The following is a 57,671-nucleotide window of genomic DNA, read 5'->3' on the forward strand; positions in this document are numbered from 1 at the left end:
TGCGCGCCATGACGTTGGCCTGCAGTGCGTGCATCCACACCTCGCCCTGGTGGCGATAGTGGAAGAACGACACCGGATCCGGCGTGGTGTAGTTCATCAGGCTGAGCACGCCCTCGTCGACGACCATCACGGCCACCGCGGCCGGCACGGCCTCGCCGTTGTCCTTGCGGGTGGTGTGGATCGTCAGCGACACGCTGCCCTTGGGCTCGACCTCGCGGGCATTGGGCTCGAGCACGACGGCGATGGTCTTGCTGTCGCTCGACACGTCGAGCGCGAGCGTACCGACGGCCGCGGCCGGCATGCCGAGATCCTGACCGGCGGGCGCGCCCGGGATCGTCACGCGACCGCGGGTCAGCAGCGCCGACACGGTCACCCCGCCGACCATCGCCTCCGTGATCGGCACCTCGACGGCATGGGCACCGCCGGTCACCGTGACGGGGTACTCGCGCGCGATGCCCTCGCGCTCGACCACCACGACCCCGCGCGCGTCGGTGAACGGCGAGCGCAACAAGAGCTTCGCCGTGTCGCCGGGCGCGTACTTGCGGCGGTCGGCGACGATGTCGACGCGTCGATCCTGGCGGTCGTCCCAGATGATCTCGTCCTTGCCGTGGACGTAGACGGTGATCTCGCTGCGCGTCGTGTGGCCCTTGGCGTCCTTGGTGGACGCGCGCGCGAGGTAGCTACCAGCCTTCTCCGGCGTCACGCTGCAGGTCGCCGGCGCGGCGCTCGACTCGAGCGCGCAGGCTCCCGCCGCGACCTCGGTGGTCTTGTACTCGAACATCCACGCGCCGTTCTTCTCGACCGGCGTACGCGTGGTCTCGCGTCGCACGAAGTCGATCTGCACCGCGTTGCCGCTGACCCGCGTGCCCTCGAGGTCGACCACGATCGCCTCGATCTCGGCCTGCTCGCCCTCGCGCAACACCTGCCGCGTGCTGCGGAGACCGGCGTACACCAACGCGGGATGCACCACGAAGCTGCCGCTGCCGGCGATGGCCTGTCGATTCTCGTCGGTGACGACGGCCGAGATCGTGTACCTGGCCGCCGCCTGGACCGGCTCGGGTCCGCCGGTGCTCGCGGGCGCCACGGGCGGCGTCGGCACGGTGCCCGGCGGCGGCGGCTCGGTGGCGGCGACGACGTGCTCGACGCGGTACTTGCCGCGCGCGTCGAGCGTGCCGGTGTTGCTCTCGAGCGTGCCGAGGAAGCCGCGCGAGAGCGGGTCACCGAGGTAGCCCCAGCCCCACTGCATCGGTGCACCGAAGGTGAACGCGTCGTTCTCGGAGCCCGGCGGACGGAAGTCGGTCACGTCACGCGTGAGCGCGTAGCTCACCGCGCCGCCCACGAGCGGCGCGCCGTGCAGGTACTCGCCCGCGATGTCGGCGACCAGCCGATCGCCGAACACCAACGGGGTGCTCTCGGTCCGCGCGACCTTCACCGTGAACTCTGGCGTCCGATAGGTCTCGACGGGGATGCCGTGGTAGAAGGTCTCGTTGGGGCCGAACAGGTTCGGCACGTCGAGCGTGAACTGATAGGTCCCCGTGCCGCCGTCGGGCTTGGTGGGGATGTCGACCGACATCGTGCCGAACGCACCGATCTTCACGTCGCCGGCCGCGACATCGACCCCGCGCTCGTCGACCACCTTGTACTTGGCCGAGGTGTCGGTTCGCCACCACTGCACCGCACCCTCGGGCCCGCGGCTCTCCTTGCGGAGGATGCCGACCAGGTGCACGGTGTCGCCGGGCTTGTAGGGTGTGCGATCGGTGAAGAAGAACACCCGATCGATGTCCTCGCGGTTGTCGATGTAGCGCCACGCGCCGCGCAGATCGGACTGGTCGAGCCGCAGGAACGCCGAGTCACCCTCGTGCTCGGCGAACAGCATCAGCGGGCCACCTTGATCGCCGTGATCGAACTTCGCCTGCGCGAGCCCTTCGGCGTCGGTCTTGCCCTGCCAGCGCGGAGTCGACAGCGCGCTGGCGTTGGCCAGCACCAGCGAGACCCCGGCGAGCGGCTCGCCCGACGCGAGGCTGGTGACGAGGATGGTGCCGGAGTCGCGATCGAGCGCGGCCGCGAGCCCGAGGTCGGTGACCTCGACCAGCTGGCCGAGCCCCGCACGCCAGGTCCAGCCATCCGCCTTGATGGGGTTCGAGCGCGCGATGAACCAGCCTGCGGTGCGGGTGCCGAGCACCGCCTTCAGATCGAGCTCGAAGGTCCGTCGCTTGCGGCGCGAGTCCGACACGTCGAAGCTCTTGCGGAAGCTCGAGGCGGTCTTCCCAGTGGGCCACTGCCACTCGTTGTCGTAGCTGTAGACGTCGAGGAAGTCGGCCGCGCCGTCGCGTTCGAGCGCCACGCCCTCGACCTCGAGCTTGGAGATGCCTGCGATGCGCATCGCCACCTTGGGGTCGGTGCCACGCTCCAGAACCAGCGGCGACTTGGGCGAGCTCAGCAGCGAGATCTCCGGGTAGTGGGGCCCCAGACGAATCGAGGCCTTGAACGGCTTCGCGAGCGTCTGCCCGTACACGTCGATCACGCCCGCATCGACCGTGACCTTGTACGTGGTGTCGCCGATGAAGTCGCCGCCGATCTCGATGCCTTGACCCCACGACGAGATCGTCATGCTCTCGACCGTCGGTGTGACGTGGACCTTGTCCTCGAGCTTGATGTCGGCGATCGAGGTGCTCGCGATCAACGAGATGCCGTTGCCGGCCCAGCACGGCCCGTAGCACGGCGCCTGCGACAGCGTGAGCGGGGGGTAGGTCGAGAACGACGTGGTCAGCGGCGCGCTCTCCAGCTTGCCCTCGCCGAACACACCACGCGGCAGCGACAGCTGATAGGTGGTGTTCGGCTGCAGCTTGGCCTTGGCCTGGAGCATCACGGTGCGATCGCGCTGCCACGGCTCGCGCGCATCGGGGGTCGGCGCGGGGGCCTCGGCGAATTCGATCTCGCGACCGCCGCCCTTCCAACGCAACGCGGCCAACAGCGCGGTGCGCTGCACCGGCTGGTTGAACGTGAGCGTGACGATCGGCTGGAGGTCGATGTTGCCCGCGCCGTCGTAGGGCGACGCCGACTCGAGCGCGAGGGTCGGCGTGGTGATGGTCCAGCGCTGCGCCTTCGCCAGCGCGGTGCCAGACTCCGACTTGGTGCCCGCCGGGACCTCGATGGTGTACTCGGTCGAGAACGGCAGCCGACCCTCGGGGTAGTAGGCGGCGGTGCGCGTGCCCAGCCAGCGCAGCTTGCCGGGCGGCAGCGGATCGATCGTGAACGGCATCGCGACGGTGGCGAGCGACTCGACCGAGGCGAGCGGCACCATCGGCTGGTCGAAGGTCACGCGGATCGCATCCACCAGCGCCTGCTCACCGGTGGGTCCGAAGCGCTCGATCGTGAGCGGCCCGCCGGCGACCACCGGCTTGCTCGCGGTCGACGGCAGCTCGGGCGGGAACGGCAGCTCGATGGTCTCGGTGGTGGTGGGCGGCTTCTCGGGTCCGGGCCGCGGCACGATCTCGGTCGCGATGTCGCCGGGATGGGGCTCGAGCGGCGGCACGCCCGCCCACAGATCGAGCTCCGTGTGGAGCTCGGCGCCGCCGGTCTGTGGCTCCTCACCCGCGGCCGCAACCTCGGCGGTCTTGTCGGTGCAAGCCGCGACCCCGAGGAGCGCGAGCACCAGCATGGCGCGCGCACGAGGACGAAGTGACGCGGGGTTCGTGGCAGCTGCGGACATGGCGACCCATGGTAGCGGTTGTTCTCGGGGGCGAACGCCGACCGCCGCACGGCGCCCGTGGGAGCTGCAGAAGCGCTGCACCAACGCGCGGCCACCCGCGATGGGTCTGGTGCTACCGTCCGCACGCCATGTCTGCGCGTCACCTGGGTCTCGCCGTCGCTGCGCTCTGCCTGGTCACCTGTCGCGAGCCGACGCCGCAGCCACCCCCATCGTCGCCCGGCAGCGAGGGCCCAGCGTTGTCGCCGTTGGCGGGGATGTTCGCGTCGAAGCTCGACGAGCCGGGCCCCTACGAAGCGCCGCGCCAATCCGCGGATTTCGAGGACGGCGCGCCCTACTACGGCGTGCTCTCGCTCGACGCGCCGCTCGGCGAACAGGCCGCGTTCACGCTCTTGGGCGGGGCAAGCTCGCCGCTGCACGAGCTCACCGAGCGCCTGCGCACTGCAGCCAAGGACGAAGCCCTGCTCGGGCTCGTCGTGCGACTCGATCGGCCCGACTTCGACGTCGTGCACGCGCACGAGCTGCGCGCCGCGTTGCTCGCGTTCAAGCAGGGCGGCGAGCGCACCATCTGGTGCCACACCGAGGGCGTCGGCGATGCCGGCTACCTGGTGTTGACCGCGTGCGATCACGTGGCGATGGCGCCGCTGGCCGAGCTGGCGATCACCGGCCCCGCGGCCACGCCGATCCACTTCAAGGGCCTGCTCGACCGGCTCGGCATCACCGCCGATGCCCTGCATGTCGGTGCGTTCAAGGGCGCCGCCGAGCCCTTGACCCGCGAGGCGCCCTCACCCGAGATGATCGCGACGCTCGAGGCGATCGTCGAGGGCCGCTACCAGACCGAGCTCGCGGCCATCGCCGACGCGCGCGGGCTCTCGCGCGAGCAGGCCATCGCGGCCATCGACCGCGGGATGTTCGACGATCGCGAGGCGATCACCGCGAAGCTCGCCGACGAGAGTGCCGACTGGCCGACCTTCCTCGAGCGCGCGCGCCAGGGCAAGCCGTGGAAGACGCTGCGCGGCGCGACCAAGCTCGGCGACCTCACGGCGCTGCAGCGCTTCCTGGGCCTGCTGCCGCCCGAGCGCCCGAGCGACAGCCACGTCGCACTGGTCTACGCGACCGGTAGCATCGTCGACGGCGACGGCAACGGCCTGCTCGGGGCGCGCGAGCAGATCGCATCGCGCACGTTGGTGGCGGCGCTGCGGGCGATCGCGGCCGACGACAAGGTCGCAGCCGTGGTGCTGCGTGTCGACTCCGGTGGCGGCAGTGCGCTGGCCTCCGAGCAGATCTGGCAGGCCGCGAGCGAGCTCGCCGCCCGCAAGCCGTTGGTGGTATCGATGGGATCGGTCGCGGCCTCGGGCGGCTACTACATCTCGGCACCGGCGCAGCGAATCTTCGCCAACGCCGACACCCTCACCGGCTCGATCGGCGTGGTCGGCATGAAGCTGGTGCTCGGTGACGCGCTGCGCGGCATCGGCGTGACCACGCACGAGGTCCGCCGGGGAGAGCGCGCGACGATGTGGTCGTCGATGCGGCGATGGAGCGACGGTGAGCGCACCGCGATCGAGGCGATGATGCGCGCGACCTACGATGTGTTCGTCGATCGCGTCGCGGCCGGCCGCAAGCTCGATCGCGCCGCGGTGGAGCCCATCGCCCAGGGCCGGGTCTGGACCGGCAACGACGCCAAGGCACGCGGTCTCGTCGACGCGATCGGGACCCTGCAGGATGCCCTCGACGACGCGCACACGCGCGGCGGGGTGGCCCCGGGGACCGCGCTGGAGGTCTACCCGCCCGAGCCCACGCTGCGGGACATCATCGCGAGCCTCGGTCAAGCGCAACTCTCGACCGGAGCCAGCCTCGCGCTGGTCGATCGCGCGCTGGCGGCTCGCGCCGCCGAGGACGCCCCCGGCGCGCCCGCATCGGGCCTCGTCGCGGCGATCGCCGCTCCAGCCGCTCGCCTGCACGCGGGCGGGCGCCAGATCGCTCCCACGCTGGCGCTCGCACGGATGCTCGCGACCGTGCTGGCGCTGCAGGAGTCGCACGTGTGGGCGGTGTCCCCGGCGATGTGGCTGTTGCAGCCCCGCTGACACCTTGCCACCATGAACCGGTGGGTGATTCGACGCGCAGCCTCGAGGGCAGGACGGTGCTCGCACCGATGTCCGCCGGGAGCCGCGCGCCGGCGCTCTACCGCATCCCGTTCTCCCTGGCTGCGGTCGGCCTGCTGCTGATCGCGATGCAGGCCGGCAAACCCATCGCCGGCCTGGGATTGCTGTTCACGCTGCTGTTCGCCTCGGCGTCGGTGGCCTGGCGATCGTTCGCGCAGCGACACGCGCCGGCGCTCGCGCTGCGCGGCCAGGCCGATCGTGCGCTGCGCAGCGGTGCCTACCGCGACGCTCGGGTGCTCTACGAGCGCGCGCTGTCGTTGGTGCAGCGTGACCTCCCGGCCGGTGCGCCGGAGGTGCTGCTCAACTGCTACAGCCTCGCGACCGTGCACTCGATGCTGCACGACCGCGTGCGCGCCGACGACTACCTGCAGCGGCTGCTGGACGGCCTCGATGGTCGGGTGCCGGCGTCGTGGAGAGCTCAGCTGGCGTGGCTGTTGCGTCGCGTCGCCCACCAGCACTCGCTCGAGGGCCAGCACGCCCGCGCGATCGCGCTGTGTCAGTCGGCGCTCGAGTTGGTCGGACCCGCGCCCGGTGCCGACGACACCACCGTGCGCTCGATCGTCGACGACATCGCGTGGATCCACCACCACGCCGGCGAGCATCCGATGGCCGAGCGGAACTTCCGCGAGGCGCTCGCGATCCACGAGCAGTTCCGCGACGCCGCCCTCGAGGTCGCCCAGGCCCCGGCACGCGGCACCACGACCGCCGACTCGCCGTACCGCGTGCCCGGCCCCGGTGTCGCACCGACCACCGGCGGGCTCGATCGCGCGGTCGCCTACAGCTACCTCGGCCTGGGTTGGACGCTCTTCGAGCGCGCGCGCTACGAAGAGGCCCGCGGCTGCTTCGAGCGCGCCAGCGTGATCGCCAACGTGGCCGAGGCGCACGTCGAGCACCGCGGACGCAGCAGCTCGTCGCTCGGGGTCGAGATCCTGCGCGGTCGCGGGGCGATCGAGGTCACCCTCGGCCACTATCGGCTCGCGCGAACCTACTACGACGAGGCCCAGCAGCTCGCGCGCGCGACCGGTGGCACCCAGGTCGCAGCGCTCGCCATCGACCTGGGCTGGCTCGCGCGCTCGACCGGCGATCACCCCGCGGCCGAGTCCGCCTACGCGGCCGCGGCCGAAGCCATCGAGCAAGCAACCGAAGGCGCCACGACCATCGCGTGCGCCCTGCACGAAGCCGTGGCCGAGCTGCGCCGTCGACAGGGTCGCATGCGCGACGCGCTGCGCGAGATCCAGCGGGCGAGCACACTCGCGCAGCAGTGCCTCGGGCTCGAGCACCCGCGCATCGCCGCCATCGAAGCGGTGGCGTCGCGCATCCACACTGCCCGTGGCGATCACAGCGAGGGCGAGCGCTGCGCCCGACGTTGCCTGGCGGTGTTGCGTGCCAGCTGCGCCGCCGATCACCCGCGCTTCGCCGATGGTTGGCTGGCGCTGGGCGAGCTACAGCTCGCACGCGCGCAATTCGGTGCGGCGCAGGAGTCGTTCGGCTACGCCCTGCGCATTCGCGAGGATGCGCTGGGGCACGATCACCCCGAGCTGGGTGAGGTGCTCGACGGACTCGCGGCGGTGCTGCGCGCGTCGGGTCGCGAGAGCGAGGCCGCCGCCGTCGACGAGCGCCGTGATCGCGTCGCCGCGGCGTGATCGTCCGTGCCGGGGGCGTCCTTCGGTATAGTCCCGGCCATGGACAAGCGCCCCTTCTGGCCGATCCCCGTCGGCCTCGCGGCGTGGGCCAGCGTCGGCACGCTGGCGTACTACGACATCTGGTGGCCGCTGTATGTCGTCGCGGCGGTGACGGTGCTGCCGGGCCTGGTGCTGTTGGGGATGGTGTTGTTCACACGACGCGCGAAGGCCGACGCGCAGGCGTTGATGCAGCAACACGCGCAGACACCCGCGCCGCCGACGGGCCCGGTCGCAGAGCCGCCGGTCGTGCGCAGCTCGGGCGCGCGCACCAACGCCAAGAACGCGGGTCGCAAGCGCGGTGGATCGCCGCGCGCAGGTACGATCGCGCTGCTGCTGCTCAGCCTGTGGCCCGCACAGGGCTGCAACAAGATCGAAGAGGCGCGCGAGCGCCGACGCGCGCGCGAGGCCGGCTTGGCCGAGGGGACCGGCGGTGCCGCGCCCGCGAGTGCCGATCCCACCTCCGCCACGACGCCCGCACACGCACCGGCCCCGCTCGTGGTGGCGGCCCAGGGCGATGCGTTCGCCGCCGTGATCGCGCGCGCGATCCAGCGGCCCAACCCCAGCGAGGCGACGTACCGTGTCGATCCGTTCGTCGCGGCGATGCTCGTCGAGCACGTGCGCAGTGGTGACGCGCCGCGCTTCACCCAGCTGACCGCCGCGATCCCCGACGGCCCCACCGCCGGCTACCGCATCGATACGATTCCGCCCGGATCGGTCTTCGCGGCGCTCGGTCTACGCACCGGCGACGTGGTGACCCGCATCAACCGCGTTGCCCTGACCGATGTCGGTCGCGCCGCGTTCGCGCTCGATGGCGCGGCCAACGGCGTCGACGTCGAGATCTTCCGCGACGACCTCACGATCGCGTACCGCTACATGTTCGTGCCGGGGCTGGCGTGGAGTGAGATCATCGCCGGCATCGACGTGGACGCGACCGGGGCCCCGACCCTGGATCCGGCTCCGACGGTGGTCACGGCCGCGCCGGTGACCGACGTGCAGCCAGGCGCCGGCAGCACGCCGAGTAGCGCCGGCAGCACGCCGAGCGCCGGCAGCACGCCGAGCGCCGGCAGCACGCCGAGCGCCGGCAGCCGGCCCAGTGGCGGCACGGCGCCAAGCCGCCGGCGGCGGTCGGCCATCGGGCGGCGGCACGAGCCCCGGCGGCAGTGGCAGCAAGCCGAGCTCGGGCGGCGGCACGCCCACGGCGCCAGCCGGCGGCAGCACCAACGTATCGTGCGAGAGCAGCAGCCGTTGCACCGTGCGCAAGGCCTACTTCGACAAGATGGTCGCGTCGCCCAGCGCCCTCGAGTCCCAGGCGACGATCGTGCCGGCGGTGCAAAACGATGTGTTCAGCGGCTACAAGCTGAAGACCGTGAAGTCCGGCAGCACCATCGCGCAGCTGGGTTTTCGCAGCGGCGACAAGATCACGCACATCAACGGCCACGATCTCACCGACGACCTCGAGGCGGCCCAGGTCTACCTCGGGCTCGGTGGCACCAAGCTGTTCAAGATCCGCTACGAGCGCGGCGGTACCAGCCTGGTCAAGACCGTCGTCGTCGAGTGACGCGCGATCACTGCGCGTCGCACTGCAGCTCGATGTCGAAGGCAACCATGCCGTCGTTGTCGCCGCACGTCGCGTCGGTGCGGTAGCACGTCAGATCGCCACCGGCGAACGAGAACGTCTGCGTCGCGGCCTCGAGGTTGGCAAACGCGCTCGCGATGGTGCCATAGCGCTGGCCGGGCGGCGTGCGCAGCTGGGTGAGCAGGACCCCGTCGGCGCACTCGATCTCGTAGAAGTAGCCGGTGCTCGGCGGGTTGAAGGGCGGCAGCCACAGCGTGCCGGCGGACTGCACCGCGGTCGCGACGTAGGTGCCCTCCGGCAGGTCGGGCACGATCACGCCCTGCGCCGCGCCGCCGCAGTTCGCGACCCAGTCCACCACCACCGAGGCCTGCACCGTGCAGCGTCCAGCCTCGGTGCACGCCAGCCCTGGCCCGCAGTCGTCGGGCTCGGCGCAGGTCAGGCACAGCGCGCAGCCCTGACACGGACCGCCGCAGTCGATGTCGGTCTCGGCGCCGTCGAGCAGACCGTCGTCGCAGCGCGGCACCGTGCACGCGGTGGTGCACAGATCGCTGTCGAGGTCGTTGCCGTCGTCGCACTCCTCGTCGAGCTCGACCATGGCGTTGCCGCACGCCGGGACCGACGCGCCGGAGCTCGACGAGTCGGGGTCGGCGGTGGTGGCAGCCTCCGACGAGCCAACCTCGGCGGTGGTACCGCTGCTGCTGCCGCCAGCCGTCGAGCTCCCGCCGTCGCCGGTGGTCGCGGACGCGGACGCAGTCGCGGCAAAGGTGCCGAAGCCGTCGTCCTCACGCACGTTGCCGCAGGCGCCCAGGACGAGCACGGAGATCGAGGCAAAGGAGCGGCGCACGAGTCGATCATGGCCACGGGCGCGGGTGGGATTCAAGACGCCGCGTCGCGCGCCTTGCCACCGAACAGCTTCGACAGCAGCCCCGGCTTTCGTGCTGCCCGCTCGAGCAGCCACTCGGCCTTCTCGCCGAGCTGCTTCGCCGTCATGCGCCCGACCACCGCGTCGAGGATCTTGCCGTCGTGGATGAAGAGGATCGTCGGCACCGCGCGCACGTGGAACGGCTCGGCCAGCTCGCCATGGTTGCCGGTGTCGACCTTGCAGAACCGCACTTCGTCGCGCTCGAACTGTGCGGCGACGTGGGCGAAGTCATCCGCCATCGCCAGGCAAGGCCCGCAGGTCTGCGACCAGAAGTCGAGCACGACCGTCCCGCCGCCGGGGCGCATGATGGCTTCGATCTGGGCGGGTTCTTCGAGCTCGTCGTAGGCAGCCACGTTCGCGGCGCTCAGTCTAGCAAGAATGCGGCGCGCCGCCCTGCTATCCCTTCTTGCGCACCCACTTCATGAACGGGGCCTGGCGACGCTCGAGATCGCGGCCGATCTCGGGGTGCTCGTGGACGAACTTCATGTAGCCCCAGAACGTGTTCTCGCCGATGGTCGCGGTGCCACCCAGGAGCTGCCGCACCAGCGACGATTCTGCCAGCTCGAGCTCGCGAGTCTCGAGCGACGTCGGGCGGGTCTGCTCGATGGTGCCGAGCGAGCGGGGCTTGGGGATGGCGACCACCGTCGTGCTGCCGTCGTCGAGCGAGACATCGACGCGGAACGCCGCGGAGTACAGCACGTACTGCGACATGCTGTGGGGATGCGCGGCGAGTCCGTGGAAGTACACCGCGACCTTGCGATCCTTGGCGGGCCAGCTGCTGGGGAACACCGGCGAGGTGCGCCACACCTTCTTGGGATCGAGCTGGGTGGCGACCGCTCCCTCGGCGAGTTGCTTGGCCTGCGCCGCCGTGCGGACCGCGAACGTGCCACTCACCTCGTCGCCGCCGTCCGACTCGACGACCCGCGCCTTCGCGGCATCGTCGTTGTTGGAGGTCGAGACGAACGAGAAGGTGTCCTCGCGTGGCGCCTCGGGCTCGCGCGCGACCACCGAAGCCGCCGGCGCTTGCGTGGGCGACGACGCCGGGCGGGCGCACGCCGGGCCCGAGACCAGGACCAGCACGATCCACGGAGCAGATCCAAATTGCAGCCAAGCCATTTCGTCTCCCGAGAGCGTGGCGGATCGGCGCGTCGAACACAATCACGCGTCACCACCTCGAGGCGTGGAACCCCGCCGCGCCGCCGCTCGAGCGAGCGGCGAGACGGGCAGAGGCCACGGGCATCACGACGGCGCGATCACGCGCCCGAAGCCGACACCACCGCGTCGGCACTGAAGCCGCAGACGCTGCCGTGATACTCGACCTCGGCACTGCCACCGCCGCTGGAATCGGCGGTGATCTCGGCCGTCATGTCGATCGCGCAGCTCCCGTTGGCGTCGCCGCTGAAGGTCAGCTCACCCGAGTAGTCGACGGCGACGTGGGACGTCGTCGGCGTCACCGAGATCGAGGCCTCGAGCGCGAGGTGCCCCGCGATCGTCACACCTTCGGAGGTGCAGTCGTCGAACGACAGCGTGAGGGCGTAGTCGTTCTCGTTGCTGTAGCTCCCTTCGAGGTGGTAGGCGCCACCGTCGGGGCACGAGAGATCGAAGGTGAGCTGCCCCGACGCATCGACCTCGCCGTTCCACTCGTCCTGACCATCGGCGACCACGAGGTTGGTGGCTCGCCAGCCACGCGAAGCATCCGGGCTGGGGTCATCACCCCCATCGGAGGCCGTGCAGGCGGCGAGGGAGGTGCACAGGGCGAGGGCGAGGTGCAGCGGTCGCATGTTGGGCGGCCACGAGAGCACGGCCCGTGCCGCACCCGCGGGCCGAGATTCGTGCAAGTTCACGGGACTTGGGCGCGCCGCCCGTGCGCCCCATCGGGGCACGTCGCGACCTGCAACAGGGGCAGCCGTTGCAGCCCGCGACGATCGGGACCTCGCTCGCCGCGGCGTCGCGAGCCGTGGGCCGCCGATGGCGTTAGCATGGTCACCATGCGATCGCTTTGGACTCGTGGGTGGACGGCTTGGATCCCCATGGCATTCGCCGTGGCGGCGTGCGGTGACGACGGTGCGGTCTCGACGATGTCTGGCGACGACAGCTCCACCACCACCGTCGACGCGAGCAGCAGCAGCAGCGGGGGCACCACCGCGATCGCCGACGGCTCGAGCGGTGGCGAGAGTTCCTCGTCGTCGACCGGCGCGGTCGCGGACAGCAGCAGCGACGCGTCGTCGTCGACCGGCACGCCCAACACGCCGCCGGTAGCGGTCGACGATCTCTACGCTGCGCTCATGGACGGCGTCGCGATCCAGGTCACCGCCGACGCGGGCTTGCTGGGCAACGACGCCGATCCCGACGGCGACGCCATCGTCGTGGAGGCGTTCGATGCGGCCTCGCTGCAGGGCGGCGTGGTCGCGGTCGAGGCCGACGGCGCGCTCACGTACACGCCACCGGCGGGCTACTGGGGCGAGGATGGCTTCGACTACACCATCGGCGACGGCAACGGCGGCACCGCGACCGCGCATGTCCGCGTGATGCTGGCCCCGACGACGATTCCGCTGCCCGCGATCGGAGACGACGACCGCGGCTTCCGCATCGATGGGATCGCCAACGGCGACCATGCCGGCTGGTCGGTCGCGGGCGGCGGTGACGTCGATGGTGACGGCCTCGGTGACGTCATCGTGGGGGTACCCGACTCGGACACCCCGCAGGCCGACGCGGGCCGGGCCTTCGTGGTGATGGGCCGCGCGGCCGGGGACACGGTCGCGCTGGCGGACGTCGCCGACGGCGACGGCGGCTTCGTGATCGCGGGCGAGCAGGCCGGCGATGCCGCCGGCAGCTCGGTCGCCATCGCCGGCGACGTGGACGGTGACGGCCTCGCCGATCTCATCGTCGGCGCACCGGAGGCGGACGTCGCCAGCGGCGACGAGGGCCGCGCGTACGTCGTGTTCGGCCGCGCAGCCGGGGCCGCCGTGGTGCTCGCGGATCTCGAGACGGATGCGGCCGGCTTCGTGATCGAGGGCATCGCGGCCAGCGATCTCGCCGGCGCAGCGGTTGCTGGCGGTGCCGATGTGAATGGCGACGGCCTCGACGATCTCGTCGTGGGCGCGCCGCAAGCCAATGTCGCCGCGCTCGGTGACGCTGGCCGCGTGTTCGTGGTGTTCGGCAAGGCCGACGCCACGCCGGTGGCGCTCGCGGATGTCGCGGTGGGCACCGGCGGCTTCGCAATCGAAGGCTTCGCAGCCGGCGATCGTGCCGGCGACGCGGTTGCACCGGCCGGCGACGTGAACGGCGACGGCCTCGACGATCTCGTGATCGGCGTGCCGCTGGCCAACGCGGCCGGCGGCAACGCCGGCCGCGCGTTCGTGGTGTTCGGCAAGGCCGACACCAACGCGGTCGACCTGCTCGACGTGCTCGCGGGTACCGGCGGCTTCGCGATCAACGGCGCGGCCACGCTCGATCAGCTGGGCGACGCGGTCGCGCCGGCCGGCGATCTCGATGCCGATGGCCTGGCCGACATCATCGTCGGTGCGCCAGGGGTCGAGATCGAGGACGGCGACTTCCTGCGCGGTCGCAGCTACGTCGTGCTCGGCAAGGCGAGCGGCACCGCGGTCTCGGCGAGCTCGCTGGCCATGGGCATCGGTGGCTTCGCGATCGACGGCGAGCAGACCGGCGACCTCTCCGGTTGGTCGGTCGGCGGCGGTGCGGACCTCGACGGCGATGGCTTCGCCGACGCGGTGGTCGGAGCCCAGAACGCCGACTACGCCGGCGGTACCGCCGGTCGCGGCTACGCGATGTGGGGCCGCGCCGATGCGACGACGATCTCGCGGGGCGACCTCTCGCAGGGCATCGGCGGCTTCGCGATCGACGGCGAGGCCGGGTCCGACGTGGCGGGGTGGTCGATCGCCGCCGCGGGCGACGTGTCGGGCGACGGCTTCGGGGATGTGGTGCTCGGCGCGATCGGGGCCGCCGGTGGCAGTGCGACCGGTCGCGCGTACGTGGTGTTCGGCGGCGACCTGCGCGGTGCGGTGTACCTGCGCGGCAGCAGCGGCGACGACGAGCTCGACGGCAGCGACATCGACGAGGCCATCGTCGGCGGCGGCGGCAACGACACGCTGCGTTCGCTGGGCGGCTACGACGTGCTGTACGGCGGGCCGGGCGACGACCTCATCGAGCTGGCCGACAACGGCGTGTTCCGCATCGACGGTGGCACCGGCTTCGACGTCGTCGCGCTCGTCGGCGACGGCCTGGCGCTCGACCTGCCGAGCTACCCCGAGCTCGCGCTGGTCGGCATCGAGGGCGTCGATCTCACCGGCAGCGGCGACAACGACCTGTTCCTCGAGCTACGCGACCTCCGGGCGCTGTCACGCACCAGCAACACGCTGGTCGTGACCGGCGACGCTGGCGACCAGGTGATCGCCGACCTCACCGGCTCGGGCCTGGTGGATCTCGGGGTCACCGATGGCTTCCACGTGTGGAGTGACGGCGTGCTGCAGCTCGTGGTCGCCGATGCGGTCGAGAGCTTCGTGCAGCTCTGAGCGCGCTGTCATGCAGGAGTCCGTCGCACACGAGTCCGTCGCGCAAAGCGGGATCGACGAAGGCACCCGGCTCGGTCGCTACCTCGTGCTGCAGACGATCGGCCGCGGTGCCACCGGCGTGGTGCTGGCGGCGTGGGACGACGAGCTCGATCGCAAGGTGGCGATCAAGCTGCTACCGCGGCGCTCCGGCAACGAGCGCGCGCGCCTGCAGCACGAGGCCCGTGCGCTGGCACGCCTGACCCATCCCAATGTGATCCGCATCCACGACGTCGGCGAGCACGAGCAGCGCGTGTTCATGGTGATGGAGTTCGTCGAGGGCCGGACCCTCGTCGGCTGGCGCGCCCCGTTGTCGGAGCTGCTGCGGGTGTGGCTCGCCGCGGGCCGCGGGTTGGCGGCCGCCCACGCCGCCGGGCTCGTGCACGGCGACTTCAAGCCGGCCAACGTCCTGCTCGGCGTCGATGACCAGCCGCGCGTCAGTGACTTCGGCCACGCGCGGCTCGACGGCAGCGCACCCGTGGGCATGCCGACGGTGCCGACGCGACTCGACGACGCGATCTCGATCACCCACAGCGACGCGTTCATCGGAACGCCCACGACGATGGCGCCAGAGCTGTTCGAGGGCGCCGTGGCCGACGCACGCTCCGATCAATTCGCCTTCTGCGCCTCGCTCTACGAGGCGTTGTGGTCGCAGCGGCCGTTTGCCGGCGACGATGTGCTCACGCTGGCGTCGGAGGTCACCGCCGGTCGCCTGCGATCGCCGCCGGCGCTGCCGGTGGTGCCGCTGCGGATCCGCGGCGCGCTGCTGCGCGGGCTGTCGCGTGCGCCAGGCGATCGCTTCCCCAGCATGTCGGCGCTGCTCGAGGTGCTCGCGACCGACGCGTGGCGGTGGCCACGTCGCCTCGCGCCGGCCCTCGCGGTCGCAACCGTGGCCTGGGGCGGCGTGACCTGGCTGGCGGCCGCGCCGGCGCCGGCGAGGAGCTACTGCGAGAGCGTCGACACGAGACTCGAATCGTTGTGGCACGACGATCGTGCGCGCTCACTGGGCTCGACGTTCGCGACCCTTCAGCCCCAGTGGGGTGCCGACGCCTTCACGCAGGTGCGCGCGGATCTCGACGCGTACGTCGAGCAGCTCCGCGCGCGGCAACGCGGCGCATGCGAGCGACACGGCGCACCCACCAACCATCGCCACGTGCGCGAGTTGCTGTGCCTGCAGCGCGCCGAGCACCAGCTCGGCGCGTTGATCGACCTGCTCGAGCACGCCGACGCGGAGGTCATCGAGCACGCGGGCGATGCCACCGCAGCACTCGACGACGTCGCACGATGAGGCGAGGACGGCCCGCAGATCGACGACGCCGTCGCTGCCCAGACGCATGCGGTCGCCGAGCGCATCGCACGGGCCCGCGTGGCCGCGGCCGCCTTCCGCGACGACACCGCGCTCGCCGAGGCCGCGACCGCGGCCACCGAGGCCGAGGCCCTGCAGCAACCGTGGTACGTCGCCGAGGCCCGCATGATCGAGGGCAAGATCGTCGACCGAAACGGTGACATCGCAGCCTCGGAGCGCAGCTTCCACGCGGCGTTCTCCGCAGCGCTCGCCAGCAACCGCCACGACCTCGCCGTGAGTGCCGCGATCGGTGTCGCTGGCGCGACCGCGGCCCGGGGCGATCACGACAACGCGCTGCGCTGGCTCGACCACGCCGAGGCCGAGCGCACGCGGACCGCCGATGCCGACGGCGAGCTCGCGCGATCGATCGCCAGCACGCGCGGACAGCTCGCGTTCCACCACGACGACCTCGAGCTCGCGCGCGCGCTGTTCACCGAGGTGCTCGCGCTCGAGCGGGCCCAGGGCGACAACGACGGCGACGACGACGGCCTGCCGGCGACCCTGCTGAACATCGGCCTGGCCGAGGCCAACCTCGGGCACGCCGACGCCGCGCTGGGCTGGCTCGAGCGCTCGCTCGCGGGCGAGGTCCGTCGGCACGGCGAGCGTCATCCAGCGCTGTTCCGGCCGCTCAACGCGATCTGCCACGTGCAGACCGATCGCGGAGAGACCACGGCCGCGATCGCGGCCTGCCAGCGCGCGATCGATCTGGTGCGCTCGGCCCGACCCGGCGCCGACCCGCGCCTCAGTCCGCTGTACACCAACCTCGGTACCGCATGGTTCGAGGCCGGCGACACCGCCGCGGCCGAGCGCGCCCACCTGGCCGCGCTCGACAACGCCATGCGCATGCAGCCCGACGACGTGCTCCTGCTGGCGTCGATCGAGAACAACCTCGGCGTGCTGTACGGTCACCTCGAGCGGTTCGAGCCCGCCGCGCAGCACTATGGTGCCGCCCATGCACGACTACTGCGCGCGTTCGGGCCCGATCACCCCTCGACCGCGTTGGTCGCCACCAACCTCGCGATGGTGTGGGTCAAGCAAGGCCGCTTCGACGCCGCCGAGGCGCTGCTGCGTGACGGCCTGGCCCGCATGCGCGCGCGGCTGGGCGACGAGCATCCCGACCTCGCGCTGTCGTACGCCGAGCTCGGCCGCATCCAGCGCGAGCGCGGCGACGCGGCCGGGGCCGTGGAGCTGTTCGAGCGCGCGTGGGCTCTGCGCGCGGCCACCGGTGGTGACGACCTCGAGCTCGCCGACACCTCGTGGGGGCTGGCGTGGTCGCTCGTCGACAGCGGCGGCGACAGGGGCCGTGTCGACGCCCTGGTCGAGCAGGCCGAGGCGCTCTATCGCCGACACGGAGGCGCCTGGAACGACAAGGCCGATGAGATGCTCGCGTGGCACGGGAAGCTGCCGAAGCTCGCGGGACGATGACCCGCGACCCCCGTCGGCGCGGCGGTGAAACACTCTACATCGACAGGAGGTGAAACACTCTGTTTTGGACGGGGTGAAAACACGCAAGAAGTTCCTAGTCTGATGGGCCAGCATCCCCACGGTGTGGTTCATGGTGCTCGGCTGCCTCGCGCTCGCGCCGAGCCGTGACTACCAGGGACCCACGGCGATCACCGCCGAACCGCCGTCTGGCCCCGTCGAAGGCCGGCGTCCCTCGGCCGAAGCCGTGCCGTCGGGGGCGGCCGGACGTCGCGCACCGGCGGCGGAGCCACCACCGCTGACGGTGCCGACCGAGGCGCAGACCGAGACGCGCAGTGACGGCGACGTGCGACGGGTCGTGGTGCGTTCGCGCCGTCCTGCGCTCACCGACCCGGACCGCAGTGGCTCGGTCGTGACGCGCCGTGAGCTCGACGAGCGTCTCCCGCGTTCGGCACCCGACGCCCTGCGCGGGCAACCCGGCGTCTACGTGCAACAGACCGCGCATGGGCAGCAGTCGGCGTATCTGCGCGGGTTCACGGGCCAGCAGACCGTGATGATGTTCGACGGGATCCGCCTGAACACGAGCACGTTTCGCCAGGGACCCAATCAGTACTTCTTCACGGTCGACTCGCGAACGATCGATCACCTCGAGGTCGTACGCGGCTCCGCCTCGACGCGCTACGGCTCCGACGCGATCGGCGGGGCGATCCTGACGTCACCGCTCGAACCGACCATGGTCCGCGGCAAGCGACCGCTGACCGTGCACTCGCGCGGCACCTTCACCACGATGACGCAGGACGCCGCGCTGGGTGGCCGCGCACAGATCGACCTGGGGCTGCTCGGCAAGGTCGGCGTGCTCGCGGGCGTGGGCTATCGCGACGTCAACCAGCTGTTCGCGGGCGGTCGCATCAAGGAGCCGGCCACCGGTGAGTACCAAAAGGTGCCTCCGTTGCTCGCCCCCGACCAACGCACGCAGCTGGGCACGGGCTTCGGCGAGCTGACCGGCGACGTCCGCGTGGTCGCGCAGCCCGACGCGCACAATCGCATCACCGCGGCGTACTATGACTATCGCCAGCGCAACGCTCCACGTACCGACTTCTGCCCCGAGGCGACCGCGCCGCAGAACGAGTGCCTGACCTATCGCCATCAGAATCGCACGATGCTCTACGCCAAGTACGAGCATACCGGAGGGCCCGCCGCGGCCGAGACGATTCGATGGAGCGTCAGCCACCAGCGGCAGTACGAGAACCGGTATCTGCGTCGTGGCGACGACTCGAGCACGCGCCGCAGTGGTGAGGACTCGGTGGAATCCGCGGGTACCGCCATGACCCTCGAGACGCGACGCTTCGCGCCCGCGTCCTGGGCGCGGCTGCAGGCGCGCTACGGCTTCGACTATTACCACGACCACGTGCGCAGCAAGGCGACGCTCTCCTTTGTCAGCACGGGCACCAAGGTCGCGGATGTCAGCCAGTACACCGACAAGTCGAACTACGTCACGAGCGGCGCGTGGGGCATCGCCGACGTCGAGATCACGCAGCACCTACGCCTGCGGATCGGCGGCCGCTTCGCCGCCGTCTATGCCCGCGCACCGGCCTCTCGCCTGCGCTCGTCGCTGGCCCTGCGTCGCTACTGGCTCACCGGGGTCGGCCACGGCGGTCTCACCCTGGTGCCGGTGCCGTGGCTGTCGTTCCCGTTCTCGGTCGATCAGGCCTTTCGCGCGCCGAACATCGACGATCTCACCAGCCGCCAGGCCACCGGCGGGGGCCTGCAGTTCGAGAACGCCAAGCTCGCGCCCGAGCACGCGACGCTGATGGAGGCCGGCGTGCGCATCCAACAGCCGTGGATCGAGGTCGAGTTCTTCGCGTTCCAGACGCTGCTGCGCGATCACATCCAGCGCCGCCCCGCGACCCGTCAGGAGTGCCCCGAGACCGACACCGTCTGTGGCGGGAGCAGCTTCGTCATCACGCTCGAGAATCTCCCTTCCGTCTCGGTGGTGCGCGGGGTCGACGGCGCCATTCGCCTGTATCTTCCGTACGACTTCGGCGCTGCGGCCACGGTCTCGTACGCCCGCGGCGACGGGCGCAACCCCAACTTCCCGCTGGTGCTGGACGCACCGTACCGCGTGCCGTTGTCTCGGATCCCGCCCCTGAACGGCACCGCCGAGTTCGGCTGGCGCTCCAGCGAGTGGGGCCCGTATCTCATCGGCGCGGTGCGGTGGGCCCGGGATCAGCGTCGCTTGTGGCCCACGGACCGAAACGACGCGCGCATCCCCAAGGGCGGCACGCCGGGCTACGTCGTCGTCGACGTGCGGGCAGGGTACCGGCTGGATCCCCACCTGCTGCTCGCGCTGGTGCTGGAGAATGTCGGCAACACCGCATACCGCTACCATGGCTCGTCGGTGAACGGCCCCGGCCGCGGCCTGCTGTTCGAGCTCCAAGCGGGGTTCTAGCGGTGCCTTTCGGCGGGAGCGGCGGATCGCCGGACGGCCTGCCCGTCGTCGGTCCGGGAAACACTTCACGTCGAGGTCGGGCGACAGGGTGTTTCAACCCTGGTCGAGACCGGGTCAAGCACTCGACCCGCATCGGGTGCATCGCCCCTGGTTGCTTCCTGCAATGGCAAACATGCTAGCGCCGCGGCTCGCCGCAGGAGGAACCACCGTGGCTTTCAGAATCCAACACAGCGTCTGCGTCACCACCCTGTTCACCGTGCTCGCGTGCGAAGGCGGCTCGGTTGGCGACGAGGGCTCCTCGAGTTCCGGCGCGGACAGCAGCGGGGGCGAGTCGATGACGTCGACCACCATGACGTCGACCACCATGACGTCGACCACCATGACGTCCAGCAGCACCGACCCCGACACCTCGGGCTCGTCCGATCCGACCGACACCGACGGCACCACCGGCGCGGGCGGCTGCCCGCAAGACGTCGACTTCGGCACGCTCGACACGAGCGGCTGCGCGCCGCTCTCCAGCGACTTCACGCCCGGTGCCGACGACGACTACGGCGCGTGCATGGCCGATGACAACGAGTGGCACCTCATCGAGACCGCGCCGAGCTCCGCCGCGCGGACCGAGGCCTACGAGGACATCGTCGCGCTGCTGCGCAACGGCACGACGCCGGCCGCCGCGGATTTCACCGCCGCGCGGGCCCTGTATGCCACCGACAACGGCATCGAGTCCCGCGTCCTGCGTCGTGATGATCTCCACTACCCGCCGATTCCGGTGGAGGACCAGGACATGAGCGTCGCGTTCGACCGGCAGTGCACCGTCGGCGACAACGCCGACACTTACCCCGACCGCTGCGTCGGCCCCGCGAAGATCCAGCCCATCCTCGATGCCGCGTTCGATGCCGGAGAGCTCGGCGAAGGCAACCTCGACGTCCACGCCGCGCGTATCGATGCCGCGCTGCAGTGGTTCTTCTTCGTCTCGGTGTACAAGGAGTCGGCGAGCTGCATCGCGGCGCCGGGCGACTGCGACTCGCACTGGGCCTACTACAACGGTGCCGTCACCCACGAAGACGCGATCGGCATCGCCCTGAACTTCCGCGACATCGACCCGCAGATCGACGACGCGGTGTGGAACGGCATGCTCGCCATCAACTGCTGGCGCGACATCTATCCCCCGGACGGCGACCCGGAGTTCAGCGACCTCGGGCTCGACGCTCAGGGGATGTTCTACAACGCGCACGAGCAGCTCGACAACGCGATGTGGCACGGGTGGGCACGACTCGTGCGGACGTACCTCGAGGCCCAGCCTGCGGTCTGCGACGCCGCGGCGGAGGCCAATTGGGCGTGGGTGCAGATCGCGGGCCCGGTGCTCGACGACGAGGCGGGGCTGCGCGATGCCACGGCCGCAGCCACGCTCGCGTCGCTGTGGGCGAATCCCGCCCCGAGCGTCGACGATCTGCAGGCCGGCGTCATGGCGCTCGACGCCCTGTTCCCCTGCCCGCAGTGCCCCGACTGCGACGTCCCGCAAGAGTGGGGCTACTAGGCTGTGTCCGGTTTCCCCGAAACCGTCAAATTCTTGGGCGGATCGGGGATCCGTGATCCAAGGGGGGCATGACCACGACGGGCATGCCTCGCCACCGCCTTACCGACGCGCAGTGGGAGCTGATCGGGGACCTGTTCCCGACGAACAACTTCAAGACCGGTCGGCGGCCGCGGGATCGTCGTCTCATGCTCGACGCGATCTTCTGGGTGTTGCGAACTGGGGCTCCGTGGCGAGACCTACCGGAGTGCTTCGGCCCATGGTCGACCGCCTGGGACTTCTTCGACAAGTGGACGAAGGACGAGACGTTCGACCGCGTACTTCGGCGATTGCGGAGCATCGCCGTCCCGCACGACGCGGACCCCTCCGAGTTGTGGTGCATCGACGGGACATCGATTCGAGCTGCGCGCTGCAGCAGCGGCGGGGGGAAAAAGATCCGATCCGCAGGAGCCAGCGGATCACGCTCTGGGGCGCTCCCGCGGGGGCTGGGGCACGAAGATCCACATCCTGTGTGACGTTGAGGGCCACCCACTCCACTTCGAGCTCAGCGCCGGACAAGCCCACGACGGACCGATGCTCGCGCCGGTCCTTCAAGGTGCTGACGAAGCACTGCATGATGATCGAGGTGTCGTCATGGAGTGGCCGTTGGCACTCGCAGGCGACAAGGGCTACCGCGCGGAGTGGATCGATAGGTATCTCCTCGCCCTGGGGATCACACCGGTGATCCCCACGAAGCACAACGAGACTCGAGCGCTGCGCCCGGTCGCCTTCAACAAGCGCCTCTACAGGCGCCGCAGCATCGTCGAGTGCCTCATCGGCTGGCTCAAGGAGTCGCGACGCGTGGTGACCCGCTTCGAGAAGACCGCCATCAACTTCGGCGGGATGGTCCGGCTTGCCTTCATCCACCGCTATCTACGCATCTTCGGGGCTTGATGGGAAACCGGACACAGCCTAGTCCCACGCAGGCCACGATCACGTGGCCGCGGCGCCCTCGCTCATTCGTCGAGCATGGCAAGCCATGCCTCGATGTCGTCTCCGAGCTCGGGCCCCGCGCGCCACGAGACCATGTGGCCCGCCGCCGGGTAGCTGGGAAACCGGACCTCGCGCACGGTGCCGTCGTCGTACTCGAGGTGGAGGGCGCCGGGACGCTCGGCGCCGGCCGGGACCTCCGGCAGCACGGTGAGCGTGGCCAGCAGATCGCCCAGGGCCGCGACCAGGCCGTCCGACGGCACCGTGCCGTCTTGCCCGGCGTGGGTGATGAACATCGGCACCAGCGCAGCAGCGCGGAGGAACTGCCGCCCGTCCCAATCGGGGCAGTCGTCCGGGAAGTCGGGGTTCATCAGGATCTCGTCGACCCTGTGCACGTAGTAGCGGTCGTCCTCGACCAACGTGCCGAACGCGGTCCGCATCGCCGCCTCGACCTCGACTTCGTCCACCTGCTCGTTGCGGCCGTACGCGTCGGTGCGCGCGTCGGGGAGCAACCACGCGATCGAGCCTGGGTCGGCGCCCAGCACCGCCGCGAGCAGCTCGGGATCGACGAGGTCGTCGCGCACGCCGAGGACCACCGCGTCGGTCGTCATGGGCGGCTCGTCGCACTGGTAGGCATCACCGCACGGCAGCACCGGGCCAAACGCGCGCTGGGCCAGGCAGGCGAGCAGCGGCTGCACGAGCGCCGCAGCGAAGCGCGTTGCGACCTGCTCCGGTGGGTGCTCACCGGCGCCGAAGCTCCGATCGTAGTAGGCCGCGATCTCGTCGGCGAGCATCACGTCTGGGTACGACGAGGCGGCGATCTCGGTGTAGTGGAGCAGGTGCTGCAGCATCGCGGTGGCCCGCACGCCCCCAAAGCTCTCACCGACCAGGACGATCCGCGAACCGTCGAGCTGTGGATGGTGGGCGAGGAAGCGCAACACCACGCGGACGAACGTCGCGGCGTCGTTGTGGACCTCGACCCCGAGCGTGGGCCGAGCCCCCGACGGACTCGGGCGCGAGTACGAGAAGCCGGTGGCCGGCGCGTCGATGTGCAGCAGGTTCGCGAAGCGGGTCCACGACGCAGGATTCTGCGTCGGGCCGCCACGCTCCGGGTCGAGGGTGATGGGTGCGGTGTTGAGACCGAGCAGCACGGCGGTCGAGTTGCCCGGGCCACCGTTGAAGAACACCAGCAGCGGGCGCGACTCGGGCGCGTCGTCGGCGGGGTGGAAGCTGTAGAACACCCGCGCCGTCGGGACCACCCCCGCCCAGCCGCCGCGCACCGTGGTTCCGCCGGCGATCTCGAAGAACCCCGCCTCGGGCACCAGCGCGAGCGCGTGACCGTCGGCATCCACACAGGTCGCGTCGGTGCAGCTCCACGACGGATCGCTGCACAGGCCACCACAGCAGGCGGGCTCGCCGGTGTCGTCGCTGCCGCCCGACGCCGTGCTGGATCCCTCGGATGACGTCGTCGAGGAGGTCGAGGTCCCCTCCGAGCTCGTGCCGATGCCATCCGGACCGGTGGTGCCATCGGACGCACCCGTGGGCGCCGCGGGCGTGTCCCCGCACGACAACAACCAACCCATCACCCACGCACGACGCCTCGGCACGTTCCGGTCCCCAACCGAGACAGACGCGACCACGACGGCGATTCGGCTCGCACGCGCGTGCACCTCGTCTCGACGGCGCAGGCGCCCGGCCGCCGTCGGCGCGCGCGATGCGAGCGGTCGCGGCCGGCCGCTCGGCCCAAACCCCGTTGCGGTGCTACCCTCTGGCCCCGCGTGCAGCCCTGGGAGCTCATCGATCGCGAGACCGTGCCTGGCTACGGCGAGATGACCTTGCACAAGCGGGGCGAGCTGTTCGTGATCCGCATCGACGGCGCGGAGCTGATGGGCAGCCACGATCATGGATCGGAGCGCCTGCTCGCCAAGCTGGTGTGCGACCCGATCGCCGACAAGCCCGGCGCGCGCGTGCTCATCGGCGGGCTCGGCCTCGGCTACACCCTGCGCGCCGCCCTCGACGCGCTCGGGCCCGACGCGACCGTCGAGGTCGCCGAGCTGGTGGGCGCGACCGTGCGGTGGAATCGCGGCCCACTGGCGCACCTCGCCGGGCGCCCACTCGACGATCCACGATCGCGAGTGCGGCAGGGCAACGTCGTCGACATCATCGCGGCGGAGCGCGGCTACTGGGACGCGATCATGCTCGATGTCGACAACGGCCCCGATGCCACCAAGGACTGGGGCAACCCGGGGCTGTACGGCCCCGCCGGCCTCGGCCGCATCATCCGCGCGCTGCGACCGGGCGGTCGGGTCGCGATCTGGGCGGCCGGTGAGACCCCGCGCTTCATCGCCGCCATGCGCCGCGCGGGCCTGCAGTCGCAGTGCGTGCAGGCGCGCAAGCACGGCACCAGCAACCGCCACGTCATCTGGCTCGGCGAGACCTGACGCCGCTCGTCACGGCTCGGGCTGGTAGAGCGGACCATCGTCGAGCGCGCGAAAGACCACGTTGCCGTCGTGGTCGGTGCCGCCGTCGTCGGTGCAGCGCACGCGGAGGTTCGCGATGCCGACTGGCAGGCCGAGCACGCGGCGGGCCAGCAGGCGCGCACGTTCGCAGCGGCAGCGCTCGATGCGGGTGCCGTCGTCGCGCTCGATGGTCGCGTGCACCACCGGCACGCCGGCGACGTCGAGCACGACCGTGAACGCGTACTCCTTGCGGTCGCCGGCCAGCCGCACCGCCAGACCACCGCTGCCGCTGGGCTCGAACGCGAACTCGAGGTAGCGACGCAGATACGGCGCCAGCGGCTTGCGACGATCGCCGTCCTCGACGTTGACCCACCACAACCGCAGCGAGTCCACACTGCGCGGCTCACCGCGCGGCACCCAGCCGTCGAGCGCGAGCTGCCACTTGGCCATGCCGAAGTCGCGGTCGATCCGCAACACCTCGTGGTGGCGCAGCTGCGGGGTCGACAACGCCGTGGGCGTGCCACCGCGGGCCTCGCCGTCACCGGCGACCATCAACAGCAACGCGAGCGGGACGCACGACACCACGGACGCATGCAGGTTACCTGAAAAGCTGGCCTGAAGTGCTGGGCGTCGCGGGCGATCCCTCCTCGCACGGCGCCGCGTCGCAGCAGCGCGCAACTAGAAGCGCAGGCCCGCGACGAAGCCGGGCCACATGCGCACGCGGACGCCATCGAAGCTCTGGCGATAGGTGACCCAGCCGTAGCCGGGCCGGTCGACACCACGGAGGCTGCGACCGCCGGTCAGCGGCGAGACCCGGTCGGTGCCGCCATCGACCAGAACGTTGAGCGTGGGGCCGCCGAAGATCGCCAGGTGCGGGGCCGCCTGCCACCCGACCATCAGCCGTGCCTTCTGCATGGCGCCGATCGGCGCACCCGCGCGGAGCCCCGAGCTCACCAGCCAGCTGCTGAGATCGATATCGATGAACACACCCTTGTCGATCGGGATGTGGCCACCGAAGCCACCGCCCAGCTCCCACGCCTTGCCGCGCTCGAGGTTGGTGCCGGTGTGACCGCGCTCGGTGCCGAAGGGATGCAGGCCCGCGCTCACGAATGCGTAGGTGTAGCGCGCCGGCAGTCGCAGGCCGACCTCGACGAGTGCGGTGTCGCTGCTGGCGACCTCGAAGCGGATGCCGTGCTTGGCGCTGATGGGCAGCAGCGCGAACGAGGTGTCGGCGTCCTTGGCCCAGTTGATGAGGCCGATCTGCGTGCCACGAACACGACCACCGATGTTGATGAGGCCGATCTGCATGCCCCGCACCGACAACGCGCGGTTGATGCCGCCCAGCTGGACCCCGCGCAGCTCACCGGCGTAGTTGTAGCCGTGTGTGCTCTGCACGCCACGCATGACGCCGCGCGTGATGTTGGCGCCAAGTGAGGCCGCGACGCCCTGCATGTCCTCGTCGACCACGGTCGCACCCATGGCAATCGCTGCGCCGTCGACCTTGGCGGCGCGCGTCCACACGAAGCCGAGGCTGAAGGTGTTGTGGACCTTCTTGCCGCGGTGGCGCCCATTGATCGACAGCCCCGGCCACAGCCCGATGTCGAAGCCGACGTGTCGATAGGGCTCCGGTGCAACCACCGGCTTCGTGGTGGTCGTGGTCGTGGTCGTGGTCGTGGTCGTCACCGCAGCGGTGCTCGACGCGACCTCGGCCGCCGGCGCCGGCTTCGATGCCGCGACCACCTCGGTCCAGGTTGGTTCGGCGGCGGCTGGCTGTGTCGGCGCCGGCGCGGCGGTGGCCGGCGCGGGCGCAGGCGCGGCCGCGGCCGCGGCGGGTGGGCTCGCGGCCACCGCTGGCGCGACGGGCTCCGCCGCGGCCTGCGGCCCATCGGCGACGGGCGCGGGCGCGACCGGCTCGGCGTAGGCGAGCGAGGGGATCGAGAGGGCAGCGATCGCGGTGAGTCCAGCGCATGCGGTGTTCATCGGCGCTCGGTCGAACACCGCCGCAGGCGCGACCTGTCACCGCTTCCGCAGCGTCACGATCTGCTGCTCGAGCTCGGCCGGCAACGGCAGCCGTGCGGTGTCGGCATCCTGTTGGTGCGCGAGGGTCTGCGCCGCAAGCACGACGGTGTCGACATCGACCACGCCACCGCGCGGTGCGGTGACCAAGAAGAAGCGCTCGAACCGTGGCGCATCGTCGAGCTCGTACGAGTGATCGAGCGGCACCAGGCCGCCGGTGCGCAACCGCGTGCTGGCGTCGGCGGTGGCCGGGAAGTGCAGCGTCGCGGTGCCGCGACCATCGATCGAGACGATCACGCCCTGCTCGCGACCCGCGGCCCGGTACTGCAGCTGCAACAGATCGCCGTCACCGGCGAGGTCGCCGTCACCGAGGCGCTCGGGCCCTCGCGCACCCATGCGCTCGATGGTGAGCTGCGGCATGCCCTTGATGCGCGTGGGGTCCACCGCATCCGCCTGGCCGTCGTCGTCGTCGAGGATCACGCCGCGGGGATCACCGAGCGGACCATCGCGGTGCTCCGCCTCGCCGCCGGGAATCGGCCGCACGATGAGCCAGGCGAGCGCCCCGGTGGCGACCAACGCGATGCCCGGAATCCACCACCGCGCGGGGCTCGGGCGCACCGCGGCGTTCGACTCGACGCGCGCGAGTCGACGGCGCACCTCGGCGGCGACCTGCGCCGGCGGATGGGCGGCGAGGGTGGCCGCGTCGTCGTCGAGGATCGACTGCACCGCCGCATCGGCGTCGGCACCGAGCTCGACACGCGCGCGCGCGCTCTCGGCCGGCGAGAGCTCACCATGGGCGAGCCGTTCGAGCACCAGTGGCGGAAGCTTGCGGTTCATGCCTGCCCCTGCGCGGCTTGAAGTGAGCTCTGCAGCTTGCGAAGTCGCTTGCGGACGCCCGACACCGACATGCCGACGATCTCGGCGGTCTCCTCGAGCGTGTGCCCGTCGACCAGGTGCAGCACCGCGATGGTCGCGGAGGACTCGGGCTCGCGACCGAGCACGCGATCGAGCAGGGACCGCGCGGCCTGGCGCTCGTCCGTGCGGTCGAGGTCTGCGATGCGTGCGAGCATGTCGCTCGCGGGTTCGCTCGGCCGACGGCGCGTCGAACGCATGCGGTTGAGGCAGACGTTCGTGGCCGTCCGGTACAGCAGACTCGATAGGCCCGCGTCGACGAGCGTCTCGTGGCGGCGACAGATTTCGACGAATACGTCGTGCATGGCATCGTGGGCCGTCTCGGGATCCCCGAGCAGCGTCCGGCAGCGCCGCAGGACCATGGGTCCGAAGCGGCGGTAGAGATCTTCGACGTCGAGGCTCAAAGGGGTGTCGAGGATCGACCTCTCGGACCCTTCAACACCAGCGCGAAGACGAAACGTCACCGGGGATCGTCGCGAACACCGGGGCGCCGGCAGAGCCACGCGCCGCCACCGCCCGTGGGCCCGCGCACACCCGCCGCCACGAGCCCATCCGTGGACGCCCGTCCGCCCACCGAAGCCCGTGCGAACTTTCGTGCAGAATCCGGTGACACCCCGGGCGCGCGCCGGTGTTGCACCCGCGCGCCCGGCCCACGCGCCCCCGAACCGACGATGCCCTCGACCCGCAGCCCGCGCGCGCGCGTGATCTCCCTGCTCGTGTTCGCAGTGGCGTGGCTGTGCATCGGCCGACCCGCGCGGGCCGAGCCCGACGGCGCGACCGAGGCCGAGGCCGAGGCCGCGACCACGCCCGTGCGTCGCTTCGCGCTGCTGGTCGGGGCCAACGACGGCGGTCCCGAGCGCGTACGACTGCGCTACGCGACCACCGACGCCGACGCGGTGGCGACGGTACTGAAGCAGATCGGTGGGGTGCGCGACGCCGAGATGGTCATGCTGCGCGACCCGACCCCCGAGGAGCTCGACGCTGCGTTCGAGGACCTCGCGCAGCGCGTGCGCGAGGCCGCGTCGGCGGGCATGCGCACGCAGCTGCTGTTCTACTATTCGGGACACTCCGACGAGCGCGGCCTCTTGCTCGCCGGCGATCGCGTGCAGTACCCGGCGCTGCGCAAGCGTGTGCAGGCGATCGGGGCCGACGTGAAGATCGCGATCCTCGACTCGTGCGCCTCCGGGGCCTTCACGCGCAGCAAGGGTGGCACGCGACGCGCACCGTTCCTGGTCGGCGGCGGCAGCAAGGTCGAGGGGCACGCGTTCCTCACCTCGAGCTCCGCCGACGAGGCCGCGCAGGAGTCCGACCGCGTCGGCGGATCCTTCTTCACGCACTTTCTCACCACCGGCATGCGCGGGGCCGCCGACGCCGACGGCGATCGCTACGTGACGCTGACCGAGGCCTATCGCTTCGCCTTCGACGAGACGCTGGCGCGCACGGAGACCACGCGGGGCGGGCCACAGCACGCCGCCTACGACATCCAGCTCGCAGGCTCGGGCGACCTCGTGATGACCGATCTGCATCGACCGTCGGCCACCCTCAGCCTCGCCGCCGACGTGATCGGGCGCGTGTCGGTGCGTGGGCGCTCGGGTCGACTCGCCGCCGAGTTCTACAAGACCAAGCAGACCGGCGCCATCGCGCTGGCCATCGAGCCCGGCAAGTACCAGATCATGGTCGACGACGGCGCGGCGCGGCGACGGGCCGACGTCGAGATCGGCCGCGGCGGCAAGCTCGGGGTCGCCGCCAAGGACTTCCGCACGATCCCGACCGAGTACGTCGCGCTGCGCGGCAACAGCACCTACGTCGAGGTGCCATTCGACGTGGGACTGCTGCCACCGCTGTCGCTCAATGGCCGCGCGGCCAAGCGCGTGCACGACCACGACGCGCGGGTCCGCAACCGCGTGAGCCTGGGCGTGCTGTGGAACCGTTCGACCCGTGTCGACGGCATGAGCATCGCGCTCGGTGCGTCGATCATCGACGAGCAGCTGCACGGCATCCAGGGCGCCGTCGGGGCCGCAATCGTGCGCGGCGAGGCCGAGGGCATGCAGTTCGCGACCACGTTCAACCACGCCGACACGTTGGTGGGCGCGCAGCTGGGGATGGTCAACGACGTCGGCCACCTGCGAAAGGGTGCCCAGCTCGGCATGATCAACCTCGGCGGCAAGGTCGACGGACTGCAGCTGGGCCTGGTCAACTGGGCCCACAGCGCCAAGGCCTCGATCGGTCTCATCAGCCTCACACGCGAGGGTGGCGTGCACCCCGAGCTGTGGACCTCCGATCTCGCGGCATTCAACCTCGGGCTGCGGTTCCCCGCCCGCTACACCTACTCGGGCTTCGTGATCGGCGTCCACCCCTTCGGCCGCGGCGCGAGCTGGCAGTTCGGCCTACTGCTCGGGGCCCACGTGCCGATCGTCAAGAGCGCGTTCCTCGACGTCGACATCGGCAGCTACATCGTGCTTCAGGGCATGAAGGTCACCAAGCCGCCGGGCACCGTGAACCAGCTGCGGATGCTGTTCGGCTGGCAGGCATTGCCGCGGCTGGCGGTGTTCGGTGGGCCGACGCTGTCGCTGTTCGTCAACAAGGTCTCCGACGACCTCGCGCGTCCCGGCTACCGCTGGACGGTCTTCGACCACGTCAAGAGCAACGTCCGCACGCGTCTGTGGCCTGGGTTCGCGGTCGGCCTGCGTTTCTAGGCGCCCCGCTATGGCCGCGAGGGGCTGGCGTCGTTCGCCGCCAGCAGTCGCGCGGCGCGGATGCGGTGCAGCTTGAACTGTCGCGCGGCCTGCTTGTCGAGATCGTCGACGTTGATCAAGGTCTCGCGGCGATCGACCACGACGTCACGGATACGCACGCGACGCTTGGTGACGCCGTCGTGGCCGTCGTAGGTGATCGAAAGCGGCCGCCGATCGAGCCACGCGCGCTCGACCACGGCGGCGACCTCCGGATCGACCCGCTGCGACGGCACGCCGACGTACGAGAGCGTCTTGCGCAGGCCCACCAGCTCGCGCTGGGCGGGCTGCGGTAGCGCGCCCTCGACCTTGTCGAGCGCAGTCGCGAGGGTCGCCGCAAACGGCACCATGCGCTGCTCGATCAACCATCGTCCGGCCGCGAGCACCACGGCGGCCTCGCGCGCGGTGAAGTTCACCGGCGGCATCGAGTACGAGCGGTCGAGCACGAAGCCTCCGCCGCGCCCGCGCTCGCCGTGCAGCGGCAGCTCGGCGTCGCGCAGCGCGTCGAGGTCGCGGTAGATCGTGCGCACGGAGACCCCGAGTCGCTCGGCCAGGCTCTCGGCCGTCACGCCGGTCCGACGGGCCCGTAGGAGCTCGGTGAGGGCGAACAGACGCTGCACGCGACGCATCCCGCGAGCATGCCATCAAACCTGACACACTGCTGACATTCGTGGCTGGTAGACCTCGTCCATCGCCGCGAAACGGGGCGATGCGGAGGAACCCATGCAAACCAACGAACTGGTCCTGTGCGAGCTGCGCGACACTGGTCGCTGCGAGCTCGAGAGCTTCTCGCCCTTCTGCGTGAAGGTGCACCGCGCGCTGCGGGCGGCGGGCCTGCGCTACGAGCGACGTCACGCGGACCGTCCCGATGCCTATCGCGAGCACAACCCCACTGGACAGGTGCCGGTGCTGTTGGTCGACGGCGTGCCGGTGGCGGACTCGACGCGGATCCTCGCGCGCATCGAGACGCTCGGCGGGCGCTCGCTGCTGCCCGCCGATCCCCGCGCCCGCGCCGAGGCCCTGCTCTGGGAGGAGCTGGCCGACACCGCGCTCAACGGATTCCTCGTGGCCGCGCGTTGGGCCGACCCGCGCAACTGGCCGGTCACGCGCGCGGCCTACTTCGTGGGCATGCCGGCCCCGGTGCGCGCGATCGTGCCGGCGCTGCTGCGCCGCGGGGTCGTGCGCTCACTGGTGGCGCGCGACGTGTGGCGCAGCGGCCCCGAGGCCTGCTGGGCGCGCTTCGAAGCGCTGCTCGACGCACTCGAGGCCCGTGCGCCCGAGCGTGGCTTCTGGCTCGGCGAGACGGTCGGCATCGCCGACGTGGCGTTGTTCGGCCAGCTGCAGGGCCTGCGCACCGATCTCACCGCGTGGCAGATGCAGTGCGTGCAAGCGAGGCCGCGCCTGACGGCATGGCTCGATCGTGTCGACGCGGCGACGCGGCCACTGCACGCGGTGCGCTCGCAGGCCGCATGAGGCACGCTCGGCGCTCGCGCGGGGCCGCGAATCGTGCGACGTTGTCGTTCGCATGATCACCGCGCGACGGGCACTGGCGGTCCTCTGGCTCGGCGCGTTCGGCTGTGCCGACGCCGATGGTGACCGCGACGACACCACCGTGGCCATGACCTCGATCGGCTCGGTCACGCAGGCCGGCTCGGCCACCGACGCCAGTGGCGACACCTCGGCGGCGAGCACCGGCACCGGCGGCGCCGACGGCAGCTCCGGCGACAGCGGCGTCGACGGTGGTCCGGTGTTCGACCTCGGCGACGGCAGCACCGGCGCGCCCTCGTGCGTGCCAGTGGCCGCGACCGAGCAGACCTGCGACGACGTCGACGACGACTGCAACGGCTACATCGACGACATCGACGTCGGCGGCGACGGCATCTGCGACTGCCTCTCGATCGCGCTGCTCGGCCAGCCCGGATCCCTGGCCTCGTCGCAGTTCGTCGCGTGGCTGACGATGCAGGGCACCAGCAGCGAGCGCATCGACCCGGCGGCCATCGACGACGCCGCGCTCGCGCCCTACGACATCATCATCATCGACCGGCTCACCCGCACGTACGACGACGCGGAGGCCACCGCGCTCGCCGATTGGGTCGACGCCGGTGGCGGCCTGATGGCGATGACCGGCCACACCGCCGATCCGACCATGGCGCAGAGCTGGCCCAACACCCTGCTGGCCCCGTTCGAGCTCGGCTACGAGGGCGCGCTGCTGAGCGGCCCCGTCACCGACTTCGCGGTCCACCCCATCACCACCGGACTGACCTCGGTGACCTTCGCGGGCGGCTTCGCGGTGTTCGAGGCGAGCCCCAACGTCAGCGACGTGGTCGCCACCCTCCCCGCCGGCCCAGTCGCCCGCGCGCGCGGCTTCGGCGACGGCAAGGTGTTCGTGTGGGGCGACGAGTGGATCGAGTACGACTCCGAGTGGTCGACGATGCCGGAGATCACCCAGCTGTGGGTCAACACGCTGGCGTGGCTGCGACCGCAGGATCTCTGCGCGCCACCGCCGGCGTGAGCCCGATCGGCGCTAGCCCTTCTTCGGCAGCGCATCGGTGATCGCCAGCCACGGCACGTGGTCGTCGTAGAAGACGTGGGCCATCGGCTCGCGATCGAGCGGATCGACGATGAGCGCCCTCGCGACGTGCATCTCGCCGGGCCAGCGCTCGGCCTCGAACAGCATCGGGCTGCCACAGGTGCCGCAGAACCCTCGACGTGCACCCGGGCTCGACACATGCCAGCGCGGTTCGTGCCCGTCGATGGCGACCTGTTCGCTGCGGAAGCCCGCCCAAGTGACCACGGCCGCGCCGTGGGCACGGCGGCAGTACGTGCAGTGACAGTGCGCGACCCACAGCGTCGGCAGCGTCGCCGTGACCCGCAGCGCGCCGCACAGGCACACCGCGCGCACCGAGTTTCCCGCTTCGTCGCTCATGCGTCGTCCTCCAACGCGGCCTCGAGACGCTCGCAGATCGTCCTCAGCACCGTGACGCGGGCGTGGTTCTTGTCGTTGGCCGCGACCAACGTCCACGGCGCGAGCTCGGTGCTGGTGCGGTCGACCATGTCGGCGACCGCCGCCTCGTACTGCGGCCACTTGTCCCGGTTGCGCCAGTCCTCGGGGCCGATCTTCCAGCGCTTGGTGACCTCCTCCTCGCGATCGCGGAAGCGACGCAGCTGCTCGTCGGCGTCGATCTGCAGCCACAGCTTCACGATCACGGCGCCGTGCTCTGCCATCTGCTCCTCGAAGTCGTTGATCTCGGAGTACGCACGCATCCAGTCGCGGGTGGTGCAGAAGCCCTCGACACGCTCGACCAGCACGCGGCCGTACCACGAGCGATCGAAGACCACGGCCTTGCCCCGACGCGGCAGATGCCGCCAGAACCGCCACAGGTACGGGCGCGCGCGCTCCTCGTCGGTGGGCGCGGCGATCGGCACCAGCTCGTACAGCCGCGGATCGAGCGCAGCCGCGAAGCGACGGATCGCACCACCCTTGCCGGCCGCGTCCATGCCCTCGAACACCACCACCAACGAGCGCTTCGCGAACGCCGGCCGCCGCACCAGCTTGGCCAGCTTGCCCTGCCAGCGCGCGAGCTCGCGGCGGTACTCGTCCTTGTCGAGGCTCTGGCTGTGATCGAGGGTGCTCAGCACATTGTTGCCGTCGACGGTCGCGACCGGATGCATGGCGGTCTCGCTCGGCGCCTCGACGACGTCGTCGTTGCACATGGCGTCGAGCAGTCCCCGCGCGACCACCACCGAGCGGTAGCGTTCGTCACGGCCGGGCACGACGATCCACGGCGCGAAGTCGGTGCTCGACAGTCGCAGCGCCCGCGTGGCGCACTCGGTGAGCCGGTCGTAGTTCTCGAAGTGGTCCCAGTCTTCCTTGGTCACGCGCCAGCGCGTGAGCTTGTCCTTCTCGAGCTCGCGCAGACGCTTGCGCTGCTGCGACTTGGCGAGGTGGAACCACAGCTTGAGCAGCACGAAGCCCTCGTTGGCCAACATCCGCTCGAACCGGCTCGCGCGCTCGACCGCGCGATCGAACTGCGCCTGCCCCCAGTCACCGTAGGCCCGCCCCGCCAGCGGCGCCGTGTACCAGGAGTCGAAGAAGATGCCGACCTTGCCCTTGGGCGGCAGCATCCGCCAGTACCGCCACAGCGGCGGCCGGTCACGCTCCTCGTCGCTCGGATCGCCGAACGCGACCGTTCGGACCTGCCGCGGATCGAGCCAGCTGTTGATGAGCTGCACCGTCTCGCCCTTGCCGCCGCCATCGACCCCCGCGATGACCACCAGCACCGCCTGCTTGGACTGCTCGAGCAACGTCCGCTGCGCCTCGAGCAGTCGCGCGCGCAGCTCGTCGACCATGGTCTCGTACTCGGACTTGGGAATCTCGTGGTCGATCTCGGCGGATTCGAACATGGCGGGGGGTCGAGCATGCCCCAACGCGACCATGCAGGCCAGCGCGCGCCCGGTTCACCCACCCCGCGAGGCGTCGCGCAGTCGCTTCACCAGCATGCGGATCACGCCCTCGGCGATCTCGGCCTGCTCGTAGAGGATCTCGTAGAACTCCTCGCTGGTCACCGCGAGCACGTCGGTCGCAGCCTCGGCCGTGACGGTGGCGGTGCGCGGTCCGGCGTCGAGCACCGAGATCTCGCCGAAGGCCTCGCCGGGCCCGAGCGTGGTGACCTCCGCGCCGGCGCGGTGCACCGCCACGCGGCCGCTCAGGATCACGAAGAGCTCGTCGCCGGACTCGCCCTCGCGCACGATGTCCTGCCCCGCCGCAAAGCTGCGCTCTTCGGCGGTGCGTGCGAGCGCCGACAGGTCTTCGGCGGCCACCGTGCTGAACAGCGGCGTGCCCTTGAGCATCAGGATCTTCTCGAGCGTCGAGTGCATGGTTCGCTCCGTGAGGGATCGGGTGAGCGCGCGGGCGAGCTTCGCGACCACCGGATCGGGGTCGCGGACCGACGACGGCGGCGGCGACTCGCCGACGCTCGCGAGTGCCCGCAGGCACACCTCGCGCACCAGCGGGTCGAGCGAGTCGACGCGTGCACGCGCGGTCTCGGCGAGCGCGGGTGAGCCGGCCTCGCGCAGGGCATCGATGGCGATGGCGGCGACGAACGGGTTCGGGTGCTCGCACTGCCCCAACAGGAACACCTCGGGCGGCGGCACCTCGGGCACCATCGCACCGACACGCGCGAGCTTGGCGTCGTCGTCGACCTCGTCGAAGAACGGCAGCACCAACGGGCGCAGCGCCGGCTCGAGCAGGGTGTCGAGCACCTCGAGCGCGTTGGCCCGCCGCTCGCCGCGATCGATCGCGGTTCGCACCAACGTCAGCGGCGCCCGGGCATAGCGCAGCTCGAGGATCCGCAGGATGCGGCGATACGCCCGCAGCCGCCGGAAGTCGAACTCCTCGTGCAGCAGCGGCGTCGCGAGCCCCGCTGGCAGGCGCTGCCACGCGGCCATGTTGCGGTAGCCGGCCTCGATCTCGAAACGCACCCACTGCTCGACCACCGCGAACGGCTCGCGAATCGAGCCCGCGCGCGAGCGCACCGACGACATCGCCGCCAGCACGCGCAGCCGCAGGTGTCCGTCGACCGCCTGCGCGTGCGGCCGCAGCAGGGCGTAGGTGCGGGGCGACGGCGACTCGCGGAGGATCCGCGGCAGCATCAGCCGCGTCGGCCGCGGCACGTTGGGGTCGCCGAGCAACGCGGCGAGCGGCGCGATGGCCTGCTCGCCGATCGCCACCAACGCCGCGGCCGCGCGCCCACGCGTGGCGGGGCGGTGCAACGCATCGACCAGCAGCGGCACCAGCCGCACGTCGGCGACGTACTTGGCGGCCCGCAGCGCCGCACGCCGGACATCGGGATCGGGATCGAGCATCAGCGTCCGCACCGGGCGATACGCCGATGCGCCCAGCTCCCGCAGCACCCGCGTGGCCTCGATGCGCGCGTCGGGGTCCGTCGATGCGAGCAGGGCCGCCAGCATCGCCGCGCCTTCGATCACGCCCTCGACACCGCCGTGCCCGAGCAGACCCGCGATCGCGGCAACGCGCACGTCCTGCGAAGGGTCGTCGCGCATGCGTGCGAGCGCCTCGATCGCGTCGTCACCGAGCAGCGACGCGGTGGCACCGGTCGCGGCCGCGCGCACGCGGGCATCGGCGTCGTCGAGCCCCGCGACCGCCACCGCCGGCTCGCCGAGCCCGATCGACGCCAGCCGTCGGTACGCCGCCTCGCGCACGTTGGCGTCGGGGTTGCGCACCAGTCGCTGCAGCATCGCCACGAACGCGGGGCTGTGCTCGTTCTCCAGCTGATCGAGCGCCAGCAGCACGGTGGTCGGACGGCCGTGCTCGAGCACGTTGAACAGCCCCGGCGTGGCGCGAGCATCGAACACGAAGTCGTCGCCGTCGCCGTCACCGCGGGCGCCGATGTTGCGCTCGAGCGCGACCACATAGTGGCGGCGCACCAGCGGAATCACCGCGGCCGCGCCCGCGATCAGGACACACGACACCACCGACAGCATCGAGACCTCGATGCGCGAGGCGAGCAGCACCAGCGCGAGCCCACCGACACCGTAGGACAGCGGCTTGATGACGGCCTCGAGGAAGGCCCGCGTGCGCGCCTTGACCTCGGCGCGGAACGGGCCGTACAGCGCCTGCATGCTGGTCTCGTGGATGGTGTACTGGAAGCCGTTGTCGGCGAACTTCATCACCGTCGCGACCGGCAGCACCGGCACGAACGGCAGCACGAACGCCGCGAGCCCGAACGACACCGGCAGCACCGACATGCCCGCGCGGATGCCATAGCGCGCCAGCAAGCGCGGCGTCACGAGCATCTGGAACACCAACGACACCGCGCCGGCGACCGCGTAGAACAGCGAGAAGAACCGCGCGAGTTCGTCCTCTTGATAGCTGGCGCGGGCGATGGCCTTGAACTGGTAGTCGCCGATCGTGAGCGCTGCAAACGTGAGCAGGATGAACAGCCCCAGCGCGTGCACGTAGCGGTCACCCATGATGCGCGGCTTGGGACCGCGACTTCGCGGCGGCGTCGAGGCCTCGCTCCGCGGGAACGCCCGCAGGCGCCGGGCCAGGAACGCGATCGCGACCATCAGGGCGATCAGCACGAACAGCAGCTGCACGGTACCGATGACCTGCACGAACGCGCCCGAGACCAGGCCGATCGCGACCACCCCGACCACCCGCGCCGCCGAGATCGTCGGATACAACCGACGCGCGGCACGGGGGTCGTGCAGATCATTGGCGATGGTCCAGAACTGCACGATCAGCAGGTTGGCGACCACGTCCGACCAGACGTAGAAGCCGGGGTAGATCCACGGTACGTCCAGCTTCACCAGCACGAAGGTCGCGAGATAGGTCGCGGATGCCACCGCAACCGAGACCGTGACCAACCGCCCGCGCTCGATGCGATCCGCGTAGCGGGCGTACAGCACCACCGTGAGCGCCGACGCGACGCCGTACAGCACGAACATCCACGGCAGTGCGCTCAAGGAGTAGCGGCTGAGGAACAACGTGTCGCGGACGGTGCGTCCGAGCACGAGGACCGCCGAGCCGCACAGCAGGTAGACGAAGAGCAGGCCGGTGCGGTGGCCTTCCCCGGGCTTGACGCCCAACAGCTGGAGCACCGAGGTGAGCGCGAGCTGTTGCACGCGCTCGACCAGTGCGAGCGGACGACTGCGATCGCCGTTGCTCAAGCCCCGCCCGTACCGCTCGAGCTGCCGCTACCGGAGCCGGTGTCGCCCGAGCCACTGGCGGGTCCGTCGCTGGCGACGGCCTCGCGGCACAGCCCGAACTCACAGCTCGCACCGGCGCTGCAGCAGCTGGTGGCGTCGAGGCACCATGTCGCGGGCGCGTCGTTCTCGACGCAGGCCCCGCAGCGATACTCCCCTGCGGTCGGGGTCTGCGCGGGCACATTCGGCGCGCTGCAGTAGCCCTCGGCGCAGGGATGATCGGCATCGCAGGCGTCACCGCCCGCGGTGCCGGCCCCACCGCCATCGCTGGTCGTCGAGCCCCCGGTCGAATCCACTGCGCCGCCCGTGCTGGCCTCGCCGACGGGCGTGAGCGTGGGATCGTGGGGCGACGGCTTCTGCGGCGTGGCGGCTTCGTCGCCTCCGCACGCGAGCCACAACAACCCGAGCAGCCATGACGTGGAGCGACGGTGCATCACATCTGCAATCCGCCGTCGACGTCGAGCGTGCGGCCGTTGAAGTAGTCGCACTCGAGCACGAAGCGCACCGCCTGCCACAGGTCCTCGGGCACGCCGATGCGGCCGACGGGGATCATCGCGACCAGCGCGTCGCGGGCCTTCTGGTTCATGCCCTGCGTCATCGGCGTCTCGACCATGCCGGGCGCGATGGTGCCGACGCGGATGCCGTACTTGGCGAACTCGCGCGCCCACGTGACGGTGTTGGCGGCCAGCGCCGCCTTGGCCGACACGTAGTTCGACTGGCCGCGGTTGCCGTGGCGCGCGACGCTCGACATGTTGACGATGACGCCCGGGCGGATGCGGTTCTTGGCCATCACGTACGCGACCTCGCGCACCATGAAGAACGCGCCGGTCAGGTTGACGTCGAGCACCGCCTGCCACGCCTTGGTGTCGAACTTCGCGAGCTCGCCGGTCTCGCGGTTCTCCTTGATCGTGAGGCCGTCGCGGATGATGCCGGCGTTGTTGATGAGGCCGTTGAGGCCGCCCATCTGTTCGTGGGCCCACGCGACCAACGACTCGCACTCGGACTCGACCGCGACGTTGCAGACCCGCGTGTGGATGCCGGACGGCAGCGCCGCGAGGCCCTCGGTGTCGAGGTCGGCGGCGACGACCTTCGCGCCGGCCTCGTGAAGCCGGGTGGCGAAGTGGGCACCCATCCCGCGGGCGCCTCCGGTGACGATGATCTTCAGTTCGGACAGCTGCATGTTGGCTCCAACCGCGCGCGGCCCCTCGAGCAGGCCAGGAACGGGCGCGCGATGATACCCGCTCGCGCCCCGGACCCAAGCGCGGATCTGCGAGCTCGGGGCCTGCGGCGGCCGCGGCCGACCGCCGCCCTGGCCCACGAGACGCGCTACACTCGTGCGCGTGAGCGGCACCTCGACGGGCACGCCTGTCGACCCGACGCGGGCGTTTCGGGAGCGTGCGCGGCTGGAGGCCGACCGCTATGGGCCGGACCCGTGGATCTTCGTCCGCGAGCTGCTGCAGAACTCGCGCGACGCCGGCGCGCGGCGAGTCCGCTTCGTGGTCGAGCAAGACGACAGCCGCGAGCGTGTGACCTGTCACGACGACGGCGAAGGCATGACCTTCGAGCACGCACGCCGCTACCTGTTCTCGCTGTACGCCTCGAGCAAGGAGGGCTCGAAGAACCAGGCCGGAAAGTTCGGCGTGGGCTTCTGGTCGGTGCTGCGTTTCGAGCCGGCATCGATCGTGATCCGCTCGTGCCCGCGTGACGGCGCGGACTGGGGCCTGCGCCTCGACGGCAGCCTCGCGACCGCAGTCCACGTCGAGCCGCGCAACCAGCCCGGCACCGAGATCTCGCTCGAGCGCCCGCGGGGTGACGGCCGGCTCGAGCACCGCGTGTTCGATGCGGTGTGGCAGAGCGGCCGCTATCTCCATCACCGCGACGAGCCCGACCTCCCGGTCGCACTCGACATCAATGGGCGCTCGGCGAACGCCGACTTCGCCCTCGGTGCGCCGAGCACGATCTTTCGCAAACGCGGGCTGCGGGGCGCAGTCGGGCTCGGGCCGGCCCCGCGGGTCGAGCTGTTCAGCCGCGGCCTGCGGGTGCGCGCCGCGGCCTGCCTCGAAGATCTCGTCGCACCGGCCGGTCGCCACACCGCGCGCATGCGCGTGATGTTCCCCGAGCTGCCTGGCGGCCTCGCCCCCCAGGCGTTGCTCGAGAGCGAACACCTCGAGCTGTTGCTCTCGCGCGCGGATGCCCGTGACAACCGCGCGCTGCAGAAGCTGGTGCGTCTGGCCCAGCGCGAGCTCGAGCGACTGGTCGACCGACAGCTCGCCCACGCGCGGCCGCAATGGTTCGGACGCCGCGCGCTCGAGGCGGTCCGCAGCGCGTTGCGGGCCTCGATGCTGCTGCGTTCGCTGCTCGGCGCGGCGGGGGGCGCCGCGATCGCGCTGGTGATCGCGCGTGTGCTGTGGGGGTTCGGCGGCACCACGACCCCGACGCCGACGCCGACCGACAGCGCACCGCCGGCGAGCGAGCCGGTCGCCGTCACCGAGACCGCACCCGCGCCCCGGCCCTACCGTGATCTCGGCGCGCGCTACCGCGGCCCCAAGGTCGACGTGCTGTCGCCGGCCTCGGCCGAGCCGGTCGATCTGCGCTACGCGCCCGCGAGCGAGCGGCTGTACCTCACCGCGTTGTCGTTCAGCGAGCTGGCCACCGACGGCTCGCCGTTGCACGAGGCCGTCGCGACCGCGACCGCCGACTACACCGGCACGCGTTGCGACGACACCTGCGTCGAGATCTCGCTGCCGTTCGCCAGCGATGGCGGGACCACGCGCATCCCGGTCCCGACCGGGCACCGCGTGGTCGACGGCAGCGTCACACTCGATGGCCACACGCTCGCGCTGCGCAGCAACGCCGAAGGGCAGCCGCTGGTGGTCGCCGAAGCCCCGCTCGCCGGCGATCTCCACTACCGAACCGCCCCTGCGCCCGATCCCTCGCGCACGCCGGTGGTCCACGTGCGCGCACGCCTGCCCGGCGATCTCGTGCGTGACGCCGTGCGCGTGCGTGCGCTGCCGATCGCCGAGCGCGTCGAGCTGTTGCTCACCGTGGTGCGACGCGCGGTTCGCTACGATCACACCCCCGCGACCGCCGAGCACCACACGCTGCTGGCCAAGCGCGGGGTCGGCTTCATCGATCGCACGCTCGAGATCGGCGCCGGCGACTGCGACGTGCAGAACTCGCTGCTGGTGGCGCTACTGCACGACGCGCAGGTGCCCGCACGGCTGGCGGTCGGCTTCGTCGGCGCACACGGCCGCGCGATGCCTTGGCTGCACGCGTGGGTCGAGTACCGCGGTGAGGACGGCACCTGGCGCGTGGCCGATGCCAGCGATCGACTGACGGCCGGCGTGCTGCTGCCGCGGGCGACGACGGACGACGGTGGTGCCGGCGACGACGGGCCGATCGCGATCGCGGGCACCGCCGAGGACGACGGCGCCGCGCCGCCCGAGATCGCGGTCGCCGCGACGCCGCCGAGCCCCAACGCTGCGACTGCGACCGCACCGGCCGCGCCGGTGAGCCCACCGCTCGCCGACGCCGCCCCGGGCGTCATCGGCACCGTCGACGTGGCCGACGGCGGCGGCGGCTGGCGCCGCGCCATCCGCAGCTACGACGCGCGCTGGCCCTACGTGGTACGCGGCATCCCCGTCGCGCTGCTCATGCTGTCGCTGTGGTTGTTGTTCGGCACCCGCATGCGACGTGCAACCCAGCTCGACGACAGCGCCGATCTCTCGCGGCTGCTGAAGGGCGTGCTGCAGCAGCCCGGCGCGTTCGGGCACGTCGCGGCGCTCTTCCACCGCCCGCTGGTGCCGCTTTGCGGCGGCGATTCGATCTCGCTGCACCGCGCCCGCGAGCTCGCGGCCCGCGGCCGCCTCTACCGCACGCAGCAACACTCGGTGCTCGCGACCCGTGCGATCCGCAGCACCGCGGCGGTACTCGACGACAACACCGGCGAGGGACTGACGGTCGCCGATGCGCTGGGCGCCGTCGATCTCGACCGCTGGAGTGCGATGCTCGCCCGCTCGCAGAGCGATCGCATGCTCGGAGCGGTCAACGACGCGCTTCGCGAGCGCGGTGAGGACTGGTGTGTGCGCGTCGCCGACGACATCCCCGGCGGCATGGCCGTGCTCGAGCTGGCGCCGCTGGGCGTACGACTGCCGGGCACGCCGGCCTCGCGCCTGGTGCTGATGGACGCCGACGATCCCGTGCTCGCTCGCGCGGCGGCGCTGGATCGCCGGTCACCGGGCGCCGGGGTCCTGCTCGCGCTCGATCACGTGGCCGCGCGTCTGGGCCTGGCCGATCGACGCCGGGACGAGCTACTCGCAGAGGTCGCCCGCGAGGCCCTGCTCGAGGCCTTCGGCCGATGACGACCGAGGGCGGCGACCGCATCGACGTCGGCGACCTGCTCACGATCGACGTCGCCTCCGAGCTGCGCAAGCTGTCGCAGGCGCAGCTGCAGGGCCCGTGGCAGATCCCCGCCGAGTTCGTGCGACGGGCCCTGCGCAACGGCGCGCGCGAGATCGACGTCGAACTCGGACGTCACCGCGCCAAGGTGATCGACGACGCCCGGCCGATCGAGCTCGCGCCGCTGGGCTGGACCGCGATCCTCGTCGACCCCCGACGCAGCAACCCGGAGCGCCACCAGGCCCTCACCGCGCTCGAGGCCGCGGGCGAGCTCGCGTTGCTGGCCACCGCGGGCCTCGGCCCAAGCTCCCTGACGCTGCGCTCGCGGTGGCGCGGCACGGTGCACGTGCTGCAGTGGGATGGTCGCAGCGCGCGGGTCTCGAGCCAGCCCGAACCCGGGCCCGATCGCAACGAGATCGAGCTACACGCGGCCGGGCTCGAGCGACGCGCATGCCACGACTGGCTGCTGGACGCGACCCGCTTCGCCACCGCAGCGATCCGCATCGACGGCAATGTCGTGCCCGCCGGGTTCGCGCAGGCCTTCGCCCACGTCGAGCTCCGCGCGCCGCTGCGCGGCCGCCTGGCGATCCCGACCCAGGGCGACACCGCCCACGCGTGGCTGCTCGACCACGGCATCGTCAGTGGCCACGTCGCGATCCCCGAGACGCCGGCGTTCGAGGCCGCCGTCGAGCTCGGCAGCGATCACCACGACGCCAGCGCGGCGCGCCTGCGCGAGGCGCTGCAACCCCACGTGATCGCGCTGGTCGATCAGGCGATGGAGCTGCTGCTGCGCATCGCGGCGCAGGGCGCCTCGCTGCCCGAGCCGGCCCGTGCTCGCCTGGCGCGGCTGTTGCTGCAGGGCGCACGCAAGCAGCTGAAGGTCGCCGACGTCATGCGTGCGCGGGTGCTGCGGGCCCAGGACGGTGCCGGTGAGCGGCTGATCGATCTCGCGACCCTCGAGGCGCTGGCGCGCGAGGACAGCAGCGGACACGCGAGCCTGCTGGCGTTGTATCCCGACCAACGACCAGAGGCGTTCGCCATCGGTGGTGATCCGGTGTTGGTCGCCGACGAGGTCGAGCGCAGCTCGATCGCCGAGCTGCTGCAGGTGCGCTTCCGGCCGCCGGAGCCCCGCGACACCCGCGGTGGCGTACGCGCGCTGCTCCGTCGCATGCGCGACGGGGCCGGACACGGCCTGCGCGACGCGTTGCTGCGGGTTCGACATCCCTTCGTCGGCAAGGTCATCGACGACGAGCTGTTGTCGGACCGCGAGCGCAACCTCGTCGAAGTACTGCGGGCCCACCTCGCCCAGGATCCGCACCGCGTGATCGATGGCCTGGTGATGTGCGCTGGCGCGGGGCCGATTCGCCGCACGCGTGGTCAGCTGCTGCTGCCGCGCCGCAATCGCACGGTGCGTGCCGCGGTCGCAGCCCTCGCCCACGATCCCGCCTGGGCCTATCCGGCTTGGCTGGCGCTGCTGGTCCACCACGCGCGGGCCCCCGAGGCGCTGCGGCGCGCGTGGCAGGGCTCGCGGGTCGGTTGACGATCGCGGCGGTCCGCGTCACGTTCGGCTGCACATGGCGCCGCGCACGTTGCTGTTGGCCTCGCTGGTTTTCGCATGCGGTGGTGGCTCCGGGGCCCCCACCGCCGGCGCAGCCCCGACCCCTGCCCCGGCGACCGCCGACGCAGCCACCAAGGCCGCACCGGCGCCGGCGAAGGCCGACGAGCCGCCCACGATCCCCGCCCACGATCCCGAGCGCATGAAGGAGCTCGACGCGACCGCGCAGACCATCTCGCAGCCGGGCTCGATGTCCGCGAAGCTCGGCAACAGCGTCACCACGTTCCGGCTGCTGCCGCCGGGCAGCAACGCCGCGATCCTGAACGAGGGCCGTGGCATCGCGCGGGTGATGATCGGCGGCTCGCCCAAGGACGGCGGCCGACCATTCTTGCGCATCGTGCTCGAGCCGCTACGCCTCGACAACCTGCAGTTCCCCGCGACCTTCGAGCTCACCGATCCTCCCACCAAGGGTGCGCCGGAGGTACGCGTCGAGTACGCGTTCGCCGACGACAAGGTCTGGCTGGCGCAGCCCGGCACCAAGGTCACGCTCGAGGGCTTCGACGGCAAGCGCCTGCGCGGCCGCTTCGAGGGTCGACTCGCAGCGCGCTCGTCGGTGATGGGCCCGCCGATCGACATCACCGACGGTCGCTTCGACATCGAGCTACGGCTCAACGTCACCGCGCCCGGTGCGACCGCCGGCACCGCCCCCGCGCAGCCGTGAGATCCGTCGGAGCAGCCACGCGATGTCGACCTCGGTGGTGATCGTGGGCCTGTCGGTGTGGAGCGCGGTGGCGTGGTTGGTCAGCGCGACCGCGCTGGCAGGCATCAGCGTGATCGTCGCGCGTCGATGGCGGGCTCGCTTCGGCACCGCGCTCCGCGAGGAGGTTGCGCCCCACGTCGGTGAGCTGCCGCCGCAGCAGGCGCTCGCGGTGCTGTCGGCGCTGCACGGTCGCGCGTTGGCATCGCCGCTGCTCGAGCGCGTCGCCGAGCTCGAGCAGCTCGCCGCCACCCAACCGGCCCAGGCGCTGGCGGGCGCGCGCGAGCTGGTCGCGGCCCAGCCCCGTGCGGTGCCGGCGTTGTCGTTGTGCGCGCGCCTCGAGTTCGCGCTGCACGAGCCCACCGCGGCGGCGACCTGGACGCGGGCCATCGCTGCGGCGCTGCGCGGCGGTGCCAATGCGGCCGCGGCCCGCGAGCTCGAGGCCCACGCGGAGCAGCGCGAGGCCCTGGGCCTGTCGCAGGCCGAGCTGCGTGCGCTCGCGAAGGCGCTCGCCGCCCGCGGCGCGCACGAGCAGGCCGCGTGGTGCGAGGCCCGGGCGGCCGACGATTGACGGCCGCGCAGGTCGACGCCACGATCGCGCGCAAGCTTGAGCCCACGCCCACCAGCTCGCGCCTCGCTCGCGGTCGACGACCCGCAGTTCGAGGCGCTCTATCGCCAGCACCATGCGTTCGTGTGGCGCAGCGTCCGTCGCCTCGGGGTCCCGATGGCCGAGATCGACGACCTCGTGCAGGAGGTCTTCGTGGTGGTGCACCGCCGACTGTCGGAGTTCGAGGGCCGCTCGGCGATCACGACCTGGCTGTTCGGCATCGCGTACCGCGTCGTCCGCGACGCGCGGCGCAGCGCGGCCGCGCGAGCGCGTCGCGAGGCCCTGGCCTCGGCCGCACGTCCGCCGACCGAGCCCGAGCAGCGGGTGCAGCGGCGGCAGGTCGCGCAGATCCTGGACGAGCTGCTCGACGGCCTCGACGACGATCAACGCAGCGTGTTCGTGATGGCCGACATCGTGCACATGAGCGCGCCCGAGATCGCCGAGCTCACGAACACCAAGCTCAACACCGTCTACTCGCGCCTGCGACTGGCCCGGCGCGCGTTCGAGGCTGCACTCGCGGCGTGGCGGGCCCAACACGGTGAGGCGCCATGGACGAGCTGAGCGAGGAGGCGCGCGGGTTCATCGCGCGCGCGATGGACGAGGACCAGCCGCCCCCGGGCGCCGAGGACGGCAGCTGGGGCACGGTGGTCGCACGGCTCACCGGTGAGCGTTCGATCGCGTCCGACGATGCCCCCGAAGCGGCACCGCTGCACGAGCCCGTCGAGAACCGCGCCCCGCGGAATTGGTGGCCGGCGATCGGGGTCGGCATCGCCATCATCGTGGCGTCGTCGATTGCCATCGCGCTGCGACCATCGACCTCGCCGACGCCTGCCGCACCGCGGCCGGCGATCGATGCGACCCCGCCACAGATCCCGGCGACGCCGCCGCGCCCGAGCACGGCCGGCGCCGCGCCGGTGCGTGCCGCCGCCGACGACGCCCTGCTCGAGCGCGCCGAGTCGGCGCTCGCCGCCGACCAAGGCGCCGAGGCGCTCGCGCTGCTCGAGCGGCACGCGGTGGTCGCCGCGCTGGTCGAGCCCGAGCGACGCATGGCCCTGCGGGTGCTCGCGCTGTGCGAGCTCGGCCGCGTCGACGATGCCCGCGTGGAAGCACGTACGTTCCTGACCGCGCACGCGGCCTCGGAACACGCGAGCCGCGTCCGCGCCAGCTGTGCGCGACCTTGATCACCGGCTTCGGGCCCGGCCTGCGCTACGATGACCGCCAGCGAGGTACCAGCGGTGTCCCGGCCTCAGGCGGCATCCGACGAGACCCAGCACGGCAACGACGCCGGTGCACCGACGCCGCTGCCCGGCGCGCGCATGGGTCGCTACGTCGTGATCGACACCCTCGGCGAGGGTGCGATGGGCGTGGTGCTGCGGGCGTTCGACACCCGGCTCGAGCGCACGGTCGCGATCAAGCTCATCCGCCCGAGCCACGGGCCCCGTGACGAGCGCGCGCGAGCCCGCCTGGTCGCGGAGGCCCGCGCGCTCGCCCGGCTGGCGCATCCCAACATCGTCGCGGTCTACGAGGTCGACCTCCACGAGTCGCAGATCTACGTCGCGATGGAGCTGGTCGAGGGCATCGACCTGCAGCGGTGGTTGCGGGAGCAGACGCGGGCGTGGCGCGAGGTCGTCGCGCTGTTCGTGCCGCTCGCCGAGGGCCTCGCGGCGGTGCACGAGGCCGGCATCGTGCACCGCGACTTCAAGCCCGCCAACGTGCTGGTCGGTGACGACGGCCGCGCGCGCATCGGCGACTTCGGCATCGCCCGTCGTAGCCTCGACGGCGAGCGCTCGCTGAGCGATACCCCCTCGCTCGACGACGCCGAGCCCCACGACGACGAGCTGGTCGACATCGCGGTCGACTCGCTGACCGCCGAGGGTCGTGTGGTCGGCACGCCGGCGTACATGGCCCCCGAGCAGCACGCCGGGGCCGAGGTCGGCCCCGCCGCCGATCAGTACGCGTTCGCCGTCTCACTGTGGGAGGCGCTCTACGGCAAGCGGCCGTTCTCGCAGGAGGTCCGCCGACTCGCCGCTGCCAAGCAGCACCCGCCCCGCTCGCCGCCACCCGGCTCGAACGTGCCGCGGTGGCTGTTCGTGATCCTCGCGCGCGCGCTGAGCCCAGATCCCGCCGCGCGCTTCCCCTCGATGGCGGCGCTGGCGTCCGCGCTGCGTCGCGACCGCGGTCGCCGTCGCCGTCGCATCGCATTCGCGACCGCGACCGCCGCGGGCGTCGTGGCCGGAGCCGCATTGATGGCCGCGCGCGAGGGCCCCTGCGGCGGCGCCGAGTCCCAGCTCGACGGGATCTGGGATGACGCTGCACGCGAGGCCACCGCCGTTGCATTCGCCGCCAGCACACGCCCGTGGGCGCGGCCGTCATGGGAGCGTGCCCGCACCGTGCTCGACGACTATGCCGCGCGATGGATCGCCGGGCACCGCGACGCCTGCGAGGCCACCCGGGTGCGTGGCGAGCAGTCGTCGACCCTGCTCGATCAACGCATGGCGTGTCTGGCGACGCGCCGTGACGGCCTCGCGGCCGCGGTGGAGCTGGTGCGCGCCGGCGAGGACGACGTGATCGACCGCGCCGTCCTCGTGGTCGAGCGTCTGCGCGACCTCGACTCGTGTGCCGACACCACCGCGATGGCCTCGGCGGTCGCATTGCCCGACGACGCCGCGCTGCGCGAGGCCGTCCGCGCAGTCCTTAGCGACGTCGAGCGCATCCGTGTCGCGCACAATGCCGGGCGCAACCTCGACGCGCTCGCGCTCGCCGACACCACACTCGCGACCGCGCGCGCGCTCGCCTACGAGCCGGCGATCGCGGAGATGCTGCAGGTCGACGGCGACGTACTCGAGGCGCTCGGGCACGTCGCCGAGGCCCGCGCGGCCTACCAAGAATCGGTCTACGGCGCGCTCGGGCTCGCGCTGGACGAGGTCGCCACCGATGCCGCGGCCGGCCTGGTGTGGATTGCCAGCGAGCGCGACCGCGACTTCGACGAGGCCATGCGCTGGTCGGCGCTGGCCCACGCCACGCTGCGCCGCGCTGGCTCGCCGCCCCGCCTCGCGGCACGCCTCGGCAACGTCACCGGCGCGGCCTACTCGACCTTCGGCCACGCCGAGCAAGCACAGGCCGAGTTCGACGCCGCGCTCGCGCGCATCGCCGACCGCGACGACGAGCGCGTGTTGGCCTTCAGCATCGGATCCAACGTCGGCAAGCTCCACCACGACGCCGGCGACCTCGCCGGCGCGCGGGCCCACTACGAGCGCGTGCTGGCCGACATCACCGCGACCTTGGGCGGCGATCACCCGCTCGCGACGCGGACGCGCGGGGCCCTGGCAGCGGTCGCCGACACGATGGGCGATCACGACTACGCGATCGCGCAGCTCGAGTCGGTTCGGGCGGCGTTCGCAGCCGCATTCGGCCCGGACTCGACCGACGTGGGCGCGGCGCTCATCAACCTCGCGCTGGCCCACGATCGCGCCCACCACCGCGACGAGGCGCTCGCGCTGCACCTACGCGCGCTCGAGATCTTCGAGCGCGCGGGTGACCGGCTCGAGATCTCCAGCTGCCTCATCAACCTCGGCGACGCGTACTACGAGCGCGGTGTCCTCGATGCGGCACTCGCCCACTTCGAGCGCGCGCTCACCATGCTGCACGAGCTCTACGGTGACACCCACCCAGACCTGGTGCTGCCGATGATCGGCGTCGGCCGCGTGTGGATCACGCAGGGCCGTTTCGAGGACGCGCTGGCGCAGTTCGATCGCGTACAGGCCCTGGCGACGAAGCTCGATCCGGATCTGCGTGCCGCCGGCGCGGGGATCGAGGGCCGTACCGAGGCCCTGCAGAAGCTCGGGCGACTCGACGAGGCCTTGGCGTCGGCGCGCCAGCAGGTCGCGTTCTACCAGCGCATCCCCTCGGCCTTGCCCAACGACGTGCCGATCGCCCGCGGCTACGAGGCCGGGGTGCTGCTGGCGATGTCGCGCTTCGCCGACGCGATCGCGGTGATCGAGCTCGCGTTGGGCGAGGCGCTCGCGATCCACGACCCCGAGCTCGAGGCCGAGCTCGAGCTGCAGCACGCGCGTGCGCTGCTCGAGCTGCACCGCCGCGACGAGGCCGGCGCGGCGCTCGAGCGCGCCACCGTCGCGGCGCGCCGCGCCGACCACGACGGATACCTCGCCATCGCGCTCGCGGCCAGCGAAGCGATCGCCGCCGGCCGTGCTCCGCGCTGGGAAATGCCTTGAGCGCCCTCAGTGCGGCCGACGCGACGCGACGCGACGTGCGGCCGCGGCGATGTGGGGATCGTCGTCGCAACTGAGTGCGTCGAGCACGGCGCGCTGCTCGGACGTGATCGGCTGGTCGCGGTTGCCCAGCACGACCAGCGCGTTGCGCCGCATCGCGCGAATCGACGCGCGACGCAGCGGGGTGTGCTTGGCCCACGCGCGCCAGGTTGCGCTCCCGATCGCGACCAGCCGCCACGGATCGGTCGTCCGCGGTGGCCCCGGCGGCGGCTCGAGCCACGCGACGCTCGGCACCCGTGACTCGCGATCGGGTGCGGCGTTGTAGGGGCAAACCTCTTGGCACACGTCGCAGCCGAACAACCGCTCGCCGATCGCCGACGCAAGCGGCTCGTCGATCGCACCGCGGTGCTCGATCGTGAGGTACGAGATGCAGCGCCGCGCGTCGAGCTCGCCGGGGGCCACCAACGCGGCGGTCGGACAGGCGTCGAGGCACCGCGTGCACGCGCCGCACTGATCCCAGCGCAGCCGCGCGAGCGTGGCCGCATCGCTGGCGACCGCGTCCTCCCCGGCCCAGCGCGCGTCCGTGAGGATCGCGCCCAGCAGGACGAAGCTGCCGAGCCCCGGCACGATCACGCAGCCGTGCTTGCCGAGGAAGCCCAGCCCGGCCAGCGCAGCCGCGGCGCGCTCGAGCACCGGCCTGGTGTCGACGCAGATCAACGCCCGCGCCTGCGGTAGCGCCTGCGCCAGCGCCTCGGTCACATGCTCGAGCCGACCGTGCACGAGCGTGTGGTAGTCGGCGGCCTGGGCGTAGCGCGCGATCGGTCCCGCGACGCCGCGGTAGGGCACCGCCGCCACCAGCAGCGAGCGCGCCTCGGGCAGCATCTGCGTCGGATCGCAGCGGACCGCCTGCGTGCGCCGCAGGAACTCCATCTCACCCTCGCGTGCCTCGGCCAGGAACCGCGCCAGCGCGGCCCTGGCGTGATCGAAACCGGGATGATCGAGGCGCACGACGCCCAGACGCAGCAGACCCGCCGCCGCCGCGGCACTCGACAGCCGCGTCAGCAGCTCGGGGGTGAGCAGCGGCGCGGCCGCGCTCAACCGACCTCCGAGGCCGGACAATCGGGCGCCAGCGGGCACCCGTCGCACTTGGGCTTGCGCGCGCTGCAGGTCTGTCGCCCGTGCAGGATCAGCTGGTGGGCGAGCAGCACCCAGCGCTTCTTGGGCACCCGCGCCATCAGCATCTGCTCGATCGCAACCGGCCCCTCGACGTCCACGAAGCCGAGCCGCGTGGCGACGCGCTCGACGTGGGTGTCGACCACCACGCCCGAGGCGATGCCATACGCGGTGCCGAGCACGACGTTGGCGGTCTTGCGCGCGACCCCGGGGAGCTTCACCAGCGCGTCGAGCTCACGTGGCACCTCGCCGCCGTGGAGCTCGACGATCGCGCGAGCGGTCGCGATGATGAACTTGGACTTGTTGCGAAAGAAGGTCACACGCCCGACCAGCCGCTCGATCGCGGCCTGCTCGGCGGTCGCCAGCGATGCCGGTGTGGGGTGCTCGGCGAACAGCCCGGGCGTGACCTCGTTGACGAGCTTGTCGGTGCACTGCGCCGACAAGATGGTCGCGACCAGCAGCTCCCAGGCGTTGCGATGGTGCAGGGCACAGGTCGCGTCGGGCAGCATCCGCTGCAATCGACCGAGCTGGCGGCGCAGCGTGGCATCGTCGATGGTCGTCATGGTGCAGCCTCGCCCCGGATGCGGCCGAGCAGATCCCACATCATGCGGGCGGTCGCTCCCCACAGCGGTGGATCGTGGATTGCGAACTCGTGCATCTCGTAGTGGATGCCCTCCCACACGCCGCGACCGGTGAGGCGATGGATTGCGGGGTCGCGCAACAGATCGAAGTCGGGCGTCAGGATGCGGTGGACCTCGGGGCTGCACGCGACCGGCTCCCAGCCCTCGCGCGCCCACGCGACGAACGGCGTGATGAGAAAGCCGGTCGGCGTCGGCACCGAGTCGAGGCGACCGATCACCTGCGCGTGCGTGCGCGGCAGTCCGACCTCCTCCTCGGCCTCGCGCAGCGCCGTGTCGACCAAGGTGGCATCGACGCTCTCGGGCTTGCCGCCCGGGAACGCGAGCTGACCGGCGTGGGCGCGCAGCGACCCCGCGCGCTCGATCAACACCACCTTCGGCGCGGCCTCGGCCACCGGCTGCAGGATCGCGAGCACGGCGGCGTGCCGCAGGCGGCCGGGGTCGGGCAGCGGCGCATCGCTGCGCTCGAGCCTCGCGCCGAGATCGAAGGGAAAGCTGGCGTGCATTCGCGTCACGAGTGTGGCTCGAAACCGTGCGCTCGCAGGTGCTGCACGAGTACCATGGGCTGGGCGTACGCTTGGAACGCACCGGCCACGGTCGGTCGGAGCAGGCAGCCCGGAGCACCATGGCCAAACTCCCGCCCCCACCCCAGGTCGGTCGCGGCGCGAGCCCGAGCGACGATGCCTCGGCGCCGCGCGTCGTGCCACCCGCCGTCGCCGCCGCTGCGGCCGACCTGCCCAAGGCCGTGCTCGAGCTGCCCGACGAGTGGTTGATCGACGAGCCTGCGGCGTCCGCCAACAAGCCCGCGCCGACCGACGCGGCGGCGCAGGACCCCGCGCCCGACGACGACGACGCCGCGCTGGAGGCCGCGGCGCTCGCGAGTCTCGTGCAAGGGTCGGAGGCGTCGAGCCCGAGCGCAGCACCGACATCCGCCGACGCCGCTGGGCCCATCGCAGCGCCCGCGAGCGCAGCGGTGGTGTCGGGCGCCACCGTGCACGCGACGGCGCCGAAGCACCCGCCGCAGCACGGGGTCACCGTCCGCGGTGGCGCGACCGAGCGCGCGGTCGATCCACCGACGACCACGCCGAACGCGATCAGCCGTTGGGCCATCGGCGGCGTGCTGGCGGCCGCGTGCCTGGCCGTGATCATCGCCCGCTGCAGCGCAGGGCCGAGCACCGCGACACCGGACGCCTCGCGTCAGGCGCTCGCGGGCGCTGGTCCGGCCGGCGGCGCAACACTCGATCGCAGCGCGAACGATGGCACCGCCCGCGACGGTGGCGCTGCGAACGGTGGCGCTGCGAACGGTGGCGCTGCGAACGGTGGCGCTGCGAGCGGTGGCGCTGCGAACGGTGGCGCTGCGAACGGTGGTGCCGACGCAGCGCGCGACGGCAACGGCGACGCCGCGCGCGACGGCAACGCGGCCGCGCAGGCCGACGACACCAAGGACGCCGCCGCGGCCGACGCAGCGCAGACCGACGCAGCAGCAGCCGGCGACACCAAGGACGCCGCCGCGGCCGATGCAGCGCAGACCGACGCCGCCGCGGCCGACGACGCAGGCGCTGCCGCGCCCACCGACGACGGCCGCACCGACACCGTCGCGCAGGCGGGCACCACCGCCACTGCGACCACGGCGACGAACCGGCCGAGCAAGTCCAAGGGCGCCGACTCGGCCGCGGGCGCCGGCGAGCGCAGCAGCGACGCCGGGCTCGACGCTGCCGAGGCGCTCGAGCGTGCCCGCGCCGCGTGGAAGGCCGGCAACGCGAAGGACACGTACAAGTACGCCAACAAGAGCCGCTACAAGCAGCCCTCGGGCGAGGGCAACGAGCTCGCGACCCTCGCGGCGTGCAAGATGAAGCTCGACGAGGCCGCCAAGAGCAGCTTCAAGCTGCTCGATGGCGAGAGGCGCAAGCGCACCCGCAACGCGTGTCGCGACTTCGGCGTGCGCGTCGGGCTGTGAAGCGCGCCCGATCCGCTGCGCATCACACCGAGAACGACGAGCCGCAGCCGCACGAGCCGGTGGAGTTCGGGTTCTGGAACTTGAACCCCGGCCCCTGCAGGCTGTCGACGTAGTCGATCACGGTGCCCATCAGGTACATGAAGCTCATCTGATCGGAGATGAGCTGCACACCGTGGCTCTCGAACTCGTAGTCGCCGTCGGCCTTGGTGTCGAAGTAGAGATCGTATTGGAAACCCGAGCAGCCGCCGCCCATCACCTTCACGCGCAGGGCGTAGTTGGGCTCGACCTTGTCCTGCTCGCGGAACTCACGGACCTTCTCGGCGGCGAGCTCCGTCAAGATGAGCCCCGCGGCGGCGTCGGCCGTGGCACCGCTGTCGGGGGTCACGGTGGGCTGCGTATCGGTGGGCTCGGTCGTGGTTTCCATGCTCATGGGACAGCGTTCCTCGTGGCCCACGTGCGGCTTTCGCCCGCAGGCTGACGTTACGTAACATGCGCCGGATCGAAGGCCGGGTCAAGCCACGCACGTGCGCCCCGATGGCACACGCGAGGGTCGCTCGAGCGAGGGTCGCGACGAGTCGCGCGCGGCCCGACACCTCGCCATCGCGTGTTTGACAGCCCATGGTCGTTTTCCTACCGTGACGCCCTGAGATCCCTCACCAGCCCTGGTTCGTGCACACGCGCCGACGCGCACGTGCGCGCGCCATGACGTGGAGCCCCCCGGATGCAACGCAAGCGCCCCGCCCGCACTGCCACCGTGCTCGTCCTCCTGCCGCTGCTCGGCAACGCCGTCGCCGGGTGTGACGACAGCCGCGAGAAGGAACTCGCGCGGCAGATGGACCTGCAAAAGGGCGAGCCGAAGACCAACGAGCTCGTCGCCGCCGAGGTGCCGCCGCACCCGACGCGCGAGAAGCTGATGCCGGTCCTGCAGAAGATCTACACCCTGCAGAACGTGCCGCCGGTCACCGAGACCGAGGCCGCCTCCGACGGCACCTACAACTACGAGATCCAGGCCGGCGTCGCCTCGGTGGTGAAGCTCGCGGGTGGTCTCACCGAGGAGCAGAAGATCCGCGCGATCGTGACGGGCACCGCCGAGGCCGACGCGTGGGCGTTCCGCAGCGATGCGCGTCGCGACTACGCGGATCTCATCCACCGCGTGTTCCGTGGCTACGGCGAGGATCAAAAGGAGCAGATCCTCCGCATGTACGGGCAGCTGAAGCTGCTGCAGTTCTTCAACAGCCCCGAGGCCGCGGCCGCGATCGAGGCGCTGCCGGCCGATGTGAAGGCGCCGGTCGAAGCGATGCGCAAGCACTTCGTCGACGACAAGGCTGCCATCTGGGAGGACTGGATGAAGGTGCGGCTGTATGCCCGCCGGGTCGTCGCCGGCGACCAGCCGTTCCGCAGCGTGCTGCGCCAGATCAAGCAGGAGCTCGGGCAGGAGGAGCCGCCGGCGCTCACGTGGGAGCAGTCGATGGACACGCCGTTCCTCGGCTGGGCCAAGGAGATCCGCGCGAACGAGGAGCTCATCACCAAGCTCACCGACCTGCGCGAGCTGAAGGATCGCGAGGAGTACCTCAACGAGACCCACTCGATCTGGGCGGTCGAGGGCTCGGCGAAGGTGCCGGCCAAGGCCAAGGGCGTGAAGATCGATGCCGACCTCGGCTTCGGCGTGCACCGCGAGGACCTCGGCGGCGGCTACAACGAGCTGACCTTCGTGTTCTCGAAGAAGCTGGCGGGTGTGGCGCTCAAGAAGGCGTTCCTGCGCTCGATCATCTACGCGCAGCTGCTCACCGACTTCGCGATGCTGTCGACCGCCGGCAGCGACTTCGCGGTCCGCGACGCCGACAACGTCATCGACTCCAAGACCGCGGTGGTGCCGGACAAGTACGACCCACTGTTCGCCCGCTGCGGCTCGGGGGCGGCGCTCGACACCTTCATCACCCACTACAAGTCCAAGTTTCCGTTCCTGGCCGACCTGCCCGCCAACGGCAACGAAGAGGCCGTGCTCAAGACCGCCCACCAGTGCGTCATCGATGGCGCACGCGGCGAGATCCACGTGCCCGCCAAGGACGACGACAAGGACGTCGAAGGCCCCGCACCCGGCAGCCGCCTCGGGCTCTACCAGATGCTCGCGCGCTTCGAGAGCGTCGACGTCAACCTCGACAAGATGGGCTCCGAGAAGAAGACCGAGGAGGACGCCGTCATCGAGGACGCCGAGGCCGTGCTCAAGCGCATCAAGGCCAAGGAGAACGAGGGCAAGGGCGTCAAGTAGGCCGCTCGCCCTCGTCGTGCACCGACGCCGCGTTCAGGGGTCGTTCATCGGCAGTGAGCCGATGTAGCTGATCTTGCCCAGGTCGACGCCGTTGGCCCGCAGGATCGCGTACGCCATGTTGATGTGGAAGTAGAAGTTGGGCACCGCGAACTCGCCGAAGTACGAGGCCGACGGGGTCCACTTGCCCTGCATCCACGGCAGGCTGATGCGGCGCTCCTCGGCGCCCTTGAAGTCGGCGTCGTTGAAGCCCTCGAGGTAGCCCAGCACCGACGCGATGCGCTCGCGGATCTGCGCGAGCGTGGTCTCGTTGTCTTCGTGCTTGGGCGCGTCCTTGCCGGCCATGCGCGCGGCCGCCAGCTTGGCAGTATCGCATGCGCTCTGCACCTGCCGCACCAGCGCGAACTGGTCCGGCACCAGGCGCAGACCCAGCAACACGTCGGGATCGAACTTCTTCGCGGTCGCGAGCTCGACGCCCTTGCCGAGCCAGGTGTCGAGGTTGCGCAGCATCTTGCCGAACTGGGCGATCGTGTGGGCAGTGAACTGATCGAAGCCTTGCATGTCGTGGTCTCCTGCTCGTGGGTGCGTCGCGGCGTCTCGCGTCGGGCGGTCCGACCGCCCCGGTCACGCGGGCCGAGGGGAGCCCGAGCAGGGTCGGTTGGCGCGCTTCGGATCGGGCGCGACGCCGCTGGTCGTCGGCCGCCGGTTGGCGACCGCTCGAGCGCCGAGAGCGACACGGCGCGCGACGAATGTTACCGCCCCGGGCGCCCTCGCAGGTTGAGGCGGCCAACCCGGCGGCATAACCTCCCCGTGCCCGAGCGCTTCGCTCGGCCGGAGGCCCCCATGAATCCGCTCGTCGCCCTCGCCGCCCAGGGACAGTCCATCTGGCTCGACTACATCCGCCGCGGCATGACCCGCAGCGGCGAACTCCTGAAGATGGTGGGTGACGACGGCCTGCGCGGCATGACCTCCAACCCTGCAATCTTCCAGCAGGCCATCGGCGGCAGCGACGACTACGCCGACGTCCTGCAACAGCTCGTGGGCGACCCCGAACGCGACACCAAGTCGGTCTACGAGAGCTTGGCGATCGACGACATCCGCGAGGCCGCGGACGTGCTGCGTCCGGTCTACGACGACACCGAAGGCGCCGACGGCTTCATCAGCCTCGAGGTCTCGCCGAGCCTCGCCAACGACACCGAGGGCACCCTCGAAGAGGCGCGCCGGTTGTGGCGCACGGTCGCGCGGCCGAACCTGATGATCAAGGTCCCGGGCACGCCCGAGGGCTGCCTGGCGATCGAGCAGCTGTTGTTCGAGGGCATCAACGTCAACGTCACGCTGATCTTCGCGGCCAAGGCCTACGCCGAGATCCTCGAGTGCCACGTGCGCGCGCTCGAGCGCCGCGTCGCGATGCGCCAGGACATCGGCCGCATCGCCAGCGTGGCGAGCTTCTTCATCAGCCGCATCGACAGCGAGGTCGACGCACGACTCGACCGCCTGGCCAAGCAGCCCGGGGCCGATGCCACCGCGATCGCCTCGCTACGCGGCAAGGTCGCGGTCGCGAACGCGAAGGTCGTCTACGCCGACATCTACGAGCCGATGATCGCCAGCGAGCGCTGGCGGGCGCTGGCGGCCAAGGGCGCCCGGCCGCAGCGCATGCTGTGGGCCTCGACCGGCACCAAGAACAAGGCCTACCCCGACACGCTCTACATCGACGAGCTCATCGGACCCGACACCGTCAACACCGCGCCGCCGGCGACCATCGATGCGTTCCGCGACCACGGCAAGGTTGCGCCCACGCTGCGCGCCGGCGTCGACGAGGCCCGACGCGTGATGACGACGTTGGCGACCGTCGGCGTCGACTTCGACGACGTCACGCAGCTGCTGCTCGAGCGCGGACTGGAGCTGT

General features: G+C 71.5%; 46 protein-coding genes (2 of these 46 cut by a window edge). 23 read left to right on the forward strand and 23 right to left on the reverse strand.

Annotation, left to right across the window (positions count from 1 at the left end):
* A protein-coding gene (locus IPH07_30915) for an Ig-like domain-containing protein (GenBank protein ID MBK6921849.1) crosses the window boundary here: on the reverse strand, positions 1–3,661 show its 5' portion. It extends 2,489 nt beyond the left edge of the window; the window shows 3,661 of its 6,150 coding nt (coding positions 1–3,661); the start codon lies at positions 3,659–3,661; the stop codon falls past the left edge of the window.
* Positions 3,662–3,840: 179 nt separating this feature from the next.
* Here IPH07_30915 and sppA point away from each other — a divergent pair, with 179 nt between their 5' ends.
* Both sppA and IPH07_30925 read left to right on the forward strand, forming a co-directional pair.
* The gene (gene sppA, locus IPH07_30920; protein MBK6921850.1) at positions 3,841–5,793 is read left to right on the forward strand and encodes a signal peptide peptidase SppA; all 1,953 of its coding nucleotides are present in this window, start codon (positions 3,841–3,843) and stop codon (positions 5,791–5,793) included.
* A 68-nt stretch (positions 5,794–5,861) separates the two neighbouring features.
* Positions 5,862–7,514: a tetratricopeptide repeat protein gene (locus tag IPH07_30925; GenBank protein ID MBK6921851.1), complete on the forward strand. Its 1,653-nt coding sequence runs from the start codon at positions 5,862–5,864 to the stop codon at positions 7,512–7,514.
* Between the two features lie 110 nt (positions 7,515–7,624).
* On the opposite strand, the gene IPH07_30930 is transcribed toward IPH07_30925, so the two are convergent.
* Positions 7,625–7,846, reverse strand: coding sequence for a hypothetical protein (locus IPH07_30930; GenBank protein MBK6921852.1), 222 nt, complete (start codon positions 7,844–7,846; stop codon positions 7,625–7,627).
* A 576-nt stretch (positions 7,847–8,422) separates the two neighbouring features.
* Positions 8,423–8,656 (reverse strand): hypothetical protein, encoded by a 234-nt coding sequence (locus IPH07_30935; GenBank protein ID MBK6921853.1) that lies wholly within the window; start codon positions 8,654–8,656, stop codon positions 8,423–8,425.
* On the opposite strand from IPH07_30935, the gene IPH07_30940 reads away from it, so the two are divergent.
* Positions 8,647–9,111: a hypothetical protein gene (locus IPH07_30940; GenBank protein MBK6921854.1), complete on the forward strand. Its 465-nt coding sequence runs from the start codon at positions 8,647–8,649 to the stop codon at positions 9,109–9,111. The genes IPH07_30935 and IPH07_30940 overlap by 10 nt on opposite strands.
* A gap of 7 nt (positions 9,112–9,118) precedes the next feature.
* Here the strand turns inward: IPH07_30940 and IPH07_30945 are convergent, their stop codons facing one another.
* The 4 genes from IPH07_30945 to IPH07_30960 all read right to left on the reverse strand — a co-directional run bounded on the left by IPH07_30945 (position 9,119) and on the right by IPH07_30960 (position 11,895).
* Entirely contained in the window at positions 9,119–9,973 is an 855-nt protein-coding gene (locus IPH07_30945; protein ID MBK6921855.1) for a hypothetical protein, read from the reverse strand.
* A gap of 32 nt (positions 9,974–10,005) precedes the next feature.
* Positions 10,006–10,404: a thioredoxin family protein gene (locus IPH07_30950; protein MBK6921856.1), complete on the reverse strand. Its 399-nt coding sequence runs from the start codon at positions 10,402–10,404 to the stop codon at positions 10,006–10,008.
* Between the two features lie 43 nt (positions 10,405–10,447).
* Positions 10,448–11,167 carry a hypothetical protein gene (locus tag IPH07_30955; protein MBK6921857.1) on the reverse strand — a complete coding sequence of 240 codons (720 nt, stop codon included), beginning with the start codon at positions 11,165–11,167 and terminating at the stop codon, positions 10,448–10,450.
* Between the two features lie 137 nt (positions 11,168–11,304).
* On the reverse strand, positions 11,305–11,895 hold the full coding sequence (locus IPH07_30960) for a hypothetical protein (GenBank protein MBK6921858.1): 591 nt from the start codon (positions 11,893–11,895) through the stop codon (positions 11,305–11,307).
* A 186-nt stretch (positions 11,896–12,081) separates the two neighbouring features.
* Here IPH07_30960 and IPH07_30965 point away from each other — a divergent pair, with 186 nt between their 5' ends.
* From IPH07_30965 to IPH07_30990, 6 genes are all read left to right on the forward strand, one after another.
* Positions 12,082–14,583 (forward strand): FG-GAP repeat protein, encoded by a 2,502-nt coding sequence (locus IPH07_30965; protein MBK6921859.1) that lies wholly within the window; start codon positions 12,082–12,084, stop codon positions 14,581–14,583.
* A gap of 10 nt (positions 14,584–14,593) precedes the next feature.
* The gene (locus IPH07_30970; GenBank protein MBK6921860.1) at positions 14,594–15,907 is read left to right on the forward strand and encodes a serine/threonine protein kinase; all 1,314 of its coding nucleotides are present in this window, start codon (positions 14,594–14,596) and stop codon (positions 15,905–15,907) included.
* A gap of 78 nt (positions 15,908–15,985) precedes the next feature.
* A complete protein-coding gene (locus IPH07_30975; protein MBK6921861.1) occupies positions 15,986–17,389 on the forward strand; it encodes a tetratricopeptide repeat protein in 1,404 nt (467 codons plus the stop codon).
* 121 nt (positions 17,390–17,510) lie between these two features.
* Positions 17,511–19,835, forward strand: coding sequence for a TonB-dependent receptor (locus IPH07_30980; protein MBK6921862.1), 2,325 nt, complete (start codon positions 17,511–17,513; stop codon positions 19,833–19,835).
* Between the two features lie 208 nt (positions 19,836–20,043).
* Positions 20,044–21,372 carry a hypothetical protein gene (locus IPH07_30985; GenBank protein MBK6921863.1) on the forward strand — a complete coding sequence of 443 codons (1,329 nt, stop codon included), beginning with the start codon at positions 20,044–20,046 and terminating at the stop codon, positions 21,370–21,372.
* 174 nt (positions 21,373–21,546) lie between these two features.
* On the forward strand, positions 21,547–22,302 hold the full coding sequence (locus tag IPH07_30990; GenBank protein MBK6921864.1) for an IS5 family transposase: 756 nt from the start codon (positions 21,547–21,549) through the stop codon (positions 22,300–22,302).
* Between the two features lie 62 nt (positions 22,303–22,364).
* Here IPH07_30990 and IPH07_30995 read toward each other — a convergent pair whose 3' ends face one another.
* Positions 22,365–23,945 (reverse strand): hypothetical protein, encoded by a 1,581-nt coding sequence (locus IPH07_30995; GenBank protein ID MBK6921865.1) that lies wholly within the window; start codon positions 23,943–23,945, stop codon positions 22,365–22,367.
* 171 nt (positions 23,946–24,116) lie between these two features.
* Between IPH07_30995 and IPH07_31000 the strand changes: the two genes are divergently transcribed.
* Positions 24,117–24,779, forward strand: a complete 663-nt coding sequence (locus tag IPH07_31000; protein MBK6921866.1) for a spermidine synthase — start codon at positions 24,117–24,119, stop codon at positions 24,777–24,779.
* Between the two features lie 9 nt (positions 24,780–24,788).
* Here the strand turns inward: IPH07_31000 and IPH07_31005 are convergent, their stop codons facing one another.
* From IPH07_31005 to IPH07_31020, 4 genes are all read right to left on the reverse strand, one after another.
* Positions 24,789–25,382, reverse strand: coding sequence for a hypothetical protein (locus IPH07_31005; GenBank protein ID MBK6921867.1), 594 nt, complete (start codon positions 25,380–25,382; stop codon positions 24,789–24,791).
* Positions 25,383–25,475: 93 nt separating this feature from the next.
* Positions 25,476–26,777 carry a hypothetical protein gene (locus IPH07_31010; GenBank protein ID MBK6921868.1) on the reverse strand — a complete coding sequence of 434 codons (1,302 nt, stop codon included), beginning with the start codon at positions 26,775–26,777 and terminating at the stop codon, positions 25,476–25,478.
* A 36-nt stretch (positions 26,778–26,813) separates the two neighbouring features.
* Positions 26,814–27,650, reverse strand: a complete 837-nt coding sequence (locus IPH07_31015) for a hypothetical protein (protein MBK6921869.1) — start codon at positions 27,648–27,650, stop codon at positions 26,814–26,816.
* Positions 27,647–28,129 carry a sigma-70 family RNA polymerase sigma factor gene (locus tag IPH07_31020; GenBank protein ID MBK6921870.1) on the reverse strand — a complete coding sequence of 161 codons (483 nt, stop codon included), beginning with the start codon at positions 28,127–28,129 and terminating at the stop codon, positions 27,647–27,649. The genes IPH07_31015 and IPH07_31020 overlap by 4 nt, the downstream gene beginning before the upstream one ends.
* Positions 28,130–28,396: 267 nt before the next feature.
* Between IPH07_31020 and IPH07_31025 the strand changes: the two genes are divergently transcribed.
* A complete protein-coding gene (locus tag IPH07_31025) occupies positions 28,397–30,421 on the forward strand; it encodes a caspase family protein (protein ID MBK6921871.1) in 2,025 nt (674 codons plus the stop codon).
* 8 nt (positions 30,422–30,429) lie between these two features.
* Here the strand turns inward: IPH07_31025 and IPH07_31030 are convergent, their stop codons facing one another.
* Positions 30,430–31,086, reverse strand: coding sequence for an HTH domain-containing protein (locus IPH07_31030; protein MBK6921872.1), 657 nt, complete (start codon positions 31,084–31,086; stop codon positions 30,430–30,432).
* 94 nt (positions 31,087–31,180) lie between these two features.
* Between IPH07_31030 and IPH07_31035 the strand changes: the two genes are divergently transcribed.
* Entirely contained in the window at positions 31,181–31,930 is a 750-nt protein-coding gene (locus tag IPH07_31035) for a glutathione S-transferase family protein (GenBank protein ID MBK6921873.1), read from the forward strand.
* Positions 31,931–31,982: 52 nt separating this feature from the next.
* Positions 31,983–32,969, forward strand: coding sequence for a hypothetical protein (locus tag IPH07_31040; protein ID MBK6921874.1), 987 nt, complete (start codon positions 31,983–31,985; stop codon positions 32,967–32,969).
* Between the two features lie 12 nt (positions 32,970–32,981).
* On the opposite strand, the gene IPH07_31045 is transcribed toward IPH07_31040, so the two are convergent.
* From IPH07_31045 to IPH07_31065, 5 genes are read right to left on the reverse strand one after another with little or no spacing between them, the layout of a single operon-like run.
* A complete protein-coding gene (locus IPH07_31045; GenBank protein MBK6921875.1) occupies positions 32,982–33,383 on the reverse strand; it encodes a GFA family protein in 402 nt (133 codons plus the stop codon).
* Complete coding sequence (gene pap / locus IPH07_31050) at positions 33,380–34,861, reverse strand: polyphosphate:AMP phosphotransferase (protein MBK6921876.1); 1,482 nt, start codon at positions 34,859–34,861, stop codon at positions 33,380–33,382. Before pap ends, IPH07_31045 begins: the two co-directional genes overlap by 4 nt.
* 54 nt (positions 34,862–34,915) lie before the next feature.
* Positions 34,916–38,149, reverse strand: a complete 3,234-nt coding sequence (locus IPH07_31055; GenBank protein ID MBK6921877.1) for a HEAT repeat domain-containing protein — start codon at positions 38,147–38,149, stop codon at positions 34,916–34,918.
* Positions 38,146–38,619: a hypothetical protein gene (locus IPH07_31060; GenBank protein ID MBK6921878.1), complete on the reverse strand. Its 474-nt coding sequence runs from the start codon at positions 38,617–38,619 to the stop codon at positions 38,146–38,148. Before IPH07_31060 ends, IPH07_31055 begins: the two co-directional genes overlap by 4 nt.
* The gene (locus IPH07_31065) at positions 38,619–39,365 is read right to left on the reverse strand and encodes an SDR family oxidoreductase (GenBank protein ID MBK6921879.1); all 747 of its coding nucleotides are present in this window, start codon (positions 39,363–39,365) and stop codon (positions 38,619–38,621) included. Before IPH07_31065 ends, IPH07_31060 begins: the two co-directional genes overlap by 1 nt.
* Before the next feature lie 160 nt (positions 39,366–39,525).
* On the opposite strand from IPH07_31065, the gene IPH07_31070 reads away from it, so the two are divergent.
* Genes IPH07_31070 through IPH07_31100 form a run of 7 tightly spaced genes read left to right on the forward strand, consistent with a single transcriptional unit; the run spans position 39,526 to position 49,734 of the window.
* Positions 39,526–42,546, forward strand: a complete 3,021-nt coding sequence (locus IPH07_31070) for an ATP-binding protein (protein ID MBK6921880.1) — start codon at positions 39,526–39,528, stop codon at positions 42,544–42,546.
* The gene (locus tag IPH07_31075) at positions 42,543–44,123 is read left to right on the forward strand and encodes a hypothetical protein (protein MBK6921881.1); all 1,581 of its coding nucleotides are present in this window, start codon (positions 42,543–42,545) and stop codon (positions 44,121–44,123) included. The genes IPH07_31070 and IPH07_31075 overlap by 4 nt, the downstream gene beginning before the upstream one ends.
* A 34-nt stretch (positions 44,124–44,157) precedes the next feature.
* Positions 44,158–44,859, forward strand: coding sequence for a hypothetical protein (locus tag IPH07_31080; protein MBK6921882.1), 702 nt, complete (start codon positions 44,158–44,160; stop codon positions 44,857–44,859).
* 22 nt (positions 44,860–44,881) lie between these two features.
* Positions 44,882–45,466: a hypothetical protein gene (locus tag IPH07_31085; protein ID MBK6921883.1), complete on the forward strand. Its 585-nt coding sequence runs from the start codon at positions 44,882–44,884 to the stop codon at positions 45,464–45,466.
* 36 nt (positions 45,467–45,502) lie between these two features.
* The gene (locus IPH07_31090; GenBank protein MBK6921884.1) at positions 45,503–46,063 is read left to right on the forward strand and encodes an RNA polymerase sigma factor; all 561 of its coding nucleotides are present in this window, start codon (positions 45,503–45,505) and stop codon (positions 46,061–46,063) included.
* Positions 46,051–46,683, forward strand: coding sequence for a hypothetical protein (locus tag IPH07_31095; protein MBK6921885.1), 633 nt, complete (start codon positions 46,051–46,053; stop codon positions 46,681–46,683). Before IPH07_31090 ends, IPH07_31095 begins: the two co-directional genes overlap by 13 nt.
* 54 nt (positions 46,684–46,737) lie before the next feature.
* Positions 46,738–49,734: a serine/threonine protein kinase gene (locus IPH07_31100; GenBank protein ID MBK6921886.1), complete on the forward strand. Its 2,997-nt coding sequence runs from the start codon at positions 46,738–46,740 to the stop codon at positions 49,732–49,734.
* A gap of 6 nt (positions 49,735–49,740) precedes the next feature.
* Here the strand turns inward: IPH07_31100 and queG are convergent, their stop codons facing one another.
* From queG to IPH07_31115, 3 genes are read right to left on the reverse strand one after another with little or no spacing between them, the layout of a single operon-like run.
* Positions 49,741–50,829, reverse strand: a complete 1,089-nt coding sequence (gene queG, locus IPH07_31105) for a tRNA epoxyqueuosine(34) reductase QueG (protein ID MBK6921887.1) — start codon at positions 50,827–50,829, stop codon at positions 49,741–49,743.
* Positions 50,826–51,467, reverse strand: a complete 642-nt coding sequence (nth, locus tag IPH07_31110) for an endonuclease III (GenBank protein ID MBK6921888.1) — start codon at positions 51,465–51,467, stop codon at positions 50,826–50,828. The genes queG and nth overlap by 4 nt, the downstream gene beginning before the upstream one ends.
* Positions 51,464–52,057 (reverse strand): CoA pyrophosphatase, encoded by a 594-nt coding sequence (locus tag IPH07_31115; GenBank protein ID MBK6921889.1) that lies wholly within the window; start codon positions 52,055–52,057, stop codon positions 51,464–51,466. The genes nth and IPH07_31115 overlap by 4 nt, the downstream gene beginning before the upstream one ends.
* Positions 52,058–52,167: 110 nt before the next feature.
* Between IPH07_31115 and IPH07_31120 the strand changes: the two genes are divergently transcribed.
* Positions 52,168–53,499: a hypothetical protein gene (locus tag IPH07_31120; protein MBK6921890.1), complete on the forward strand. Its 1,332-nt coding sequence runs from the start codon at positions 52,168–52,170 to the stop codon at positions 53,497–53,499.
* Between the two features lie 22 nt (positions 53,500–53,521).
* Here the strand turns inward: IPH07_31120 and erpA are convergent, their stop codons facing one another.
* Positions 53,522–53,929, reverse strand: a complete 408-nt coding sequence (gene erpA, locus IPH07_31125; protein ID MBK6921891.1) for an iron-sulfur cluster insertion protein ErpA — start codon at positions 53,927–53,929, stop codon at positions 53,522–53,524.
* Positions 53,930–54,220: 291 nt separating this feature from the next.
* Here erpA and IPH07_31130 point away from each other — a divergent pair, with 291 nt between their 5' ends.
* Positions 54,221–55,768, forward strand: a complete 1,548-nt coding sequence (locus IPH07_31130) for a hypothetical protein (GenBank protein MBK6921892.1) — start codon at positions 54,221–54,223, stop codon at positions 55,766–55,768.
* Positions 55,769–55,801: 33 nt separating this feature from the next.
* Here IPH07_31130 and IPH07_31135 read toward each other — a convergent pair whose 3' ends face one another.
* Entirely contained in the window at positions 55,802–56,326 is a 525-nt protein-coding gene (locus IPH07_31135) for a DUF1993 domain-containing protein (GenBank protein MBK6921893.1), read from the reverse strand.
* 282 nt (positions 56,327–56,608) lie between these two features.
* Between IPH07_31135 and IPH07_31140 the strand changes: the two genes are divergently transcribed.
* Positions 56,609–57,671, forward strand: the 5' end (the start) of a protein-coding gene (locus IPH07_31140; protein ID MBK6921894.1) for a bifunctional transaldolase/phosoglucose isomerase. Its footprint extends 1,778 nt past the window's final position; 1,063 of the gene's 2,841 nt are visible here — the first part of the coding sequence; it begins with the start codon at positions 56,609–56,611; the stop codon falls past the right edge of the window.

The sequence above is a fragment of the Deltaproteobacteria bacterium genome, from assembly GCA_016709225.1.
Classification (GTDB): domain Bacteria; phylum Myxococcota_A; class Polyangia; order Nannocystales; family Nannocystaceae; genus Xiheibacterium; species Xiheibacterium phototrophicum.

Excerpts from the sequence above, each read along its gene's own strand:
- sppA (MBK6921850.1), top strand. The coding sequence starts at position 3,841 with ATGTCTGCGCGTCACCTGGGTCTCGCCGTCGCTGCGCTCTGCCTGGTC.
- IPH07_30925 (MBK6921851.1), top strand. The coding sequence starts at position 5,862 with ATGTCCGCCGGGAGCCGCGCGCCGGCGCTCTACCGCATCCCGTTCTCC.
- IPH07_30955 (MBK6921857.1), bottom strand. The coding sequence starts at position 11,167 with ATGGCTTGGCTGCAATTTGGATCTGCTCCGTGGATCGTGCTGGTCCTG.
- IPH07_30965 (MBK6921859.1), top strand. The coding sequence starts at position 12,082 with ATGGCATTCGCCGTGGCGGCGTGCGGTGACGACGGTGCGGTCTCGACG.
- IPH07_30970 (MBK6921860.1), top strand. The coding sequence starts at position 14,594 with ATGCAGGAGTCCGTCGCACACGAGTCCGTCGCGCAAAGCGGGATCGAC.
- IPH07_31010 (MBK6921868.1), bottom strand. The coding sequence starts at position 26,777 with ATGAACACCGCATGCGCTGGACTCACCGCGATCGCTGCCCTCTCGATC.
- IPH07_31015 (MBK6921869.1), bottom strand. The coding sequence starts at position 27,650 with ATGAACCGCAAGCTTCCGCCACTGGTGCTCGAACGGCTCGCCCATGGT.
- IPH07_31025 (MBK6921871.1), top strand. The coding sequence starts at position 28,397 with ATGCCCTCGACCCGCAGCCCGCGCGCGCGCGTGATCTCCCTGCTCGTG.
- IPH07_31030 (MBK6921872.1), bottom strand. The coding sequence starts at position 31,086 with ATGCGTCGCGTGCAGCGTCTGTTCGCCCTCACCGAGCTCCTACGGGCC.
- IPH07_31035 (MBK6921873.1), top strand. The coding sequence starts at position 31,181 with ATGCAAACCAACGAACTGGTCCTGTGCGAGCTGCGCGACACTGGTCGC.
- IPH07_31040 (MBK6921874.1), top strand. The coding sequence starts at position 31,983 with ATGATCACCGCGCGACGGGCACTGGCGGTCCTCTGGCTCGGCGCGTTC.
- IPH07_31045 (MBK6921875.1), bottom strand. The coding sequence starts at position 33,383 with ATGAGCGACGAAGCGGGAAACTCGGTGCGCGCGGTGTGCCTGTGCGGC.
- pap (MBK6921876.1), bottom strand. The coding sequence starts at position 34,861 with ATGTTCGAATCCGCCGAGATCGACCACGAGATTCCCAAGTCCGAGTAC.
- IPH07_31060 (MBK6921878.1), bottom strand. The coding sequence starts at position 38,619 with ATGCACCGTCGCTCCACGTCATGGCTGCTCGGGTTGTTGTGGCTCGCG.
- IPH07_31065 (MBK6921879.1), bottom strand. The coding sequence starts at position 39,365 with ATGCAGCTGTCCGAACTGAAGATCATCGTCACCGGAGGCGCCCGCGGG.
- IPH07_31075 (MBK6921881.1), top strand. The coding sequence starts at position 42,543 with ATGACGACCGAGGGCGGCGACCGCATCGACGTCGGCGACCTGCTCACG.
- IPH07_31080 (MBK6921882.1), top strand. The coding sequence starts at position 44,158 with ATGGCGCCGCGCACGTTGCTGTTGGCCTCGCTGGTTTTCGCATGCGGT.
- IPH07_31085 (MBK6921883.1), top strand. The coding sequence starts at position 44,882 with ATGTCGACCTCGGTGGTGATCGTGGGCCTGTCGGTGTGGAGCGCGGTG.
- IPH07_31095 (MBK6921885.1), top strand. The coding sequence starts at position 46,051 with ATGGACGAGCTGAGCGAGGAGGCGCGCGGGTTCATCGCGCGCGCGATG.
- nth (MBK6921888.1), bottom strand. The coding sequence starts at position 51,467 with ATGACGACCATCGACGATGCCACGCTGCGCCGCCAGCTCGGTCGATTG.
- IPH07_31120 (MBK6921890.1), top strand. The coding sequence starts at position 52,168 with ATGGCCAAACTCCCGCCCCCACCCCAGGTCGGTCGCGGCGCGAGCCCG.
- erpA (MBK6921891.1), bottom strand. The coding sequence starts at position 53,929 with ATGAGCATGGAAACCACGACCGAGCCCACCGATACGCAGCCCACCGTG.
- IPH07_31130 (MBK6921892.1), top strand. The coding sequence starts at position 54,221 with ATGCAACGCAAGCGCCCCGCCCGCACTGCCACCGTGCTCGTCCTCCTG.
- IPH07_31135 (MBK6921893.1), bottom strand. The coding sequence starts at position 56,326 with ATGCAAGGCTTCGATCAGTTCACTGCCCACACGATCGCCCAGTTCGGC.